We start from the raw sequence: 56,931 nt of genomic DNA, 5'->3' as shown, positions 1-56,931 counted from the left end.
GTCGCTGACGTCGAACGCCGATCTGCGCAAGAAACTGTGGATCGGTTACCTCAGTGCCGGCCTCCGGGTGTTTGGCCCGATGGCCGCCATCGGCTGGCCGGTTGCGTTGCCGCTGATTTGCGCTGGCATCGCCAAGATGGGTCTGAATATCGATCAGGCCTATAACGGTAAAACCGTCAACGAACGCCACGCGGGGTTGATCGCCATTAACTGGGGCATCATCGAGACGCTGTTCAATACGCTGGCGTTGTATGGCACGGGCCCGATCAGCGACGTCGGCGCCGAGGTGGATGCCGCCGAAGCCGCTGAAATGGCCGAGTACAGTGAAAGCCTGTCACCTTCCGAACCGCCGGCATCGGTGGAGGATCCGGCAGCAATCGTGCCGGACGACCCTGAATTCACACCGCCCGGCATTGACCAGCGCCCGCCGTTTGCATCGGACATCGCCCGACCTCCTTCCATACCCTCCAAATACCTGTGTAACGAAATGCTCGACGGCCTTGTGCCGGAAACCTCGCTGGGCAAATTCAGGGGCATTTACCGCCTTCAGGGCGATTATCCCTACGCGATTCTGCTCGATGAGGATCCTTATTACGTGCGCTACTTCGCCGAGACCGAAGAACGCGGCTACTGGGCAATCATTGATCCAGACAGGCCCAATCAGTTCGTCAGTTCATTGCCGGTGCGTCTGAATGCGGCAGGTCAATGGGAACGGATGCGACCGTTGAGGCTCAAGGGGGGAGGACAATGTTTCGGCAAGGAATGCGCGCCGGAAGGTATCGAACTGGACAATCTGCAACCCGCACCGCTTGAGGCACAGGCACCGCCACAAGGCTCACCCGTTCGCTTGCTGACCACCTCCTACGACGCGCCATCTGCACTGAAATCTTCCCTGAAAACATGGGCCCTCGATCTCCCCGAGGATTTCGCTCAATGGGCGCCCAACGCAGGCGAAGGTGCGCAAGCCGAGCAGAACATGTTCGCGCGCCATTTCCAGCGCAGCCGGGAAGCACTGATCAGTGCCTCACGCACGTTTTATCGAAACCTGCCCTGGAGCAATCTGCCGCCGCGCCCACCGATTCCCGATATCAGTCAGGCCATGGATATTGGTGAACTCATTGACCGGATCTTTGCGAACGCCCGAGGCCTGGTGGTGGGTGAAACCCTGAACCGCATCACCAGCATGCGCCTGTTGATTGAAAACATGCCGGCACTGGCCCGGCACGTTAAAACGATTTACGTGCGCCGTTTGCTCAATGATTTTGCCCAAAGCGAACTCAATGACTATTTCGGCACGGGGATCATGTCTGACGATCTGGAAAACTATCTCATCGGCTTGGGCACCGATCCCGCCGGGCAATTTGATGAATTCAACCTGGTCAGGGCCGCGCAGCAAAATGGTATCCGCATTCAGGCGCTGGACTGTGCGGCGAGCTATAAAAGCCCCATCCCTCATTCGGCGATTGAAGAGCAGATGATCGCCAATCTGCTGACCCATGAAATCCACTTCATGGATCGAACGCTGAACAATCCCGCGCGCTGGGTCGTACTGACCCTTCCCGAAAACACCAACACGTTTCGTGGCCTCGCAGGCGTCAGCGAAACAGAAGGCGGGATCGGTCTGCGGATTGAAGAAGTCAATCCAGGGGAGGAGACCGGGGTGGATATCGACCCAGGCATAGAGGTAGATCGCGGCCCGTTTGCGAATGCCGACCTGATGCGCGGAACTGAGGAAACCCTTTACGCCGACTTGCGCTTGCGGATGGAAGCGCCGCCCGTGACCTGGAATGAAGTAAAGCTGAGGAAACTGCTGTATCGCCAGGCCATGTACATTTTCGAGAAAAACGGCGAAGCCTACACGCTGGTGCACCGCAACAGACTGGGCCAGCTGATACGTACGCAGGTGCAACAACTCGCCGATGATCACTTCACCATTCACCGCCAACAATGGCCGAGCATGAACGACGTGCCGTTCGCCAGCCTTGAAGAATTGGCTCAGGGGCTGAACAAGATGGGCATGTCGATGCAATCCCGGTTCCCCGCTTGAAATGAATTGAAGGCAGCCAGAACGAAAAAACCCCGGCTTGCGCCAGGGTTTTTAAGTCATTCAATGCCGGGCATTGATGAGCGGTGGGATCACTCCCACTCAATGGTCGCCGGTGGCTTGCTCGACACGTCGTAAGTGACGCGGGAAATGCCTTCGATTTCATTGATGATGCGACCAGAAACGGTTTCCAGCAGTTCGTAAGGCAGGTGCGCCCAACGCGCGGTCATGAAGTCGATGGTTTCCACGGCACGCAGGGCCACGACCCAGGCGTAACGACGGCCATCACCGACTACGCCCACCGATTTCACCGGCTGGAACACCACGAACGCTTGGCTGACTTTGTGATACCAGTCGGCCTTGCGCAGTTCTTCGATGAAGATGTGGTCGGCACGACGCAGCAGGTCGGCGTATTCCTTCTTCACTTCACCGAGGATGCGCACGCCCAGACCCGGGCCCGGGAACGGGTGACGGTAGACCATGTCGTAGGGCAGACCCAGTTCCAGGCCCAGACGACGGACTTCGTCCTTGAACAGTTCGCGCAGAGGCTCGACCAGTTTCAGATTCATCTCTTCCGGCAGGCCACCCACGTTGTGGTGCGACTTGATCACGTGAGCCTTGCCGCTTTTCGCGCCAGCCGACTCGATCACGTCCGGGTAGATGGTGCCCTGAGCGAGGTACTTGATATTGTCCAGTTTGCTCGACTGAGCATCGAATACGTCGATGAAGGTACGGCCGATAATCTTGCGCTTCTTCTCTGGATCGCTTTCGCCAGCCAGGTTGTTCAGGAACTGCTCTTCAGCGTTGGCGCGGATCACCTTGACGCCCATGTTCTCGGCGAACATGGCCATCACTTGCTCGCCTTCGTGCAGACGCAGCAGGCCGTTGTCGACGAACACGCACGTCAGCTGATCACCGATGGCTTTGTGCAGCAGCGCCGCAACCACCGAGGAGTCAACGCCGCCGGACAAGCCCAGCAGCACGTTGTCGGTGCCGACCTGAGCGCGAACCTGAGCGATGGCGTCTTCAGCAATCTTCGACGGTGTCCACAGCGCTTCGCAACCGCAGATGTCGAGGATGAAGCGCGACAGGATGCGACCGCCCTGCTTGGTGTGGGTCACTTCCGGGTGGAACTGCACGCCGTAGTAGCCGCGATCGTCGTTGAACATGCCGGCAATCGGGCAGCTCGGGGTGCTGGCCAGAATGTGGAAGTCTTCCGGCATCTTGGTGACCTTGTCACCGTGGCTCATCCAGACGTCGAGGCCGAACAGGCCATCGGCGTCGATGTGGTCTTCGATGCCGTCGAGCAGGCGGCTCTTGCCGACCACATCCACACGGGCGTAACCGAACTCACGCAGCTCGGAGCCTTCGACCTTGCCACCCAGCTGTTCAGCCATGGTCTGCATGCCGTAGCAGATACCGAAGACCGGTACACCCAGGTCAAACACCGCTTGCGGGCAGCGCGGGCTGTTGGCTTCGTGCACGGACTCGGGGCCACCGGCGAGGATGATGCCTTTTGGCGCGAATTCGCGGATCGCTTCGTCATCCATGTCGAACGGGTGCAGTTCGCAATACACACCGATCTCACGCACGCGGCGGGCGATCAGTTGGGTGTACTGGGAACCGAAGTCGAGGATCAGGATGCGGTGAGCGTGAATGTCGAGGGCCATGGAAAAAAACTCAAAAAGCAGTTGCGAGCTTCAAGCTGCAAGCTGCAAGTAGTCGGAAGCTGGGCGGTAGCTGCGTAAACGCAGTACCGCTTGCAGCTCTTAGCTTGTGGCTTATAGCTGTCGGCTTCAGCCGACCCGATAGTTTGGCGCTTCCTTGGTGATCTGCACGTCGTGAACGTGGGATTCGGCCATGCCGGCGCCGGTGATCCGCACGAACTCAGGCTTGGTGCGCATTTCTTCGATGTCGGCGCTGCCGGTGTAACCCATCGAGGAACGCAGGCCGCCCATCAACTGATGGATGATCGCAGACAGGGTGCCTTTGTACGGCACGCGACCTTCGATGCCTTCCGGAACCAGTTTCTCGGCGCCTGCCGAGGAGTCCTGGAAGTAACGGTCGGAAGAGCCTTGCGCCTGGGACATGGCGCCCAGCGAACCCATGCCGCGATAAGCCTTGTACGAACGACCCTGGAACAGTTCGATTTCGCCCGGTGCTTCTTCAGTACCGGCGAACATCGAGCCCATCATTACGCAGGAGGCACCAGCCACGATGGCCTTGGACAGGTCACCGGAGAAACGGATGCCGCCGTCGGCGATCAACGGGACGCCAGTGCCTTCAAGGGCAGCGGCAACGTTGGCGATGGCGCTGATTTGCGGAACGCCGACACCGGCGACGATACGCGTGGTGCAGATCGAGCCAGGGCCGATACCGACCTTGACCGCATCGGCGCCAGCGTCGGCCAGCGCCTTGGCGGCTGCGCCGGTGGCGATGTTGCCGCCGATCACCTGCACTTCAGGGAAATTCTCTTTGACCCAGCGAACGCGGTCGATCACGCCTTTGGAATGGCCGTGAGCGGTGTCGACCACCACCACGTCCACACCGGCATGTACCAGGGCGGTCACGCGATCACCGGTGTCTTTACCGGTGCCGACGGCCGCGCCCACACGCAGACGACCTTGATCGTCCTTGCTGGCCAGCGGGTAAGCCTTGGCTTTTTCGATGTCGTTGACGGTCATCATGCCTTTGAGGGCGAAGTTGTCGTCGACGATCAACACGCGCTCGATGCGGTGCTTGTGCAGCAGTTCGCGGGCTTCGTTCTTGTCGGCGCCTTCTTTGACCGTGACCAGACGCTCTTTGGGCGTCATGACTTCACGAACAGTGGCTTCCAGACGGCTTTCGAAACGCACGTCACGGGAAGTGACAATGCCGACCAGGTCGCCATTGTGCAGCACCGGAACGCCGGAAATGTTGTGCAGGCGGGTCAGTTCGAACAGATCACGCACGGTAGCGTCGGCTTCGATGGTGATCGGATCTTTAACAACACCGGCTTCGAACTTCTTGACCTTGCGCACTTCGGCAGCTTGCTGCTCGATGGTCATGTTCTTGTGGATAATGCCGATGCCACCTTCCTGAGCCATGGCAATTGCCAGACGGGCTTCAGTCACGGTGTCCATGGCGGCAGAAACCAGAGGAATGTTCAGCTCGATGCCACGGGTAAGACGGGTTTTCAGACTGACTTCGTTAGGAAGCACCTCGGAATAACCGGGTACTAGGAGAATGTCGTCGAAGGTCAAAGCTTCTTGGCTGATACGCAGCATCGCGGGGGCTCCCGAGCGGGAAAATGGAAGCGCGCCATTATAGTCAGACACCCCTTCGGGTTCAATGTAAAACTCTGTCTATTATTGGCGCGCCTGATATACGGGAATCCGGGCTTTTTGTAGGAGCTGCAGCAGGCTGCTCCTACAGTTCGACTTTGACCCAGCTCACCGGCTGATCCAGCCAATCGGCAAACTCGTCGATAAAGCTTTGCTTGAACCCTGCTTCCAGCCAGTTGTTGAAAATGAACCCCAGGTTTGAAAAGCCGCACGGCTGCAGGAACAGGAAGCCATTTATGTCGTCTTCGTGGCCACATTCCGGGCACGTAAAGTTATCGGTACGCGCCGGCATCCAGTCTTCCAGGCTTTCGAACAGTGCCTCACCGACTTCTTTACGGCATTCGGCGCATCCGGCTTCTTCAAGGAACCCCTTGGCTGGCGTATAGATGCAGCGTTTGGTAATGATCTCCAACCCATTGACCGGCTCGCCAAATGGCAGCGCCTCGGGGTGCAGCACCACGGCGCGGGCACCGTCGGCGATGGCGTAAGCCATACGGTTGCCGGTGCGACCGCAGGTGGTCAGTTCTTCCTGGACGATGTTCTTGCGCACCAGCCAGCGCAGGATCGCCCGGGCCCGGGGTTCGTGCACCGGCAGGTTGGAGATTTTCGGGACGATGATGCTTTGGGAATTCATGGAAAAGTCCTGCGGTATGGCTTCTGACGCCTGCTCGCGAAGAGGCCCTAAAGGGCGGCAGCTTAGTCCCTGACGAGATCCGGTCAAGTGCTGAATCCAACACATTCATACGCGCACATTCTTGAATAAACACGCGCCCATGTGGAGCCGCCGTGTATTGCTCCGGGAATTAGCTTTAAACTGCGCCCCATGATTAAAGATCCCTTTGCAAGACTCGGCCTCGACCGCGAAGTCCTCACCGTCAGCCAGCTCAATGGCCGCGCGCGGGTGTTGCTGGAAGACGTGTTCAGCAACATCTGGGTCGAAGGCGAAATATCCAACCTCGCCCGTCCGGCGTCCGGCCACGTCTATTTCACCCTCAAGGACAGCGGCGCTCAGGTGCGTTGCGCGCTGTTCCGCCAGAACGCGGCGCGCGTGCGCCAGGCATTGAAGGACGGCCTGGCAGTGAAAGTGCGTGGCAAGGTGTCGCTGTTCGAAGGCCGTGGTGACTACCAACTGATTCTCGACACCGTAGAGCCGGCCGGCGACGGTGCCCTGCGCCTGGCCTTCGATGCGCTGAAGGAAAAGCTCAGCGCCGAAGGCCTGTTCAGCGCCGACCGTAAGGTGCCGCTACCGGCCCATCCGCAACGCATCGGCATCATCAGTTCGCCGACCGGCGCGGTGATCCGCGACATTATCAGCGTGTTCCGCCGCCGTGCGCCGCAGGTGCAACTGACCCTGATTCCGACTGCCGTGCAGGGCCGCGAAGCCACCGCGCAAATCGTCCGCGCCTTGAAACTCGCCGATGCGCGCGGTTTCGATGCGCTGATTCTTGCCCGGGGCGGCGGCTCGCTGGAAGACCTCTGGTGCTTCAACGAAGAAGCCGTGGCCCGCGCCGTCGATGCCTGCGTGACGCCGATTGTCAGCGCCGTCGGTCATGAAACCGATGTATCGATCAGCGATTTTGTCGCCGACGTCCGCGCCCCTACGCCGTCTGCCGCCGCCGAATTGCTCGCCCCCGACTCCAGCGATCTGGTGCGTCGGGTCGAAAGCCTGCATCGCCGCCTCGTCATGCGCATGCGTGACCGCTTAATGCGCGATCGTCTGCGGCTGGAAGGCATCTCCCGCCGCTTGCGCCATCCCGGTGAGCGTCTGCGCCAGCAAGCCCAGCGTCTGGATGATCTGGACATGCGCATGCGCCGTGCGTTCGAGCGCAGCCTTAATACCCGCCGCGAACGTCTGATCCGCCTGGAAACCCGCCTCGCCGGCCAACATCCGGGACGCCATCTGGCATTGCTGCGCCAGCGTCTCGACAGCCTCGCCGAACGCTTGCCTCGGGCCATGCGCGAAGGATTGAAAAGTCGGCGTCAGCAACTGCTCAGCCAGATGCAAACCCTGCACGTGGTCAGTCCGCTGGCAACCCTCGGCCGTGGCTACAGCATTCTGCTCGACGAACGCGGTCATGCGATCCGCAATGCCGCGCAGACCCACACCGGCCAGCGCCTCAAGGCCAAACTGGGCGAAGGCGAACTGCAAGTGCGCGTCGAGGACAATCACCTGACGCCTGTCACCCTTTCTTTACTGGATTGATCCATGCCACGTTTTCTTGCTCCGCTGCTGTTGTTGCTTCTGACCTTCAATGCCCAAGCCGACAGTTACATCACCCGGCTGCTCAACAAACCGGTGCCGGGGGGCGTGGCGGTGGTGGATCTGGGCAGCACTGCCCAGGCGCCGAAAGCCACGTATCAGGGCAAACCTGTGCTGGTGGTCAAGGAACAAAACAACTGGCTGGCGATTGTCGGCATCCCGCTGACCGTCAAACCCGGTGCGCAGGCTGTTACCAGCGGCGGTCGCACTCTGGGTTTCACGGTCGGCAACAAGAAGTACCCGGAACAGCGCATCACTCTGAAGAACAAGCAGCAGGTCAATCCGGATCAGTCGAACCTCAAGCGCATCGAAGGTGAACTGGCCGAACAGATCGCCGCCTACCGCAGCTTCAGCCCGAACATCCCGAGCAATCTGTTGCTCGACAAACCGGTCAACGGGCCGCTGTCGAGCAAGTTCGGTGTGCGCCGTTTCTTCAACGGTGAAGAGCGTAACCCTCACGCCGGCCTCGACTTCGCGGTGCCGGCCGGTACGCCAATCAAGACGCCGGCGGCAGGCAAAGTGATTCTGATCGGCAATTACTTTTTCAATGGCAACACGGTGTTTGTCGACCATGGACAGGGCTTTATCAGCATGTTCTGTCACATGTCGAAGATTGACGTGAAGGTCGGGCAACAACTGGCACGCGGCGGCGTGGTCGGCAAGGTTGGCGCAACGGGTCGGGCGACCGGGCCGCACATGCATTGGAATGTCAGTCTCAATGATGCGCGAGTGGATCCGGCGATTTTCATCGGGGCGTTTCAGCCTTAGGTTATGAGTCGAGGCGACAGGCCTCATCGCTGGCAAGCCAGCTCCCACAGTGTCCGAGTCGTACACAAACTCGAGAAACCTGGGAGCGGGCTTGCCCGCGAAGACAGACTCACAGCCACGAAATCTCGTCCTGGCACACCCCGATCTCGATTGCGCCCCAATCAAACCTCGCGCAAACATCAGAAAGATTCTCGCCACCAAGCACAATAAAATCGCGCAGAAACCTGCTTTTCGAGGATTTCTCTCAATTTTTTTCCGCCGCTTGCCATCCTCCATTCTCGCGGTTAGGGTTGAAGGCATGAAAACCTCTCACACCCTCATTCAGCTTCGTCAGCACCGCAGCCTGTGCCTCGTCAGCGCACGACTGCCAGGCTGAATCGTTGCGTCTCGCCCGACACGTTTTCCCCACACATTCGCACCACCGGCAGGCCGCCTCTTTTCGGCCCAGACAATAAGGAATTTCCCGATGAGCATGCTCAAAGACCCGTCTTCGAAATACCGCGCATTTCCCGTCATCAATCTGCCGGATCGCACTTGGCCGTCGAAAACCATCGACGCCGCGCCGATCTGGTGCAGTTCCGACCTGCGTGATGGCAACCAGTCGCTGATCGAGCCAATGGACGCGGTGAAGAAGCTGCGCTTCTGGAAAACCCTGGTGCAGGTCGGCGTAAAGGAGATCGAAGCCTCCTTCCCCGCCGCTTCGCAAACCGATTTCGATTTCGTCCGTACGCTGATCGAAGAAGGCCACATCCCGGACGACACCACCATTCAGGTGCTGACCCAGGGCCGTGAAGACCTGATCGAGCGCACGTTCGAATCCCTGCGCGGCGCGAAAAAAGCCATTGTTCACCTGTACAACGCCACCTCGCCGTCTTTTCGCCGCATCGTCTTCAACCAGGACAAGGACGGCATCAAGGCCATCGCAGTCAACGCGGCCAAGCTGTTCGTCAAATACGCCGCGATGCAGCCGGACACCGAGTGGACGTTCGAGTACTCGCCGGAAACCTTCAGCGCCACCGAACTGGAGTTCGCCAAGGAAGTCTGTGATGCGGTGATCGAGGTCTGGAACCCGACGCCTGAGCACAAGATGATCCTCAACCTGCCGGCCACCGTGGAATGCGCGACCCCGAACATTTACGCCGACCAGATCGAATGGTTCGGCCGCAACATCAACCGTCGTGACAGCGTGATCATCAGCCTGCACACCCACAACGACCGTGGCACTGGCGTCGCAGCCACCGAGTTGGGCCTGATGGCCGGCGCGGATCGTGTCGAAGGTTGTCTGTTCGGTAACGGCGAGCGCACCGGCAACGTCGATCTGGTGACTGTGGCGTTGAACATGTACACCCAGGGCGTGAACCCTGAGCTGGACTTCTCCGACATCGACGGCGTGCGCAAAGTCGTCGAAGAGTGCAACCAGATTCAGGTTCACCCACGTCACCCGTACGTGGGTGACTTGGTTCACACCGCGTTCTCCGGCTCCCACCAGGATGCGATCCGCAAGGGCTTCAGCCAGCAGAAACCGGACACCCTCTGGGAAGTGCCTTATCTGCCGATCGACCCGGCCGACATTGGCCGCAGCTATGAAGCGGTGATCCGCGTGAACAGCCAGTCGGGCAAGGGTGGCATCGCCTACTTGCTGGAGCAGGAATATGGCATCAGCCTGCCGCGCCGCATGCAGATCGAGTTCAGCCAGGTCGTGCAGCGTGAAACCGATCGCCTCGGCCTGGAAATGACCGCCAAGCAGATCCACGCGCTGTTGATTAGCGAATACCTGCAAGCCAACACTCCGTATGCGCTGGTCAGCCATCGCCTGCAGGAAGAAAACGGCAACAGCGCCGTCGAAGTGGAAGTGGCGAGCAAGGGTCAGGGCGAAACCAACCTGCACTGGCGCGGCAAGGGCAATGGCGCCCTGGAAGCATTGGTGGCTGGCCTGCCGGTTCCGGTCGAAATCATGGATTACAACGAACACGCCATCGGCGCGGGCACCAACGCCAAAGCGGCAGCCTACATCGAACTGCGTGTGAACGGCGAACGTGCGGTGCACGGCGTTGGTATCGATGAAAACATCACCACGGCGAGCTTCAAGGCACTGTTCAGCGCGCTGAACCGTTCGTTGAGCCAGCCGGAAGCGAAAGCGGCTTAATCGACCGCTGAAAGACAAAAGGCCCCGGGGTTTTCGCCTCGGGGCTTTTTTTTGCCTGAAAGTTTGTGCTGAGTCGGATGGCCTCTTCGCGAGCAAGCCCGCTCCCACAGGGAAATGCATTCCTACTGTGGGAGCGGGCTTGCTCGCGAAGGCGTCGTGTCAGGCAATAAAGATTTTCAGGCGTGGGTGTCGATGCTCTGCATTGCCTGCATCAGTGTGGCCTGCAAAACCTGGATGCGGGCGGCGGTCGCGGCGATCTGGCTCTGGATGGCCATGGCTTGCTGCATCTTCTGCTCTTCGGCCATTTGGCTTTTTTGCACGGCGGCCAGTTGCGCCTGCAGTTCGGCCAATTGTTTTTGAGCTTCGGCGATCTGCTTTTTCAGCGCCTCAATCGGGCTGCTGGCATCACCGACCGGTTTAATGTTGGCCCCAGAGCTGTCGACGCGCAATTCCCCGTCACCCTTGGCGTCGGTGGAGTTCAGCGGACTCGCGGCCTGCTCCAGCGGGTCGCGGATCGACACTTTCGAAGGCGTGACGGGATACGGATTGACGGTGGTGGCGCTGATCGTGGTCATGAAAGATCCTCCTTGGCTTGATCTCCCTATCGGCACGCAACGCCAGACCTGAATGCAAATGTATGAAACTTCTTACGAATATCAGGTGAACTGGAAGGTATCCGCATCCAGGTTTGCCGGGAAACGCTCGCGATACGCCGCCAGTGGCGCCGCTTCCAACACCACGCGGAACACCCCATCGGCCTCCCCCGCCGCGAGCAGTGTTTCGCCCTGAAAATCCAGCACCTGACTATCACCTGTATACGCGAAGCCTTTGCCATCGGTGCCGACACGGTTCACGGCCGCCACGTAGCACAGGTTTTCAATGGCGCGCGCCGGTAGCAAACGGTTCCAGTGCGAACGCCGCGCACCCGGCCAGTTAGCGGTGTACAGCAACAGATCAGTGTCTTGCGCATCGCGGCTCCACACCGGGAAGCGCAGGTCGTAGCAAATCAGTGGCCGAATGCGCCAGCCCTTGAGTTCGAACTGCACCTGACGCTCACCCGGCGTGTAGTGGTTGTGCTCGCCGGCCATGCGGAACAAATGGCGCTTGTCGTAATGCAGCACTTCGCCGTCTGGCCGAGCCCACAGCAGGCGATTGCGATGGCTGCCATCGGCCGCCTGGATGATTACGCTGCCAGTGATCACCGCATCGAGCTTCGCGGCCTGAATCTTCAGCCATTTGCTGGTTGGGCCGTTTTCAGCCTCGGCAAGGGTTTCGGACTCCATGGAGAATCCGGTGGTGAACATTTCCGGAAGGACAATCAGATCCGCGCCACGCGCCTGTTCCAGCAGCTGTTCGAAATGTTCAAGATTGGCCTGACGATCATGCCAGGCCAGGCTGGTCTGGATCAGCGCCAGATCGAGATTGGGCAGTTGACTCAAATCACGCATAGTTTTGCCGCTGCTTCGCGCAGCGTCTCCTCGCGTTTGGCGAAGCACAGCCGCACCAGGCGCTGGCCTTCGGGTGGATGCTGATAGAACACCGACACAGGAATGCTGGCCACGCCGTGCTCGCGAGTCATCCACAGCGCCATGTCGACGTCGTTCAAGTCGGGGCGGATCTGCGAGTAGTCGACCAACTGAAAATAAGTGCCAGTGACACGGGTGAAACTGAAACGCGACGGCGCCAGCAAATCGCAGAACAGGTCGCGCTTGGCCTGATAGAAACCCGGCAATTCTTCGACGTGTTCCGGATGCTCGGCCATGTAATCGGCCAGGGCGTATTGCAACGGCGTCACGCCACAAAAACTGACGTACTGATGCACCTTGCGCAGCTCCGCGGTCAGGGCGGGGGGCGCGACGACGTAGCCGGTTTTCCAGCCAGTGACGTGGTAGGTCTTACCGAAAGAGCTGACCACGAATGCACGCTGATACAACTCTTCGTGGGCCAGCACGCTGACGTGGGGCACGCCGTCGAACACCAGGTGTTCGTAGACTTCGTCGCTGATGACATAGATGTCGCGGTCACGGATCAACGCCGCCAACTGATCCAGTTCGGCACGGCTGATCAGCGCTCCGCTCGGATTGTGTGGGGTGTTGAGGATGATCATCCGCGTGCGCGGCGTCAGCGCGGCACCGAGTTTTTCGAAGTCGATGGCGAAGTCGTTGAGCCCAAGCTGCACATGCACGCACCGGCCGCCGGCCAGTTCCACCGAGGGTTCGTAACTGTCGTAGCAAGGATCAAAGACAATGACTTCGTCACCGCTGTGGATAACCGCTTGAATCGCACAGAAGATCGCCTGAGTCGCGCCGGGCGTCACGGTCACTTCCGTGTCGGCGTCGACACTGGCACCGTAGCTACGGGCGATTTTCGCTGCGACTTGCTGACGCAGGACCGGCAGGCCGGTCATCGGGGAATACTGGTTATGACCGCTGGCAATGTGTCGGCCAACCGCATCACGCAGTGCTTGCGGGCCGTCGAAATCAGGGAAACCCTGGGACAGGTTGATCGCCCCGGTCTGCGCCGCGAGCTGCGACATTTGCGTGAAAATAGTGATGCCGACATTCGGCAGCTTGCTGGTGATCATCGGAAACCCCTGGCAGGTGAGCTGCAAGTTTCAAGCTGTAAGCTGTAAATCTCAAGTGACAAGTTATGAGCTATAAGCTGGGAGCTGAATCTACCGTCCACAAAAAAGGGCTCTGAACGGAGCCCTTCTTGTTTTACCGATTTGATTAGAAGCTTGCAGCTAAAAGTTGAAAGCTCGAAGCTCGAAGCTGCTTTTATCGCTTGTCACGACGTTTCTTGTCGGCTTTTTTGTTGTGCGACATCAAGCGACGCTTTTTGTTGACCTGGCGGTCGGTCAGCGAGTTCTTGTTGCCTTCGTACGGGTTGTCGCCGCCCTTGAACTCGATCCGGATCGGCGTACCGACCAGTTTGAGCACACGACGGTAAGTGTTCTCCAGATAGCGCACGTACGACTTCGGCACTTTCTCGATCTGGTTACCGTGGATCACGATGATCGGCGGGTTGGCACCACCCAAGTGGGCATAACGCAGCTTGATCCGGCGGTTGTTGACCATCGGTGGCGCGTGCTCGCCAACCGCATCTTCCAGAATCTGGGTGAGGCGGTTGGTCGGCCAGCGGGTGACCGCGGATTTGAACGAGTTCTGTACCGAGGCGTAGAGGTTGCCCACGCCGGTGCCGTGCAGTGCCGAGATGAAGTGAATATCCGCAAACTCGACGAAGAACAGACGACGCTGCAGCTCGATCTTGACGTAATCGCGCTCGCTCGGCGTCATGCCGTCCCACTTGTTGATCGCGATCACCAGCGCCCGACCAGCTTCAAGGGCAAAGCCCAGCAGGTTAAGGTCGTGATCGACCACGCCTTCACGGGCGTCCATCACAAAGATCACCACGTTAGCGTCTTTGATCGCTTGCAGGGTTTTGACCACGGAGAACTTTTCGACTTCTTCGTGGATCTTGCCGCGCTTGCGCACGCCGGCGGTGTCGATCAGCGTGTACTTTTCCTCGTTGCGTTCGAACGGGATGTAGATGCTGTCGCGGGTGGTGCCGGGCTGGTCGTATACGATTACCCGGTCTTCACCGAGCATGCGGTTGACCAGGGTCGACTTGCCGACGTTCGGCCGACCGATGATGGCGATCTTGATGCCGTCCTTTTCGCTCGGGCCCGGAATGCGCTTGGCTTCCTCGCCTTCGGCAACGATCTCTTCTTCGCCTTCTTCCGGCTCTTCTTCGTCTCTCGGGAAATCACCCAGGGCGATTTCCAGCATCTGGGTGATGCCGCGGCCGTGAGCACCGGCGATCGGGATCGCGTGGCCCATGCCCAACGGAGCAAATTCAGCGCGGGCCATTTCCGGGTCGATGTTGTCGACCTTGTTGGCGACCACGTAGGAACGCTTGTTACGTTTGCGCAAATGCTCGGCGATCATCTGGTCGGCGGCGGTGAAACCGGCCTTGGCGTCTACCAGGAACAGCACGACATCCGCTTCTTCAATGGCCAGCAGCGACTGCTCGGCCATTTTTTCGTCCATACCATGCTCGTCACCGGAAATACCGCCGGTGTCGACCAGAATGTAGGAACGCCCTTGCCATTTGGCTTCACCGTATTGGCGATCACGGGTCAGACCGGACAGGTCGCCGACGATGGCGTCGCGCGTCCGAGTCAGGCGGTTGAACAAGGTGGACTTGCCGACGTTCGGTCGGCCCACCAGGGCGATTACGGGAACCATGCGGCTCTCCACTTCGTTATTTCAGAAAATACAAAAGCCGCTGCGAGGCAGCGGCTGGTGCTCGGGGCAACACTGTGGGTTTTTGGTGGGAGCGAGCCTGCTCGCGAATAAACGCAAATACACTGCGTTCATTGAGGCAGTAAACGTCATCGTTCATGCCCCTCGCGAGCAGGCTCGCTCCCACATTCATACCCACCAGTGAAGCTGCCTGGGGGTGTTAACCCCAAGCATAGTTGTTACTTAATGGTCAGGGCTTCCAGTTTGCCGCTGTTGCCATAAACATAAATCGTGTCGCCCACCACCAGCGGACGGGCACGCAGGCCGTCGCTGTCGATGCGCTCACGGCCGACGAATCGACCGTCCACCTGACTCAACAGGTGCAGGTAACCTTCCAGGTCACCGACTGCAACATAGCTGGAGAACACTTCCGGTGCCGACAACTCACGGCGGGCCAGCGAATCGTTGCTCCACAGTGCAGTGGTGGAACGCTCGTCGACGCCTTCAACGGTGCCCGAAGACAGGCTCACGTAGACGCTGCCGAAACCTTGCGCCACACCGGCGTAGCTCGATGCATCGCGCTGCCACAACTGACGACCGCTTTCCAGATCCAGCGCCGCGATGCGGCCCTGATAGCTGGCGACGTACAGCGTACCGCCGGACAACAACAGACCGCCGTCGATGTCGACCACGCGCTCCAGTTCCGAACGGCCTTGCGGAATGGCAACACGTTGCTCCCATACCGGCACACCGTTGGTGATGTCCACGGCCACCACTTTACCGGTCGACAGGCCAGCCACCGCGAGGCGGTTGGTGACGATCGGCGCGCTGGTGCCGCGCAGGGTCAGAACGGCTGGCGTGCTGTCATATACCCAACGCTGGTTGCCAGTGGCGGCGTCCAGACCGATCAAACGATCATCCTGGGTTTGCACCACCACGACATCGCCATTGTTGGCCGGGGGCGCGAGCACTTCGCTGTTGACCCGAGCACGCCACTTCTCTTCACCGTTGATGGCGTCAAGGGCAACGATTTCGCCTTTGAGGGTGCCGATCGTGACCAGACCGTAGCCAACGCCAACGGCGCCGGAGACCGGCAGCTCAAGATCCTTTTCCCACTTCACGTCACCGTTGCTGCGATCCATGGCCATCAGCACGCCGGTTACATCGGCGGCGTAGATGGTGTCACCGTCGATCGCCGGCACCAGCATGTTGTAGGTTTCGCCCTGACCGTCACCGATCGAGCGGCTCCACTGCTTCTGCAGCACGACTTCTTCTTTGAAGTCGGTCAGTTCGGCCGGTGGCAGTTCTTTTTTGCTGTTGCTGCTGCAACCCGCGGCCAGAATGGCCAGAGCCAGCAATGCTGCATGCTTCCAACGGATCACGTCACGCATCCCCTTTGGCCAGGTCGTCCAGCTTGATTTGAAGGCCGCCGACCGCCGCTTCATCCGACAGTGCTGCCTTGGCTTTTTGATACGCTGCGTTCGCTTCGTCAGTACGGCCCAACTGCACCAGCAGGTCGCCCTTGAGTTCTTCGCGGGTGGCGAGGAACGACTTGTCGGCATCGCCTTCAAGCAGCTTCAGGGCTTCATCAGCCTTGTTCTGCGCGCCCATGACCTGAGCCAGACGCTGACGGGCGATTTCGCCCAGCGCCGGATTGGCCGGTTTGTCGACAATAGCCTTGAGCTCGGTTGCCGCGTCGTCCAGCTTGCCGCTGTCCACCGCCACTTTCGCCACGAACAGGCTGCCGTACTGTGCGTACGCCGTTCCACCGTATTCGCTGTTGAGCTTGCCGGCCAGATCTGCAACGCGTGCAGCGTCGGGCTTGCCGTCCGGGGTCAGCGTGGTTTCCAGCAGTTGCTGATAGAGCACGGAGGCGCCTTGCGACTGGTTGCTCTGATACTTGTGATACGCCTGCCAGCCGAACACGATGACCAGCGCCAACAGGCCGCCGGTGACCAGCGGTTTGCCGTTGCGTGTCCACCAGTCCTTCAAATCCGCCAACTGTTCGTCTTCGGTACTCGACACCCCAATACTCCTTAATCGCTAAATCGGCTGTTTAGACAGCTTCAACCCTGCACGACGCAGGTGGCCAGGTGGGCGGCGAGCGCGTCCCAGGCAATGCTTTGTTGTTCGCCCTGGCCACGCAGGGGTTTGAAACCTACCACTTGCTGGGCCATTTCGTCGTCACCCAGGATCAGTGCGAACAGCGCACCGCTCTTGTCGGCTTTCTTGAACTGGCTTTTGAAACTGCCGGCGCCGGCATTCACTTGCAGGCGCAGGTCTGGAAGTTGATCGCGTACCCGCTCGGCCAAGGCCAGACCGGCCAGCTCGGCTTCTTCACCGAAGGCGCACAGGTAGACATCGACCTGACGGGAGATTTCTTCCGGGATCTGCTCCAGGGTTTCAAGCATCAAGACCAGACGCTCGATACCCATGGCGAAACCGACGCCGGACGTTGGCTTGCCGCCCATCTGCTCGACCAGACCGTCGTAACGACCGCCCGCGCACACAGTGCCCTGGGCACCGAGTTTGTCGGTGACCCATTCGAATACGGTTTTGCTGTAGTAATCCAGGCCGCGAACCAGCTTCGGGTTGAGCACGTAAGGAATGCCGACAGCATCCAGACGGGCCTTCAGGCCTTCGAAGTGCGCGCGGGACTCGTCGTCCAGGTAGTCGGCCATTTTCGGCGCGTCGACCAGCACGGCTTGAGTGTCGGCGTTCTTGGTGTCAAGCACGCGCAGCGGATTGGATTTGAGACGGCGCTGGCTGTCTTCATCCAGTTTGTCGTGGTGCGCCGAGAGGTACTCGACCAGCGCTTCACGATAACGGCCACGGGACTCGCTGGTGCCCAGGCTGTTGAGTTCAAGCTTGACCGCGTCACGGATGCCCAGCTCGCCCCACAGGCGCCAGGTCATGATGATCAGCTCGGCGTCGATGTCCGGGCCGTCAAGGTTGAACACTTCCAGACCGATCTGATGGAACTGACGATAACGACCTTTCTGCGGACGCTCGTGACGGAACATCGGGCCGATGTACCAAAGCTTCTGCACTTGGCCGCCGCCGGTGATGCCGTGTTCAAGCACTGCGCGCACGCACGCCGCCGTGCCTTCCGGACGCAGCGTCAGCGAGTCGCCGTTGCGGTCTTCGAAGGTGTACATCTCTTTTTCGACGATGTCGGTCACTTCGCCGATCGAGCGCTTGAACAGCTCGGTGAACTCGACAATCGGCATGCGGATCTGCTTGTAACCGTAGTTATCCAGCAAACGCGAGACGGTGCCTTCGAAATAACGCCACAGCGGGGTCTGTTCGGGCAGGATGTCGTTCATGCCACGGATGGCTTGCAGAGACTTGCTCACAAAATTTCCTTAATTCGTTCGGCGCTTCAGTCAGTGTCAGCCACGCGCAATAACAGCAGCGTCAGCTTCGACCTTTTCGGCCGCTTTCTGGCGGATCAAGCGTTCAAGCTCATCCACCAGATTGTCATTCGTCAGTTTCTGCGCCGGCTTGCCGTCGATGTAAATCAGGTTTGGCGTGCCGCCGGTCAAGCCGATATGGGCTTCCTTCGCTTCGCCGGGGCCGTTGACCACACAACCGATGACCGCGACATCCAGCGGCACCAGCAGATCTTCAAGGCGCCCTTCCAGCTCGTTCATGGTCTTGACCACATCGAAGTTCTGCCGAGAGCAGCTCGGACAGGCGATGAAGTTGATGCCACGGGAACGCAGGTGCAAAGACTTGAGGATGTCGTAACCGACTTTCACTTCTTCGACCGGGTCGGCCGCCAGCGAGATGCGGATAGTATCGCCAATCCCTTCGGCGAGCAGCATACCGAGGCCTACGGCGGATTTCACCGTGCCTGAACGCAATCCACCGGCTTCGGTGATGCCCAGGTGCAACGGTTGAACGATTTCTTTCGCCAGCAAGCGGTAGGCTGCGACGGCCATGAACACGTCGGAAGCCTTCACGCTGACCTTGAAGTCCTGGAAATTCAGGCGTTCAAGGTGCTCGACATGACGCAAAGCGGATTCAACCAGCGCCGCCGGAGTCGGCTCGCCGTATTTCTTTTGCAGGTCTTTTTCCAGGGAGCCGGCGTTGACGCCGATACGGATCGGAATCCCGCGATCACGGGCGGCATCGACCACGGCGCGCACACGGTCTTCACGACCAATATTGCCCGGGTTGATGCGCAGGCAATCAACGCCCAGTTCGGCCACGCGCAAAGCGATCTTGTAGTCGAAGTGGATGTCGGCCACCAACGGCACTTTGACTAGCTGCTTGATCTTGCCGAAGGCCTCGGCGGCGTCCATGTCCGGCACGGAGACACGAACGATGTCGACACCGGCGGCTTCCAGACGATTGATCTGGGCGACCGTGGCGGCCACGTCATTGGTGTCGCTGTTGGTCATGCTTTGCACAGCGATAGGCGCATCGCCGCCCACGGGAACGTTACCGACCCAGATTTTGCGGGATTCGCGACGTTTGATTGGAGATTCGCCGTGCATGACTTATTGACCCAACTTCAGGCGAGCAGTCTCGCCACTGGTGAACGGAGCCACATCGACCGACTGGCCGTTGTAGCTGACTTGCGCGCCACGGGCAAAGCCCAGGCGTACAGCAAACGGTGGCTTGCCGACGGCCGACAGGCTGTCGCCTTTACGCTTCAGGCCGCTGAACAAGACTTTGCCGCTGCCATCGGTGACTTGCGTCCAGCAATCGGCAACGAACTGGATCTGTACTTGACCTTGACCGGCTACCGGAGCGGCGGCTGCCGGAGCGGGTGTCGACGGAGCGACTGGCGCGGTAACGGTCGGTGCCGGCGTGTTCGGCACGGTTGGCGCGGGAACGGCTGGCGAAGCCACCACAGGCGCCGGCGCGGTGGCTGGCGCTGCTGGTGCCGCTTGCGGCGCTACGGCCTCCGCCGGTTCTTCAGCGGTGCTTTCAGACTGCGGCAGTGCAAGCGCGGTCGAATTATCGGCCTGGCCTTCAGCAACGGCCTGGTCTTCGGGTTCGTCCAGCGGATGAATCTGGGTAGTGCCGTCGGCGCCTTCGACCTCGACGTGCTCCGGGGCCATACTGGTCAACTCTTTGGTTCGCAGCGAAGTCTGATCCTGCCACCAGACGAAACCGCCGCCGATCACCGCGATCAGCAACAACAGGCTGACGATGCGCAAAATAGTGTGGGAAACACGAACCGGCTCTTCGATACGACCCAGGGCGTGGACATTGCTGCCTTGGGAATCGGTGCCGGTGGACTGGTCGAATTGCTGAACCAGAACGGTCTGATCCATGCCGAGCAATTTGGCGTAGGCGCGAATGTAACCGCGAGCGAAGGTATGCCCCGGCAGCTTGTCGAACGCACCGGCTTCAAGGTTGCTCAGGGAACTCACGGTGAGGTTGAGCTTGAGGGCCACTTCGGCCAGCGACCAGCCATTGCTTTCGCGGGCCTGGCGCAAGGTTTCACCGGGGTTAACACGAGTCGCTGCTACAACTTCGGGATGCGCCGCTTTCATCATTGCTCCGACAGGTATTGCTGATATTCCGGCGTACCGGGATAGAGTCGTTTTAATTGCAGGCCAGCACTGGCGGCCTTGTCGCGATCTTCAAACACTTTTGCCAGCCGAACGCCGAGCAATAGACTACGTGCATTTTGTTCGGATAGCAGGCTGAAACGATCGTAATAATCACGTGCGGGCACATAATGCCTGTCTTCGAAGGACAACTCAGCCATTTCCAGCAAGGCGCGCGGTTGTTGACGGTTCAGACGCAGGGCTTTTTCCAGCTGTTGCTGCGCCAGATCACGCTGTCCCAGCTTCGCGGCCGTCATGCCGAGATTCTCGAACACACGGGAGCGCTCAGGATACAGCGTATCGGCGGTGGCCTGTTCAAAACGCTCGTAGGCTTCCTTGTAACGCTGTTCTTCGTAGAGAAAACTGCCGTAGTTGTTAAGGATGCGAGCGTCGGCGGGACGTGCGGACAAGGCCTTGCGGAAATGCTCATCGGCCAGTTCCGGCTCCATTTCCGCCTGAAACACCAGACCAAGGGCCGCGTTGGCATCGGCATCACCGCTATCCAGCTCCAGCGCCTTCTTCAGCGGCACTTTCGCCCGCTCGGTCATACCCTGCTGCAAATATCCAAGCCCCAACTGCACATAAGCAGCCCGCGCTTCATCGCGGCCCTTGCTGGTCTTCATCGGGTTGTAGTCACCCGAAAGGACACATCCAGCACACAGGCTGGCCAACAGCAATAGCAGCGCAAAGCGCAGGGACATAGAGATCCTCTCTTAGTTATTGTTCGCGGCGTTCTGCGCCAGATCGCTGTCGGCGCTCAATTCACGCACGGCGATGTAACGTTCGCTGCGACGGGTGCGATCCAGCACCTGCCCTACCAATTGACCACAGGCGGCGTCGATGTCTTCACCGCGGGTGGTGCGTACAGTGACGTTGTAACCGGCCTGGTGAAGCTGATCCTGGAACCGGCGGATGGCATTATTGCTCGGCCGCTCGTACCCGGAATGCGGGAACGGGTTGAACGGAATCAGGTTGATCTTGCATGGGGTGTTCTTGAGCAGCTCGATCATTTCCACCGCGTGCTCGACTTTATCGTTGATGTCCTTGAGCAGGGTGTATTCAACGGTCAGCACGCGCTTCTCGCCCAAAGAGGACATGTAGCGCTGGCACGACTCGAGCAGCATCTTAAGCGGATATTTCTTGTTGATCGGCACCAATTGGTTACGCAATGCGTCGTTCGGTGCGTGCAAAGACAACGCCAGGGATACGTCGATGTGCTTGGACAACTCATCGATCATCGGCACCACACCCGACGTGGACAGGGTTACGCGGCGCTTGGAAATCCCGTAGCCCAGGTCATCCATCATCAGATGCATGGCGGCCACGACGTTGTCGAAGTTCAGCAGCGGCTCACCCATGCCCATCATCACCACGTTGGTGATGGCACGGTCGACGGTTGCCGGGACGCTGCCAAAGGATTTGTTGGCAATCCACACCTGACCGATGACTTCGGCGGCGGTGAGGTTGCTATTGAAGCCTTGCTTGCCGGTGGAGCAGAAACTGCAATCCAGGGCACAGCCTGCCTGGGACGAAACGCACAGAGTGCCGCGTTTGCCCTGGGGAATGTAAACGGTCTCGACGCAGCTGCCGGACGCTACGCGCACCACCCATTTACGGGTGCCGTCGCTGGAGATGTCCTCGCTGACCACTTCCGGACCACGGACTTCAGCAATGGCCTTGAGCTTGTCGCGCAGGGCCTTGCTGACGTTCGTCATGGCGTCGAAATCATCGACGCCAAAGTGGTGAATCCATTTCATTACCTGACCGGCACGGAAACGCTTCTCCCCGATTGAGTCGAAGAATTTTTCCATTTCCTGTTGAGTGAGACCCAGCAGGTTGGTTTTTACAGTCGATGTCGTCATGGATTCACCTTCACTCTTAAGCCAATGCTTAGCGAGCGGTTACTTCAGTAGCTGCGAAGAAGTACGAAATTTCGCGAGCGGCAGCGGCTTCGGAGTCCGAACCGTGAACGGCGTTGGCGTCGATCGATTCAGCGAAGTCAGCACGGATGGTGCCGGCAGCCGCTTCTTTAGGGTTGGTAGCGCCCATCAGTTCGCGGTTCAGAGCGATAGCGTTTTCGCCTTCCAGAACCTGAACAACAACAGGACCGGAGATCATGAAAGCAACCAGGTCGCCGAAGAAACCACGAGCGCTGTGCTCAGCGTAGAAGCCTTCAGCTTCGGCTTTGGACAGTTGCTTCAGTTTCGAAGCTACAACCTTCAGGCCGGCTTTTTCGAAACGGGTGGTGATTTCGCCGATCACGTTTTTTGCAACGGCGTCAGGCTTGATGATGGAGAAAGTACGTTGAACAGCCATGGTGTAACTCCAGAAACGGTAATTTGCGAAAAATTAAACCCGCGAATTATACGCGGGTTCTTGGGTATTGCCTAACCTGCGGGGACGATCAGTCCAATTCGTCGGCCCAGAGAGCCTGAACGGCTTCCAACACCTTCTCGCCGACACGACCAGAGGTATTGTCGAAGTCCGGCAGCTCTTTGATCCATTGCTGCAATTCGACGAAGTTGACCGAAAACGGGTCTACACCCGGTTTGGCCTCGGCCAATTCCTCGGCAATGCGTTGAACATCATTCCAACCGTAGCTCATGACAGTCTTACCAGTCAGTGCGGCGCTTCAGCCGCATGGTTAAGCGAATATTTCGGAATCTCGACGGTGATGTCTTCTTCACCGACGATTGCCTGACAGCCCAGACGCGATTGTGCTTCCAGACCCCAGGCGCGGTCGAGGAAGTCTTCTTCCAGCTCATCAGCCTCTTCCATCGAGTCAAAACCCTCGCGGATGATGCAATGGCAGGTGGTGCAGGCGCAGACGCCGCCGCAGGCGCTTTCCATCTCAATGTGGTGCTCATGAGCCAGTTCGAGAATCGAAATACCAGGGGCCGCTTCGACAACCATGCCGTCCGGGCAGAACTTCTCGTGTGGCAGAAAAATGACCTGCGGCATCAGTTATCCTCGATTTCATTCAGATTGCGCCCGGACAATGCGGCTTTCACCGTCAGATCCATGCGGCGGGCGGCAAAGGCGTCGGTCACTTGCGACAGACGCTTGGTCTGCTGCTCGATGGCGTAACCATCGGTGCCTTTCATCAGTTCGACCAGTTCCTGCACTTGCATATCAATGACCATGCGCTCTTCGGCGTCGAGCAATCGCTCGCCATCAACCTCCAGAGCGCCCTGCACCGCTTCGACCAGGCGCTGGGCATCGACCTGTTGCTCGCGCAGTACGCGGGCAACCTTGTCGTCATTGGCGTGCTGGAACGAATCCTTGAGCATTTTGGCGATTTCACCGTCCGTCAAACCGTAGGACGGCTTGACCTGAATGCTCGCCTCAACACCCGAACCCAGCTCGCGGGCGGAAACACTGAGCAAACCGTCGGCATCGACCTGGAAAGTCACGCGAATCTTCGCAGCGCCGGCCACCATCGCCGGGATGCCGCGCAACTCAAAGCGCGCCAGGGAACGGCAGTCGCTGATCAATTCGCGCTCGCCCTGCAAGACGTGAATCGCCATGGCCGACTGGCCGTCTTTATAAGTAGTGAAATCTTGTGCACGAGCGACGGGGATGGTGGTGTTGCGTGGAATCACCTTCTCCATCAGGCCGCCCATGGTTTCCAGCCCCAGCGACAACGGAATCACGTCGAGCAGCAACAGTTCACCACCATCGCGCTTGTTGCCGGCCAGCGTATCGGCCTGAATCGCGGCACCAATGGCCACCACCTGATCCGGGTCGATCTCAGTCAGCGGCTGGCGGCCGAAGGCTTCGGCGACAGCGTCGCGAACACGCGGAACGCGCGTCGAACCGCCGACCATGACCACGGCGTGCACTTCTTCCAGCTCAATACCGGAATCACGAACAGCGCGGCGGCAGGCTTTGAGGCTGCGGGCAACCATCGGCTCGATCAGCGCGTTGAACGCTTCGCGCGTCAGCTGCGATTTCCAGTCACCGTAGGCGACTTCAACGGCAGCGGCGTCGGTCAGCGCCTCTTTGGCCGCGCACGCGGCTTGCAGCAGATTACGTTGCGCGCCCGGATCGAGATCGGCCGAAAGGCCCGCACTCTCGATGATCCAGCCAGCAATGGCATGATCGAAGTCATCACCGCCCAGTGCGCTGTCGCCACCGGTGGCCAGCACTTCGAAGACGCCGCCAGTCAGACGCAGAATTGAAATATCGAAGGTACCGCCGCCCAGGTCGTAAATCGCGACCAGGCCTTCGGCATGTTGATCCAGACCGTATGCAACGGCAGCCGCAGTCGGCTCATTGAGCAGACGCAACACGTTCAGACCGGCAAGTTTCGCCGCATCCTTGGTGGCCTGACGTTGTGCATCGTCGAAATAGGCAGGAACGGTGATGACCGCGCCGACCAGTTCGCCACCCAACGTCGCTTCAGCGCGCTGACGCAGTACCTTGAGGATGTCGGCGGAGACTTCGACAGGGCTTTTCGGCCCCTGCACGGTATCGATGAACGGCATGTGCGACTCACCACCGACAAAGCGGTATGGCAGTTGCTCGCCCAATTGCTTGACGTCGGACAGACCACGACCCATCAAGCGCTTGACCGACAGCACGGTGTTCAAAGGATCCGAGGACGCTGCGAGCCTGGCCGATTCGCCAACCTCCACGCGATCAGCGTGATAACGCACGGCGGACGGCAGGATGACCTGGCCATTGGCGTCGGCGAGCGGCTCGGAAAGTCCGCTGCGCAACGCAGCGACCAGCGAATTGGTAGTGCCCAAGTCGATTCCCACAGCCAGACGGCGCTGGTGGGGTTGAGGACTTTGGCCGGGTTCGGCGATCTGCAGTAGGGCCATCGTAATCAGGACTTATCTGTATATCAGGCGTGCGACCGGAGCGGCACTGGGTTAATCGTCGAGGCGCTCTTCTAACTGGCGCACTTCGTAGGTGAGCTTGTCGAGGAACTGCATGCGGCGCATCAGGCGTTCGGCCTGTTCGCGCTGCGCTGCATCATCCCAACAGGCTGCGAAGCTTTCGTTGAGCTCATCCTGGGCGGCTTTCAGACGGCGCTTGAATACCGCGACACCGTCGAGATCGGCGCTGTCCTGGAGGTCTTCGAGTTCTTCGCGCCATTGCATCTGTTGCAAAAGAAACTCGGGGTCATGAACCGTGACCTCCATCGGTACTTCGTGCCCGCTGACTTTGAGCAGGTAGCGCGCACGCTGCGCCGGGCTCTTGAGGGTCTGGTAGGCATCGTTGAGCCGTGCAGACTGCTCGAGCGCCACCCGCTGCTCGCGCTCGGAAGCGTCGGCAAAACGGTCAGGATGGACGCCGCGCGCCAACTCTCGGTAGCGCGTGGCCAACTGCTCGAGATCCAGACGAAAGCTCGGTTGCAGCTCGAATAAAGCGAAATGACAAGGAGTTCCCACGACAAGCCTCAGATGTTGAAGCTTTCGCCGCAGCCACATTCACCGCGTACGTTGGGATTGTTGAACTTGAAGCCTTCGTTCAACCCTTCCTTGACGAAATCGAGCTCGGTGCCGTCCAGGTAGCTGAGGCTTTTCGGGTCGATGATCACTTTCTCGCCATGACTTTCGAACACCTGATCTTCCGCAACCACCTCGTCGACAAACTCCAGCACGTAGGCAAGGCCGGAACAGCCCGTGGTGCGAACACCCAGACGAATCCCCTCACCCTTGCCGCGCCCGTTGAGGGAGCGCCGCACGTGTTGAGCAGCCGCTTCTGTCATGCTGATAGCCATCGTTGACTCCTTACTCGTCGCCCAAAGCTTAGATCAAGCCTTTCTTCTGCTTGTAGTCGCGAACGGCCGCTTTGATAGCGTCTTCAGCGAGTACCGAGCAGTGAATTTTCACTGGCGGCAAAGCCAGTTCTTCAGCCAGCTGGGTGTTCTTGATGGTTTCGGCTTCGTCCAGGGTCTTGCCCTTCATCCACTCGGTGGCGAGGGAGCTGGAGGCGATTGCCGAGCCGCAACCATAGGTCTTGAACTTGGCGTCTTCGATAACGCCTTGATCGTTGACCTTGATCTGCAGGCGCATCACGTCGCCGCACGCCGGAGCGCCGACCATGCCGGTGCCGACATCAGGATCTTCCGCGTTCATCTTGCCGACGTTGCGCGGGTTTTCGTAGTGGTCGATGACCTTTTCGCTGTAAGCCATGATTCTTAATCCTCACTCATCAGAGAGTCGCTCTTTAAGCCCGCCACCTTCGCGGACAGGGCCGGTTCGCGGCGACTTGAAATCAGTGTGCCGCCCACTCGATTTTCGAAATGTCGACACCGTCTTTGTACATGTCCCACAGCGGCGACAGAGCGCGCAGCTTGGTAACGGCCTCGCAGACTTTCTGCGCGGCGTAGTCGATTTCTTCTTCGGTGGTGAAACGGCCGAAGGTGAAACGGATCGAGCTGTGCGCCAGTTCGTCGTTGCGGCCCAGGGCGCGCAGAACGTACGAAGGCTCAAGCGACGCCGAGGTGCATGCCGAACCGGACGACACGGCCAGATCCTTGAGCGCCATGATCAGCGACTCGCCTTCAACGTAGTTGAAGCTCAAGTTCAGGTTGTGCGGAACGCGGGCGGTCAGGCTGCCGTTGACGTACAGCTCTTCCAGATGCTCGACCTGCTTGTAGAAACGGTCGCTCAAGGCTTTGATGCGAACGTTCTCGGCAGCCATGTCTTCCTTGGCCACACGGAACGCTTCGCCCATGCCGACGATCTGGTGGGTCGCCAGGGTACCGGAACGCATGCCACGCTCATGACCGCCGCCGTGCATGGTCGCTTCGATGCGAACACGCGGCTTGCGGCTCACGTACAGCGCGCCGATGCCTTTAGGGCCGTAGGTTTTGTGGGCGGAGAACGACATCATGTCGACTTTCAGCTTCTGCAGGTCGATGTCGACCTTGCCAGTGGACTGAGCGGCGTCGACGTGGAACAGAACGCCCTTCGAGCGCAACAGTTCGCCGATGGCAGCGATGTCGTTGATGGTGCCGATTTCGTTGTTCACGTGCATCGCGGACACCAGGATGGTGTCTTCGCGCAGCGCGGCTTCAATCATTTCAGGGGTGACCAGACCGTCTTCACGGGGCTCGAGGTAAGTCACCTCAAAACCTTCACGCTCCAGTTGGCGCATGGTGTCGAGGACAGCCTTGTGCTCAATCTTGGTGGTGATCAGGTGCTTGCCCTTGGAGGCGTAGAAATGTGCCGCACCCTTGATGGCCAGGTTGTCGGACTCGGTGGCACCGGAGGTCCAGACGATTTCACGCGGATCGGCATTGACCAGATCGGCCACCTGACGACGAGCGTTCTCGACGGACTCTTCGGCCTTCCAGCCGAACACATGGGAACGGGACGCCGGGTTACCGAAGTTTCCGTCGACCAGCAGGCATTCACTCATTTTTTGCGCAACGCGCGGATCGACCGGGGTGGTCGCAGAGTAATCAAGGTAAATCGGCAATTTCATGGACTATCTCCTAAATCAGGCTGGCTGGCGTGCCGCTAGCTCTTTGGCTGTCATTCGACGGCGGACGCTTCAATCTTGTCCAGGCGCGGCGCCTTGCCATTGCAACGACGCTGATCCTGACGCTGGGCCACTTCCTGCACCTCACGGCGAGTTACGAGGTCGGCCAAGCTGATACCGCTGAGAAATTCGTGAATCTGCAGGCTCAGGTCGCACCACAGATGATGGGTCAGGCAGGTGTCACCGGAGTGGCAGTCGCCCTGGCCCTGGCATTTTGTTGCATCAACCGATTCGTTGACCGCATCGATCACCTGAGCCACCTGGATGCCCTGCATGTCGCGGGACAGCTGATAACCACCGCCAGGACCGCGAACACTGGAAACCAGGTTACTGCGGCGCAGCTTGGCGAACAGCTGTTCGAGATACGACAGGGAGATGCCTTGGCGCTCGGAAATATCGGCCAGAGACACGGGCCCGTGCTGCGCGTGCAACGCCAGGTCAAGCATGGCGGTTACGGCGTATCGGCCTTTTGTAGTCAGTCGCATGGACAATTACCACGGAGTTCGGAATGGGCGGGAGTATGCAATTCCCGAGCATTTAAGTCAACTATAAGACCTAGTGCTTTAGTCGGGATTACCCGCAAAAGAGCGCGCGAATGATAGCAAACGCTGGCGGCATACAGCCACTTATTGCGCGTTATCGCTCTTCGCGAGCAGGCTCGCCCCACATTGGAACGCATTCTTCTGCGCAAGCGAGCCTGCTCGCAAAGAAACCGCTGCGACTTAGCTGGCCTGGCTTTGATCTTTATCTTTTACGCAGGCGAAGTCTTCTTCGCGCAGCTCAGGCAGATCTTTCGCACAGTAGTTGCTACCCAGATCCTTCAACGCGCCGCACATGCCTTCCAGACGTCCGTCCACGGCCTGCAAGTGATCAAGCAACTGACCGATGGCGCGCGCCACCGGGTCAGGCATGTCCTCACTGACGCCATATGCATCGAAGCCGATCTTCTCGGCCATGGCCTTGCGCTTGGCGTCCTGCTCTTCATCGGACTTGATGATGATCCGCCCGGGAATGCCGACAACCGTGGCGCCCGGCGGCACTTCCTTGGTGACAACGGCATTGGAACCGACTTTGGCACCCGCACCGACAGTAAACGGCCCGAGCACTTTCGCGCCTGCCCCCACCACCACGCCGTCACCCAACGTTGGATGGCGCTTGCCTTTGTTCCAGCTGGTGCCACCCAAAGTCACGCCCTGATAAATCGTGACGTCGTCGCCGATTTCAGCGGTCTCGCCAATGACGATGCCCATGCCGTGGTCGATGAAGAACCGTCGCCCGACTTTGGCACCCGGGTGAATCTCGATTCCGGTCAACCAGCGGCCGAAGTTCGACACCAGCCGCGCCAGCCATTTCAGATCATTGCGCCAGAGCATACCGGCCAGACGATGAATCCAGATTGCATGCATGCCGGGGTAGCAGGTCAGGACTTCAAAAGCGTTACGCGCCGCCGGGTCTCGATGGAATACGCTTTGGATATCTTCACGCAAACGCTCAAACATCATTAATCCTTCCGCTTAAGGAGCTCGCCACGGGCCGCTTTTTGGGTCTCCGTGAGGATGCCACGCAATATATTCATTTCCGCCCGGCTGACCGAGCTGCGTCCGTACAACCGGCGCAGGCGCGCCATCAAGTGCCGTGGTTTTTCCGGATCGAGGAATTCGATGGCCACCAGGGTTTGCTCCAGGTGCTCATAGAATCGCTCCAACTCATCCATCGTCGCCAGCTCGGCGCTTTTGGTGGACGCGACCTCTTCTTTCTCGATCTTGCTTGGCTGTCCTTGCGAGGCCAGCCAGGCCATGCGCACTTCATAACTCAACACCTGCACCGCCGCCCCGAGGTTCAGCGAGCTGAACTCGGGATCGGAGGGGATGTGCACATGAAAGTGACATCGCTGCAGCTCTTCATTAGTGAGACCGGAATCCTCACGGCCGAACACCAAAGCGATTTCCGCGCCTTGCCCGGCTTCCTCGACGACTTTGGTGCCGCATTCGCGAGGATCGAGCAATGGCCAAGGAATACGACGGTCGCGGGCACTGGTGCCAAGCACCAGATTGCAGCCGACCAAGGCATCTTCCAAAGTGGCGACGACTTGCGCGTTTTCAAGGATGTCCCCGGCACCCGAGGCGCGAGCGTCGGCTTCGTGATGCGGGAAGATACGCGGTTCGACCAGCACCAGCCGCGACAAACCCATGTTCTTCATGGCGCGCGCAGCCCCGCCGATATTGCCGGGGTGGCTGGTATTGACCAGGACCACACGAATGTTTTGCAGCAAGGGAGGCGCTCCCGGACACAGGAAAGGGGGGCAAATATTACAGAACAGCCTACCGTTAAGCTATGAAAGCGAACAGCAACCTTCACCTGAAGAAAAGTTCTGATAGAATGCGCGGCTTTCTTTAACACTCTTAGGTGACACATCCATGCAGCCCATGCTGAATATCGCGCTGCGCGCCGCCCGCAGCGCCAGTGAACTGATCTTCCGCTCCATCGAGCGCCTGGATACCATCAAGGTCGACGAAAAAGACGCCAAGGATTACGTGTCCGAGGTGGATCGCGCCGCTGAACAGAAAATCATCGACGCGCTGCGCAAGGCTTACCCGAATCACTCGATCCAGGGTGAAGAGACCGGCCTGCACGCCGGCACCGGCATCGAAGGCGAAGAGTACCTCTGGATCATCGACCCGCTGGATGGCACCACCAACTTCCTGCGCGGCATTCCTCACTTCGCTGTCAGCATCGCCTGCAAATACCGTGGTCGCCTGGAGCACGCTGTTGTTCTGGATCCGGTGCGCCAGGAAGAATTCACCGCCAGCCGTGGTCGCGGCGCTCAACTGAACGGTCGTCGCCTGCGCGTCAGCGGTCGCACCAGCCTGGAGGGCGCCCTGCTGGGTACCGGCTTCCCGTTCCGTGACGACCAGATGGACAACCTCGACAACTACCTCGGCATGTTCCGCGCACTGGTCGGCCAGACTGCCGGCATTCGTCGCGCCGGTTCGGCGAGCCTGGATCTGGCTTACGTGGCTGCCGGCCGTTTCGACGCCTTCTGGGAGTCGGGTCTGTCCGAGTGGGACATGGCGGCAGGCGCCCTGCTGATTCAAGAAGCCGGCGGCCTGGTGAGCGACTTCACCGGCGGTCACGACTTCCTTGAAAAAGGCCACATCGTTGCCGGCAACACCAAGTGCTTCAAGGCAGTCCTGACGGCGATCCAGCCGCACCTGCCGGCCTCGCTGAAGCGCTAAGCATTCAGCGACAGAAAAGCACCCTGCGGGGTGCTTTTTTTATGTCTGCACCATAGAAACCTGACCCTGTACGCGCTGCCGCTGGGGGATATCTCACCCAAAAAAAAGCACCCCGAAGGGTGCTTCTCGTTTCAGCCTGATCAACCGATCACTGATTCAGCTCGTTCTGCGACAGCACCAGCTTGCCTTCCTTGTCGACCGGAATCTGGTTACCCGGATCGCGATCCATCCGCACCTTGCCTTCCTTGCCATCCAACGAATAACGAACGTCATATCCAACGATCTTGTCGCTGATGTCATTCACAGTGTTACAACGAGTTTGAGTCGTGGTGTAGGTGTCGCGATTCTGCATACCTTCCTGCACCTTGTTACCGGCATAACCGCCACCGACCGCACCGGCCACCGTGGCAATTTTCTTGCCGTTACCGCCGCCAACCTGATTACCCAGCAACCCACCGGCGACCGCACCAATCGCGGTACCGAGAATCTGGTGTTGATCCTTGACCGGCGCTTGCCGGGTTACCGCTACATCCTTGCACACTTCACGTGGTGTCTTGATCTGTGTCTTGACCGGGTCAACGGCTAATACTTGCGCATATTCAGGGCCGCTTTTAACCAGGCTGTAGGTGGCAACAGCACCCCCGGCAGTCACACCGACAGCACCCAATACCGCACCAACCAGCAACGACTTGTTCACATGAACCTCCTGACCATCACATGCGGGACGCTGCCCCGCGCTTCTCCCAGCCTTGGAGCATAAAAAAAGGCGCGAGTTCAACTCGCGCCTTTTTTGGCAGACAACTGGAAAGTCGATGACCGTTATGGACGGTCGTCGATCTCCTTGTCGGTATTGGCCGGCGGAATCAGATCTTCCGTGGTCAGGTTCAGCCAGATCAGCACCACGTTCGCGATGTAGATCGACGAGTACGTACCCGCCAAAACACCAATGAACAGGGCAATGGAGAAGCCGAACAGGTTGTCGCCGCCGAAGAACAGCAGCGCCGCAATCGCCAGCAATGTCGAGATCGACGTCGCCATGGTGCGCAGCAGGGTCTGGGTGGTCGAGATGTTGATGTTCTCGATCAGCGAAGCCTTGCGCAGCACGCGGAAGTTTTCACGAACCCGGTCAAATACCACGATGGTGTCGTTCAGCGAATAACCGATGATCGCCAGTACCGCCGCCAGCACCGTCAGATCGAAGGTGATCTGGAAAAACGACAGGATACCGATGGTCACGATCACGTCGTGGATCAGCGACACGATGGCGCCGACCGCGAACTTCCACTGAAAGCGGAACGCCAGGTAGATCAGGATGCCGCCGAGCGCCAGCAGCATGCCGAGGCCGCCCTGGTCGCGCAGTTCTTCACCGACCTGCGGGCCGACGAATTCGACACGCTTGACCGTCGCCGGGTTATCACCACCGACCTTCTGCAGCGCTTCCGCGACCTGATGGCCCAGCTGCGGATCTTCACCCGGCATGCGCACCAGCAAATCGGTAGTCGCGCCAAAGTTCTGCACGACGGCTTCGTGGTAACCCGACGTCGCCAGTTGCTCGCGCACCTTTGTGACGTCGGCCGGACGCTCGTAAGTCAGCTCGATCAGCGTACCGCCGGTGAAGTCCAGGCCCCAGTTCATGCCCTTGGTGACGACGCTGAACAGAGCCAACACCGTCAGGAACAATGTGACGCCGAACGCAACGTTGCGAACGCCCATGAAGTTGATTGTACGTAACATGGCAGCCCCTTAAATCCACAACTTCTTGAAGTCACGTCCGCCGAAGATCAGGTTGACCATCGCGCGGGTCACCATGATGGCCGTGAACATCGAGGTAAAGATCCCGAGGGACATGGTCACTGCGAAGCCTTTCACCGGGCCTGTGCCCATGGCGAAGAGAATCCCGCCGACCAACAGAGTTGTCAGGTTGGCGTCGAGAATCGCGGTGAATGCCCGGCCGAAGCCTTCGTTGATTGCACGCTGCACGGTCATGCCGGCGGCGATCTCTTCGCGGATCCGCGAGAAGATCAACACGTTGGCGTCGACCGCCATACCCATGGTCAAGACGATACCGGCGATGCCCGGCAGGGTCAGCGTTGCACCCAGCAGCGACATCAGCGCCAGCAGCAACACCATGTTCACCGACAGAGCGACAGTGGCGATGATGCCGAAGAAGCGGTAGATGGCGATGATGAACAGCGAGACGAACAACATGCCCCACAGTGATGCATCGATACCTTTGGTGATGTTGTCGGCACCCAGGCTCGGGCCGATTGTGCGCTCTTCAGCAAAGTACATCGGCGCTGCCAGACCACCGGCACGCAGCAACAGCGCCAGCTCGGACGATTCGCCCTGGCCGTTCAGGCCGGTGATGCGGAACTGGGCACCCAGCGGCGACTGGATGGTCGCCAGGCTGATGATTTTCTTTTCTTCCTTGAACGTCTGCACCGGCACGTCTTTCTCGACGCCGTTGACCACTTGCTTGACGTAAGTGGTGACCGGACGCTGCTCGATGAAGATCACCGCCATGCTGCGGCCGACGTTGCTGCGGGTTGCGCGGCTCATCAGTTCGCCGCCATGACCATCCAGACGGATGTTCACTTCAGGCGTGCCGTGCTCGCCGAAACCGGCCTTGGCGTCGGTGACCTGGTCACCGGTGATGATCAGGCCACGCTCGATCTGCGCCGCAGGACGATTGCCCTCACGGAATTCGAACGACTCGGACGTTGCTTTCGAAGCGCCCGGCTCTGCCGCCAGACGGAATTCAAGGTTGGCCGTCTTGCCGAGAATACGCTTGGCTTCGGCAGTGTCTTGCACGCCCGGCAGCTCAACCACGATGCGGTTGGCGCCTTGACGCTGAACGATCGGCTCGGCAACACCCAGCTCGTTGACGCGGTTACGGACCGTGGTCAAGTTCTGCTTGATGGAGTATTCACGGATTTCCGCCAGCTTGGCCGGGGTCATCGCCAGACGCAGCACCGGTTGACCATTCAGGTCGGCCGGAACAATGTCGAAATCGTTGAAGTTCTTGCGGATCAGTGCACGGGCTTGTTCGCGGCTGCCTTCATCAGCGAAGCCCAGCTGGATGGCACCGCCCAGTTGCGGCAGGCTGCGATAGCGCAACTTCTCTTTGCGCAGCAGGCTCTTGACGTCACCTTCGTAGACTTTCAGGCGTGCGTCGAGGGCTTTGTCCATGTCCACTTCCAGCAGGAAGTGCACACCACCGGACAAGTCCAGGCCCAGCTTCATCGGGTGCGCACCCAGATTGCGCAGCCATTGCGGGGTGGTCTGTGCCAGGTTCAGCGCGACGACGTAGTCATCACCCAATGCCTTGCGCACAACGTCTTTTGCCGGCAACTGATCTTCAGCCTTGGTCAGACGGATCAGGCCGCCCTTGCCGTTGTCCGCCAGCGTGGCAGCCTTGACGTTGATCCCGGACTCTTTCAGCGCGGTGCTTACGCGATCCAGATCGGCCTGATTGACCTGCAGTGCCGTGCTGGCGCCGCTGATCTGAATGGCCGGGTCATCCGGGTATAGATTGGGAGCGGAATAAATCAGACCGATCGCCAGCACCGCCAGGATCAGAATGTATTTCCACAGAGGGTATTTGTTCAGCATCACGCCGCCCGTTATGAACGCGGGGCGCCTTGCGCGCCCCGTCGATTGAGTAGAAGTTGGAACCTTAAATCGCTTTCAGCGTGCCTTTTGGCAGCGTGGCGGCGATGGCGCCTTTCTGGAACTTCATTTCCACGGTGTCGGACACTTCCAGAACCACGAAGTCATCGGCCACTTTGGTGATCTTGCCGGCGATGCCGCCAGTGGTGACCACTTCGTCGCCCTTTTGCAGGCTGCTCAGCAGGTTCTTCTGCTCTTTGGCGCGCTTGGCCTGTGGACGCCAGATCATCAGGTAGAAGATGACCAGGAAGCCGACCAGGAAAATCCACTCGAAACCGCCACCCATTGGGGCGGCAGCTGGTGCAGCGGCGTCAGCCATGGCATTAGAGATAAAAAAGCTCATTTAGCACTCCAGTTGCAAATGTTGAATCTTGGGGTCAGAAAACTCAGTCCAAAGGCGGAACGGGAAGTCCGCGTTTGGCGTAGAAGGCATCGACAAAGGCGGCCAATGTACCCTGTTGAATAGCCTCGCGCAAACCAGCCATGAGCACCTGATAATGGCGCAAATTGTGGATGGTATTGAGCATGCTGCCGAGCATTTCGCCGCACTTGTCCAAGTGATGCAGATAAGCGCGGGAAAAGTTCTGGCAGGTGTAGCAATCACAGGTCGGATCCAGCGGTGATTCATCATGGCGATGGAACGCGTTTCGGATCTTCAGCACGCCGGTATCAATGAACAGATGCCCATTGCGGGCATTACGGGTTGGCATCACGCAATCGAACATGTCCACACCGCGGCGCACACCCTCAACCAGATCTTCGGGTTTGCCAACGCCCATAAGGTAACGAGGTTTGTCAGCCGGCATCAGGCCCGGCAGATAATCCAGCACCTTGATCATTTCGTGCTTGGGCTCGCCCACAGACAGACCACCGATGGCCAGGCCATCGAAGCCGATCTTGTCGAGCCCCTCAAGCGAGCGCTTGCGCAGATTCTCGTGCATGCCACCCTGAACGATGCCGAACAGCGCGGCGGTGTTGTCGCCATGGGCATTCTTCGAACGCTGAGCCCAGCGTAACGACAGCTCCATCGACACGCGAGCCACGTCTTCATCCGCCGGATACGGCGTGCATTCGTCGAAAATCATCACGATGTCGGAGCCGAGATCGCGCTGGACCTGCATCGATTCTTCCGGGCCCATGAACACTTTGGCACCGTCGACCGGAGAGGCGAAGGTCACGCCCTCCTCCTTGATCTTGCGCATCGCGCCAAGACTGAACACCTGGAAACCGCCGGAGTCGGTCAGGATCGGGCCTTTCCACTGCATGAAATCATGCAGGTCGCCGTGCTCCTTGATCACCTGAGTACCGGGACGCAGCCACAAGTGGAAGGTGTTGCCCAGAATGATCTCCGCGCCAGTGGCGACGATGTCCCGTGGGAGCATGCCCTTGACCGTGCCGTAGGTGCCAACCGGCATGAACGCCGGGGTTTCGACGGTGCCGCGCGGGAAGGTCAGGCGACCACGACGGGCCTTGCCGTCGGTGGCAAGGAGCTCAAAGGACATGCGACATTCGCGACTCATTCTGTTTCCTCTGGGCCTGTTTGTTTAGGGGCAGTAGGTGCGGGATTACGGGTGATGAACATCGCATCACCGTAGCTGAAAAAGCGGTATCCATTGTCGACGGCGGCCTTATAGGCGGCCATGGTTTCGGGATAACCGGCGAAAGCGGAAACCAGCATCAACAGCGTGGATTCCGGCAAATGAAAATTGGTCACCAGCGCATCGACCACATGAAACGGTCGGCCCGGGAAGATGAAAATGTCGGTGTCGCCACTGAACGGCTTGAGCACGCCATCGCGCGCGGCACTTTCCAGCGAGCGCACGCTCGTCGTACCAACGGCAATCACCCGACCGCCACGCGCACGGCAAGCGGCGACCGCATCGACCACGTCCTGGCCGACTTCCAGCCACTCGGTGTGCATGTGATGGTCTTCAAGCTTCTCGACCCGCACCGGCTGGAACGTACCCGCGCCCACGTGCAGCGTGACAAACGCGGTCTCGACGCCCTTGGCGGCAATCGCTTCCATCAGCGACTGATCGAAATGCAGCCCCGCCGTCGGCGCCGCCACCGCGCCGAGGCGCTCGGCGTACACGGTCTGATAGCGCTCGCGATCCGAGCCTTCATCTGGGCGGTCTATATAAGGAGGCAACGGCATGTGCCCGACACGATCGAGCAACGGCAGCACTTCATCAGCGAACCCCAGCTCGAACAACGCATCATGCCGCGCCAGCATCTCCGCCTCGCCACCACCGTCGATAAGAATCTTCGACCCCGGCTTCGGCGACTTGCTGGAGCGCACATGGGCCAGCACGCGATGCGTGTCGAGCACTCGCTCAACAAGGATTTCCAGCTTGCCGCCGGACGCTTTCTGCCCGAACAGCCGCGCCGGAATCACCCGGGTATTGTTGAACACCATCAAATCGCCCGGGCGCAAATGCTCAAGCAAATCAGTGAATTGACGGTGTGCGAGGGCGCCGCTCGGCCCGTCAAGGGTCAGCAGGCGGCTACCGCGACGCTCGGCCAAAGGGTGGCGAGCGATCAGCGAATCAGGGAGCTCGAAGGTAAAGTCAGCAACGCGCATGATGGGGTTCGTCTAGCAGGGCCGGAAAGTCTAGCGGAAATATCGAAAATTGACCATGAAACGTGATTGACCAACGGTAATCTCATCTCTATACTTCGCCGCCATTGAGCCCTGATGGCGGAATTGGTAGACGCGGCGGATTCAAAATCCGTTTTCGAAAGGAGTGGGAGTTCGAGTCTCCCTCGGGGCACCATATAGCAGTATCTGAAAGTCTCTACCAGACTCTCAGACCCAAAGAAACCGGCCACTTAGGTCGGTTTTTTTATGTCTGGCTATCTACCTCTGTATCCCCTTATCCGTTGTATCCCTGTATCCCTGCTTGTATCCTGAGAAAAATACCGAACTTTGGGATACAAGGATGAAGCGCGCAGACATCAAGCGCCGCCCTCTCGCAGATACAACGCTTGCGGGACTGGAGCCGGAATCAAAGGAATACCGGGAGCTGGACGGAAACGGCCTCTACTTCAGGGTCAAACCTGATGGTGGCAAGTCTTGGCAGCTTCGCTACAAACGCCCGGCGGGCAATTGGGCTTGGATGGGGCTCGGGGGCTACCCGGAAGTAAGTGGCGCGCTGGCACGAGACAAAGCTGCTGATCTACGCAAAGTAGTGAGTAGCGGTGCCGATCCCCTTGAACAAAAGCGATCCGCGAAAGCTGCTATCGATGCAGCCAAGACCCGAACCTTTCGAGCTGCCGCTGATGCCTGGCTGAAGGCAAAAGAGGAAAAGGGTCTCGCCCCCTCCACACTCAACAAAATCCGTACCTACCTCGACAAAGACATACTCCCGGCACTGGGAGATAAGCCCCTAGACGAAATCACCCGTACCGACTGCGCGGAACTCCAAGCATCCATCGAAGCCCGAGACGCACACAACGTGGCGGAAAAGTGTCGCACTTGGATCAATCAGATATTCGGGCGAGCCATCGGCTTGGGCCTGACTGAAAACGATCCGGGCAGTCGCCTTCGTGACATCGCCGCACAAGCCCCTAAGACTCAGCAACATCCACATTTGCTGGAGCCTGAGCTGGGTGAATTTCTCCAGGCGCTCAAAAACACTCCGGCCAGACTGACTGCTCGCACTGCTGCTTGGCTTTGTGTATGGACAGCATCGCGACCTGGCATGGTCCGTTTGGCTGAATGGAAGGAGTTTGACCTTGAGAAATCCATTTGGACCACACCTGCCGCCAAGATGAAGATGCGTCGAGATTTTGTCTGCCCTCTTCCCCACCAAGCAGTCGCAGCGCTGAAAGAGCTGCATTGTTTAACCGTCCGGCCAACTCACCTTCCTGACCCCGACGCCAAAGGCGATGGTGTCCACCTAATTTAAGTGGACACCATTTCTAGCCTTTTAAGCGGGTCTTTCCATGCAGTCACAACGCCGTTCCTATTCAAAATCCTTCAAGGCCCAAGTTGTCCAAGAGTGCGCCCAGCCCGGCGCATCGATTGCCAGCGTCGCGCAGAAGCACAGCCTTAACGCGAACCTCGTCCATAAATGGATTAGGGTACTCACGAACAAAACCATGGCGCTGCAACCTGCTTTCATTCCAGTGCCCTTGCCGCTAGCCGGAGGACACTCGCAGGCAGCTTCATCGAGTATCTGCATTGAAATCCAGCACCCGCGTGGCACCGTCAAAGTGAACTGGCCGACCGAAAGCGCTGTCGCCTGTGCCACCTTTCTGCGAGGCCTATTGGTATGATTCGGATCGATGCCATCTGGCTTGCCACCGAGCCTATGGACATGCGCGCCGGTACCGAGACCGCGCTGGCCAGGGTGATCGCGGTGTTCGGTGTGGCGAAGCCGCACTGCGCATACCTCTTCGCTAATCGCCGTGCCAACCGAATGAAAGTCTTGGTGCATGACGGTGTGGGCATTTGGCTGGCAGCGCGACGATTGAACCAAGGCAAGTTTCATTGGCCCGGCATCCGTCACGGATCGGAAGTCGAACTCGATAACGAGCAACTTCAAGCCTTGGTACTGGGTTTGCCGTGGCAGCGGGTCGGCGCAGGCAGCGCGATCACAGTGCTTTAGCCCCTGCCATTAGCCCATCGGTTTATCGCTGTTGACGACCTGCTCTGACACAATCAGCGGCATGACTTCCTCGCCCAATCTCGACCAGATGACACCGGAACAGCTGCGCGGCTTGGCCGAACAGGCTATGCAGTTGCTGTCCCAGGTCGACTCCATGAGCCAGAAAATCCAACGCCTCGAAACGGTCAACGAGCAACTGGCTCATGAAATCGCCATCCTCAAGCGACACAAGTTCGCCAAGCGCAGCGAGCAACTGAGCCCCGACCAAGGCAGTCTGCTCGATGATCTGCTCGATACCGATATCGCAGCTATCGAAGCCGAGCTGAAGGCAGCCAATCCGCCGGCCGCACCGGCCGAGCCACGTAATAAGCCCAAGCGTGCACCACTGCCGCCGCAGTTTCCGCGAACCGTGATCCGTCACGAACCAGAGAATACTCAGTGCGTGTGCGGCTGCCAGCTTCAGCGAATCGGCGAAGACGTCAGCGAGAAGCTCGATTACACTCCGGGCGTGTTCACCGTTGAGCGGCATGTGCGTGGAAAATGGACGTGCCGTCAGTGTGAAACACTGATCCAGGCGCCTGTACCGGCCCAAGTGATCGACAAGGGCATCCCGACCGCAGGCCTGTTGGCCCACGTGATGGTGGCGAAGTTCGCCGACCATTTACCGCTGTACCGGCAGGAGAAGATTTTTGGTCGGGCCGGACTGCCCATCGCCCGTTCGACACTGGCGCAATGGGTCGGACAGACCGGTGTGCAGCTCCAGCCTCTGGTCGATGCGCTGCGTGAGCATGTGTTGGCCCAGGGCGTGATCCACGCCGATGAGACCCCGGTTCAGATGCTCGCACCAGGCGAAAAGAAAACCCACCGCGCTTACGTGTGGGCCTATAGCACCACGCCTTTCTCGGCCCTCAAGGCCGTAATCTACGACTTCAGCCCCAGCCGTGCCGGCGAACATGCGCGTAACTTCCTGGGCACGTGGAACGGTAAGCTGGTCTGCGATGACTTCGCCGGCTACAAGGCCAGCTTCGAGCTGGGCATCACCGAAATCGGCTGCATGGCCCATGCACGCCGCAAATTCTTCGACCTGCATGCAGCCAATAAAAGCCAGTTGGCGGAGCAGGCGCTTCACTCGATTGGCGGGTTGTATGAAGTCGAGCGACACGCCAAGGAAATGAGCGACGAAGACCGCTGGCGATTACGTCAGGAAACAGCGGTGCCCATCGCTGAAAAACTGCATGAGTGGATGTTGGCCCAACGCGAACTTGTGCCCGAGGGTTCGGCCACGGCCAAGGCCCTGGATTACAGCCTTAAACGCTGGGTAGCGCTGACGCGCTACTTGGAAGATGGTGCTGTACCCATCGACAATAACCAGATCGAGAATTTGATCCGGCCGTGGGCGCTTGGGCGCTCGAACTGGTTATTTGCCGGGTCGCTGCGCAGTGGAAAAAGGGCGGCGGCAATCATGAGCCTGATCCAGTCGGCGCGTATGAATGGGCACGATCCGTATGCCTATCTCAAGGATGTGCTGATGCGGCTGCCGACACAGCGGGCGAGCGAAATCACGCAATTACTCCCGCAGCATTGGATGCTTGCCTGAGACAGGCTAAGTGGACTTCGCCAAATAGTCAGCTCAAAGGCTGACTTGCATCAACAATTCGGAAGCGACTTTTCTCAGCATATAGGTTTCGCGCAGAATTGATTGCCCCATCGAAGACTCGTGACGCTGCATAACGGCTTCATTGTGCGTGATGGCTTCATGCAGGTTGATCCAGACAGGCCGCATACCATTAGCGATTTCGTGGCTTTCCATTCTCACGGGCTCTAGCTGGGGCGCTACTTCGCATTGATAAAAATGCGAGGTCATGTGCATCAGATCGTACTGTGGCTTCCAGTAGGGCCGGTACTCCTCAATGTAACCGTAGTGCTGGAGCACCTTTATGTCACGAGCACCAGTCTCTTCCTCAAGCTCACGCTTCAGGCCTGTGACAATGTCCTCGTCACCATCAAGGCCGCCTCCAGGAAAGCTGAAGTCGTTATAGCGCTCGGTGAACAGCAACAGGATCTGTTCATCCCGCATCACGATGCCGCGTGCTGCATGTCGACGGAATACTCTGCCCTGTTTGGATTTCAGCTCGGGGTGAACAATTTCAGTTATGAGTTGCATGTGGTCTCGTTACGGCAAAATCAGTTAGTCATCGTCCAGGGTGGCCACGGCATTTCCGCAGTTCTGGAAATACTGTGGCCAGTGGAACTGGCTCAGCGAAGCAGCAATACGGGTAAAGTGGATGTTCGTAGCATCGTCGTGGTCGTGCTGCCTACCAGAAACTGCCTGATGCGTGAGTGCCCGTACGCCCCCATGACCAAGAGGTCAATGCCGTGCTCTGCCTGATACGCAGGAAGTACCGACTCTACTTCGCCTGGGCGGATCTCGGCATGCACTAGCGGGCCAGAAGAGGCAAGTGTGGTTCGTGCTTTCTCCAGCTCGTTCTGGTTTTCTTCAGAGTCCGTACCAACCATGACGATATGAATTGGCAGGTCTTCGCACAGCGGGCTTGAAGCAAGCATCTGTACGGTCTTGTGGCCTGTAGCGCTGCCGTCAAATGCCACCATGATCGTTTCAGGTTTCCTGAAATGGCTGGTTGTAATCAGGATGGGGCGGTGGATTGTTCGGACTACCGCTTCAATCTGGCTGCCAAGACTTTGGGCACTGCGCGTGCTGTCCTCACCGACTCTTCCAATCACCAGTAATCGAATATCGTCTTGGAGATCGCTCAGGCTCTCGACGAGATGGCCATGGCGCTGCTTCAGATCAGGTGACATGGCGCCAGAGATGACTGTTCGCTCGCGAGCTTTTTCAAGCATGTGCTGCCCATGCTCCAAGGCCAGTTTTGCACGCTGCGCATCCAGCGTGGCCAACTCTTCCAGTAGATGTTCTCTGCTACCGAGACCGATATTGCCGCTGAGGTCAGCGGATGCAGGATATTTTTCCCTATCCAGCACATGGAGCAAGGTCAGGGGAGCGCTGAGTCGTTGCGAGGCCCATGCTGCGTAATCGCAGACCGCCAATGAGGATTGTGAGTTATCAATGCATGCCATTACGTGGGTCATTGTCGTTCTCCTTAGTGGCTCATGAGCTTGTCGATGGCACCGGGTTTGTCATGCACGCCGAAGCGGTCAACGATTGTTGTGCTGGCTTCATTGAGACCGAGCACTTCAACCTCAGCGCCTTCACGGCGGAACTTGATCACGACCTTATCCAGCGCTGCGACGGCGGTGATATCCCAGAAATGCGCTTGTGTGAGATCGATGGTGACTTTGTTGAGCGCTTCCTTGAAGTCAAAAACTTCAGTGAACTTGTCCGCAGAGCTAAAGAACACCTGGCCCACGACGCGGTAAGTCCGATGCGATTCCGTCTCTTCCAGAGTGCTCTTGATATCCAGGTAGTGCCCAACCTTATTGGCAAAGAACAGCGAAGCCAGCAGCACACCTACCAGTACGCCGTAGGCCAGGTTGTGAGTGGCCACGACGACCACGACGGTCGCCACCATGACGAGGTTGGTCGACAGCGGATGCTCTTTCAGATTGCGCAAGGAATCCCAGCTAAAGGTGCCGATGGACACCATAATCATCACAGCCACGAGTGCCGCCATAGGGATTTTGGAGAGCCATTCGCCAAGAAATACCACCATCAGCAGCAGGAAAACGCCGGCACACAATGTCGAGAGACGGGTGCGGCCACCAGATTTCACGTTGATGATCGACTGGCCGATCATGGCGCAACCTGCCATGCCGCCAAGCATGCCGGCAGCGATGTTGGCCACACCCTGGCCTTTGCACTCGCGGTTTTTGTTGCTGGTGGTATCGGTCAGGTCGTCGACGATGGTCGCGGTCATCATCGACTCCAGTAGGCCTACAACTGCCAGCGCAGCGGAGTAAGGAAAGATGATGCGCAGGGTTTCAAAGTTCAGCGGCACTTCAGGCCACAGAAAAATCGGCAGCGTATCCGGCAGTTGGCCCATGTCCCCCACGGTACGGATATCTAGCCCCAGATAAATGGCGATGGCAGTCAGGGTCAGGATGCACACCAGTGGTGAGGGAACCAGCTTGCCGATCTTAGGTATATACGGAAACAGGTAGATGATTCCAAGGCCCGCTGCGGTCATCGCGTAGACGTGCCAGGTCACGTTGGTCAATTCAGGTAACTGCGCCATAAAAATCAGAATCGCTAATGCGTTCACAAAACCCGTGACCACAGAGCGAGAGACGAAGCGCATCAGCGAACCTAGCTTCAGGTAACCCGCGAGGATTTGAAGTACCCCACAGAGCAACGTGGCTGCCAGCAAATACTGAAGTCCGTGCTCTTTAACCAGAGTGACCATGAGAAGTGCCATGGCGCCGGTAGCCGCCGAGATCATGCCGGGACGACCGCCGACAAAGGCAATAACAGCACAGATACAGAAGGAGGCGTAAAGTCCGACCTTTGGGTCAACGCCGGCGATGATGGAAAAGGCGATGGCTTCAGGGATCAGCGCAAGTGCGACTACGAGCCCCGCGAGCACATCTCCACGGACGTTGGAAAACCACGTTTGTCTAAGTTTTTGCAGCATAGAAAATATCCAAGGCAAAGCATCGCGCACGCCAAGGGAATGGCGAGCGAATCGATACAAATTCAAATTTTGAGGATTTTTTTGCTGTGTGCTTAAGGCGTATAACCAGGCGTACAGCAGTGCGCACCCGCGAGCGAGGCTAGCGGAAGCAGGTTGTTGCGAGGGGGCGTAGCGCTAAGGCGGCGTAGGCTGCCAGTAGATCGTTTGGAGTACAGTCATGCTGATGTTCCTGTAGCTCAAGGGGTATGCGGAGCAGAAGTATACAATGAAGCCATCGTCGATTGCGACCCGCTGCCAAGCTCCGCATGAGCTACGTCAGATATAGGCTTATTCAATGGGTATACCTGCGGGCAAGGCTTTGTTTTCCACCCGTTCTTGTCTGAGCTGGTCTGTGTGCTGAGAGGTGAGTTGGCCAGACGGTTACCCTTACACTGCTTATCAGACCGACCTGTTTCTCGGGCACAGATAAATCTTGTGGGCTTGGGGCTCCGTGTCTCTATCGCGACACGATGCGTTATCCAGCCGCGACGGGTATCGTGTTCTCTCTCGATACTCTTGCTACGGATCGGATGATGACCAGAAGTATTTTTTATGCTCTGGGTGCAGCAGCACTTTTCGGTGCCAGTACTCCTCTGGCCAAAGTGCTGGGGCTTAACATCTCCCCTGTCTTGCTCGCCGGCCTGCTGTATCTGGGAAGCGGTCTGGGCTTGACCGCGTGCAGACTCATCCGTGATCGCGGCTGGCAGCCTGCCGGATTAGGTTCATCGCAATGGCCTTGGCTTTTGGGCGCGATTGCGTTTGGCGGTGTGTTGGGGCCGGTGTTTTTGATGTTCGGTCTTACCTTAACGTCGGGCACCACGGCGTCGCTGCTGCTGAACCTTGAGGCTGTGTTGACAGCCCTGCTCGCCTGGATGGTTTTCAAGGAAAACGCTGACAAGCGGATCGTCATCGGAATGATCGCGATCGTTGCCGGAGGCGTTTTGCTGGGGTTGCCACAAACCTCGGCCGAGATGCATGGATGGGTTGGCCCGGTCGCGGTCACGATCGCGTGTCTTTGCTGGGCCATCGATAACAACCTGACCCGAAAAGTTTCAGCGTCAGATGCCTTGTTCATCGCAGGTTTCAAGGGACTGGTTGCCGGCGTCGTCAACTGCACACTGGCCTTAGCCCTTGGCATGCACCTTCCCGATTTGTCTCTGCTCGGCCCAACGCTACTGGTGGGCTTTTTGGGATATGGCGTCAGCCTGGTACTTTTCGTGCTGGCGTTGCGAGGGCTTGGAACGGCACGGACGGGGGCGTATTTCTCTACGGCGCCATTTTTGGGAGCGGCGATTTCAATCCTGTTTCTGGGCGAAGCCGTGTCCTGGGTGTTTTGGGTGGCTGCGGTACTGATGGGGATCGGTGTCTGGATCCATCTCACAGAGCGTCATTCGCACGAACATCATCACGATCCGCAGATACATGACCACCCGCACGTTCACGACGAGCACCACCAACATATACACGCGTTCGATTGGGACGGATCGCAACCTCATAGCCACGTCCATGAACACTCGCCGATAACACACAACCATCGGCACTATCCCGACATCCATCACAGACATAAACACTGAAAACGAAATTCCATAGCGGATGGTTCTGTGAATGAGACGCCCTTGGGCGCGGCAAAAAATTAAACAAATCATTCACCGCAACGCACCGAATCTATCGCGTCCCCCAATGTCACACGTTCTATCAGCAGTCACTTCCCACAGGACAGCGGATAGCCCCGGCGCTGAAATGTCGGTAGCATCCTATCCTTTGGTTAAACAACGTGTTTTTTCAGGTCAGGGTCGCATTGTGGAAAAGCTAAATCGCCTTCAGAGCGGAATCGAAGGCCTGGATGCGCTGCTGAAGGGCGGGCTGGTGTCGGGCTCTTCCTATATCATTCAGGGGCGTCCGGGGTCTGGTAAAACGATTCTCGCCAATCAGCTCGGGTTTCATCATGCCCGCAACGGCGGCCGGGTTTTGGTCGCGACGTTGTTGGCGGAATCCCATGACCGTCTCTTTCAGTTTCTATCGACCTTGAGCTTTTTCGATTCGTCCCGCGTCGGGGCGGAGATTCAGTTTGTCAGTGCGTTTGACACGCTGGAGAACGAAGGCCTGGACGAGGTGGTGAAACTGCTTCGCCGCGAGATCAGTCGCCAGAAGGCGACGGTGATGGTGGTGGACGGTTTGCTCAATGCCCGTTCCAAGGCTGATTCGCCGATCGATACCAAGAAATTCATTTCAGAGCTGCAAGGGCATGCCGCCTTCGCAGGTTGCACCGTGCTTTTTCTGACCAGCTCGCGGCTAGACGATGGCAGCCCCGAGCACACCATGGTCGATGGCGTGATCGAGATGGGCGAAGAGCTTTACGGCACGCGTTCGGTGCGACGTATCCAGTTGCGCAAGACCCGTGGCAGCGGCGCGCTGACTGGTTTGCATGAATGTGAAATCACCGATGACGGGCTGATCGTGTACCCGCGTCTGGAAAGTCTCTACAGCCGTCCTTCGGCGCCGGACAGCGCCGACATGACGCGCATTCCCAGCGGCGTCGCGTCGCTCGACAACATTCTCGGCGGCGGCCTGCACACCTCCAGCGTGACGCTGATCATGGGCCCGTCCGGGATCGGCAAGACCACGCTGGGGCTCAAGTTCTTGAGCGAGTCGACAGTCGAAGCCCCGGGCCTGCACTTCGGGTTTTACGAGAGCCCCCAGCGGTTACGCCTTAAAGGACAATCGCTGGGCATCGACATCGCCGCCATGGAAGCCAGCGGCGCGCTGACGATCGCTTGGCAAGCGACGACCGAAGGTCTGTTGGACGGGCTTGGCGCGCGCCTGCTTAACCTCGTCGAGGAAAAAGACATCAAGCGTGTGTTCATCGATAGCCTGAGCGGCATGACGCGGGTATCGACAAATCCGGCTCGGATCACTGATTTTTACAGCGCGCTGATGAACGAACTTCGCGCCAGGGGTGTGACGGTATTCGCGTCCTGGGAGATGCGCGACGTCTTCGGTTCAGAGGTCAGTTCACCGAACTCTGACCTGTCGAGTATCGTCGACAATCTGATGCTGATGCGTTTCCTTGAACATGACGCTGAACTTAAAAGGACACTTTCGATTCTCAAGGTACGGGATAGCGCATATGACCCCTCGCGATTCGAGGTGGTCATCAGCGACCACAACGTCGACCTGAAAAAGGCTTCGCGAAATGAACCCTCAGCCCACGCGGATTCTTCGCTGTCAGGTTCAACACAATAAAGTCTTAAGCGGGTTGGATTATCATGACCACCATTCTGGTAGTCGACGACGAGTATTTGATCGCTGACATTCTCGGCTATGCCCTGGAGGACGAAGGCTTCATGGTCGTGAAAGCCAGCAACGGCCGCAAAGGCCTCGAAGTATTGGACAGAGAACGTCCAGACCTGATCATCACCGACTTCATGATGCCGGTGATGGACGGTCTGGAGTTTGCCAAATCTGTACGGGCGACGCCTTCTGTGCATCAGGTACCGATTATTCTGATCAGCGGCGCGCAGGCGCACATCGGCATGCAGCGATCGGATCTGTTTGATGCCGTGCTGGAAAAGCCATTCAACATCGAACTGATCATTGCCAAAGTCAAAGAGCTGCTGGCAACTGACTAATGGATGCCAACGTTCAAGGGAACACCATGCACTCGTCACTGGAAACAGTCGCCCTTTTCTCGCTCAAGCTCGCTTACGAGGAAGAAGGTCTAAGCCCTATTTTGCGGGATGACTTTGTCATGGGCGATTATCAGAAAGACGTGTTCGAGTTGCTGGTTCGCCGCGCCGATATCGACACCATTCGCTTTAAAGTAAATGAATGCCTGGCACTGGCGCTGGATGCTTTGGGCGGCGTGGACAAACCTTTGGGGCGAGAGCTGAACAAGTTGTCAGCCGAGTTCAGTGAGGCGCAATCGCTGGAGGCACTGGATGCTCCTTTGATTGCGCTCAAGGATTACCTGAAGGATATCCAGTGAATGCGTGGCTACGACAGCAGATGCCTGGAGATGTGCCTGGAAATCTCTACCATCGAGGTCTTCCCGGTGAATTCGAACTTCACTTTCCCCAGTGAAGAGAAGTAAATCTCCAGCTCCGAATCCAGATCGAACGTGCCGGACGTTTCAACCGAATACGCGACGATGTTTTTGTAAGGCAGTGACGTGAAGTCTTTCTTGCTTCCGGTGATGCCCTGAACATTGACCGCGATGATGCGTTTGTTGGTGAACACCACGCCGTCGCGCATGGCTTTGTACGAGTCAATCACCTCTTCCCCGTCCAATAAAAGCGCGGTTACGCGTTCGGCGTATTCGTCGTTTTGCTTGAGCTTGAAGAAGCCCTTGTTGTTGAAGTCGATCATCTGTCCATCCTCTGAATAACCAAAAACATCCGTATATTTCTACAACTCAGCGATGCATTTTCAGTACGCGAATCTACGCAGGAAACCTATCCGCGCCTACCCGTTTCTTCCAGTCGACAGAGCGGAATATGCCGCTCTCATCATCTGAATGACGCTGGAAAAGACCGCGTCTTTAAGCCTCGATTAAGGGCAGGCGGCGCCGGCTGCGCTATGATCGCCGGCCAGCGCGCCAGGAGCCTTGAATCCAGATGTCTCGATCACCTGATGATGTAACCACCCTCCCCGCCGTGTTGGCCGGCCCGCTGTTGCGCAGGCTGGAGCCCTCACGGCTGGTGCTGTGGCTGGTTGCCACGCGGTCGCTGGCACTGACATTGCGTTTGCAAGGTGTCGGCGACATACCGCTGGATGCTACGAAATGCACCGTTATTCCTGTAGGCGATCACGCATTTATCCACCTCATTGACGTCGCCCTCGATACGCCCCTGCCCCTTGATACCCGCATCGACTATGACCTGCTGATTGACGGCAACCTACAGATCGCCGATTGGGCACCGCATCTGCTCTACGGCGAAGCCCTGTGCCCGAATTTCGTTGTGCGTTCGCGGATCGATCAGCTGCTGCATGGTTCCTGCCGCAAGCCGCATCATCCGGCCGCCGACGGCCTGCTCTGCGTCGACCGATTGCTCGCCGCAGAAACTGATCCGCAACAACGGCCAGCCCTGTTGATGATGAGTGGCGATCAGGTCTACGCCGACGATGTGGCCGGCCCTATGTTGCGGGCGATTCACGCATTGATCGCACGCCTGGGTCTCTTCGACGAGCACCTCGAAGGCGCCGTGGTCAGCGACAGCGCGGCCCTCTACGAGCACCCCGCCAGTTACTACCATCGCGCGGATTTGTTACCGGCGCTTGAGAGCAACGAAACCTTGCGCGATCGATTTTTCGGCGGGGCGCGCAAGCCGATTTTCACCAGCAGCAGCGCCGATAATCATTTGGTGACGTTCGCCGAAGTGATCGCGATGTACCTGCTGGTCTGGTCGCCAACGCCGTGGACGCTGATTGCGCCGCAGCCGCCGACCCTCACGCCTGAGCGTATGAAACGCTACGTGCTGGAACAGTCGCGCATCAACGCTTTCGAAGCAGGCCTCGGCGATGTTGCACGCGCTCTGGCCCATCTGCCGAGCCTGATGATTTTCGACGACCACGACATCACCGACGACTGGAATCTTTCCGCGCAATGGGAGGAAACGGCTTACGGCCATCCCTTCTCCAAACGCATCATCGGCAACGCGTTGATCGCTTACATGTTGTGCCAAGGCTGGGGCAACAACCCGGATGCTTTCGGCGCGATGCTGGAGAAAACCGGGGCATTGAGCGCCAGTGGCGACGATCATTATCTCGACAGCCCTGTTCAGGACGCCCTGATCGACGATCTGCTGCGCTTCCAGCAATGGCATTTCGTCTTGCCAAGCAGCCCGGCACTGGTGGTACTCGATACCCGAACCCGGCGCTGGCGCAGCGAATTTGCGTTGAAGCAACCCTCGGGCTTGCTCGACTGGGAAGCCTTGAGCGAGCTGCAGCAAGAACTGCTCGATCATCCGTCAGCGATCATCGTCTCACCCGCGCCGATCTTCGGTGTGAAGCTGATCGAAACCATCCAGCGCGTCTTCAGTTGGTGCGGTTTCCCATTGTTAGTGGACGCGGAAAACTGGATGGCCCATCGCGGCGCCGCGCAAGTGATCCTGAACATTTTCCGACACTCGCGTACACCGGGCAGTTACGTGATTCTGTCCGGCGATGTGCATTACTCCTTCGTGTACGAAGTGTTGATCCGACACCGCAGGGCCGGGCCACGCATCTGGCAGATCACCAGCAGCGGCATCAAGAACGAATTCCCCAAAGCCCTGCTCGAATGGTTCGACCGTCTCAACCGCTGGCTGTACTCACCACGCTCACCCCTGAACTGGCTGACCAAACGCCGCCGCATGCGCATCGTCCCGTACGTTCCGGAACACGCCGAGGCGGGTGAACGCTTGTGGAATTCAGCGGGGATCGGTCAGGTGTATTTCAATGTCGAGGGACAGCCGACGGAGATTTTTCAGCACAACGTGAAGGGGGCAGAGAAAACGCGGATGCTGGCGCCGGATCAAACCGACGAACCTTTGCCCGACAAATTCCGCAGATAAGGCCTACAGGGTATCGCAGAAACGTCTTGATGAATCTTCAAGGATACTGGGCTCAGCCGCAGTGAGCCCTTCTGCGTCATAACCACTGTGGAAGACTACTTATGGTTTCAGCAAAACGATAAGGCCGCTCTCAAACGCGCCAACCTTTTGATCAGTGCAATCCAATGCCAACCGTTTGAAGAAATTGGCAAACCCGAGCCGCTCAAGCACAACCTGAGCGGCGCATGGTCACGACGAATAACAGCCGAGCATCGGTTGGTCTATGTCATCAACGAAGCCGAGATTTGTATTATCAGTTGCAGATATCACTACTGAACAAGATCAGCGACCACTGAGAATATGCCCCACCCCCCTGACAATCATCCCCACTTCCCGCTCATCAATCGTCAGCGGCGGCATCAACCGTATGGTTTTTCCGCGTGTCACGTTGATCAGCAAGCCGTGATCCCGCGCAGCAATCAGCGTCAGATCGCGAACGGGTTGCTTGAGTTCGATGCCGATCATCAAGCCCTGTCCACGAATCGCCAGTACGTTTGGGTTATCGGCCAGTTCCGCGCGTAGCCGGCCGAGCAGGCATTCGCCCTGGACGCGGGCATTTTCCAGCAAACCTTGTTCCTCGATGATGTCCAGCACGGTGCAGCCGACCCGACAGGCCAATGGATTGCCGCCAAAGGTGCTGCCATGGCTGCCCGGCGTGAACAGACCCGCCGCCCTGCCCCGCGCCAGACACGCGCCGATGGGCACGCCGTTGCCAAGGCCTTTGGCGAGCGTCATCACATCCGGCACGATGCCTTCGTGCTGGAAAGCAAACCACTGGCCGGTGCGGCCGATGCCGGTCTGGATTTCGTCCAGCATCAGTAACCACACCTGCCGATCGCACAATTCGCGCAGCGCTTTGAGGTAACCGGGCGGCGCCAGTTGCACGCCGCTTTCGCCCTGAATCGGCTCGAGCAACACCGCAACAATCCGTTCGCCATATTTTTTCTGTACCTGATTCAACGCTGCCAAATCACCGAATGGCACTTTGATGAAATCGCCAGGCAGCTCATTGAAACCCAAGCGCACCGCCGGGCCGTCACTCGCGGACAAGGTGCCGAGGGTGCGCCCATGAAAAGCATTGGCCATGACCACAACGAGCGGCTGCTCGATGCCTTTGCGCCAGCCATACAGGCGCGCCAGTTTCAGCGCGGTTTCGTTGGCCTCCGCGCCGGAGTTGTTGAAGAACGCCCGCTCCATGTCGGACAACTGCGTAAGCCGTTGCGCCAGTCGCCGTTGCCAGTCGATGGTGTAGAGGTTGGACGTGTGCAGCAGCAATCCCGCCTGCTCGCTGATGGCCGCCACGATTCGTGGGTGGGAGTGACCGACATTGGTTACCGCTACGCCCGCCACCGCGTCGAGGTATTCGCGCCCGGCCTGATCCCACAGTCGGGTGCCGAGGCCCTTGGTAAAACTCAGGGCCAGGGGTTGATAGGTGCTCATCAGGCAAGCGGCGCTCATGTCGTCAAACTCCATTGAAGATCGGTGTTTTTCCAGTATGGTTAGCCACCTGAGCTGGATAAACACGCCATCACTTCAATCATTTAACAGCAGGGCTTGATAATGGATCTGTTTCAGGCCATGGCCGTCTACGTCAAAGTGGTCGAGGCCGGCAGCATGACGGGGGCCGCATTGCAGTGCGAAATGTCCACGACCATGGTCGGCAATCACCTGCGCTCGCTTGAGCAACGCCTTGGCGTGCAACTGCTGCAACGCACCACGCGCCGTCAACGGTTGACCGAATTCGGCAGCGTTTACTATCAGCGCTGCCTGGAAGTACTTGGACTGGTGGCTGACTCCGAACGCCTGGCCGAACAAGCCCTCGATGAGCCGCGTGGAATCTTGCGGATCACCGCACCGCTGACGTTCGGAGTCGAACGTTTGGCCCCCGCGCTAAGCGAGTTCTATCTGCAATGCCCGCACGTCAAGCTCGACGTGGCACTGACCAATCGCCGGCCGGATCTGCTGGAAAACGGTCTGGATGTCGCCTTTCGCCTGGGCAATTTTGAACAGTCCAACCTGATCGCCCGGCCGCTGATCGACTACATGCTGACCATGTGTGCGTCCCCGGCCTACGTGGCCCGGCGCGGAATGCCGAACACGCCGCAGGACTTGCAACAACACGACTGCCTGTCTTTCGCCTACCCTGCCGGCGATGACTGGCAGTCGGTAGAAAAACAATGGCGTCTGAGCGGCCCGGACGGCGAAGTCATGGTGTCGGTCAGCGGACCGATGCTGATCAACAGTTCCGCCGGATTGCATCAAGCCGCGCGCACCGGCATGGGCATCGTCATGCTGCCCGACGCGCTGGTTGAACAGGACTTGCGCGACGGCAAACTGGTGGCGGTGATGACCGACTACCTGCCACCCAGCCGCCCCATGCATCTGCTGTACGCCCAGGATCGCTACCGTCTGCCGAAATTGCGGCGCTTTGTTGAGTTCGTCTTGCAGAGATGGGGCAAGCCTTGAACGAGCACAGCCCTCATGAGCCGCTTTTCACCAGCACCGGTTTCTTCTGATAACGCGCCCCGAACAGTTGCTTCAACTGCGCGATTTTCGGCATGTCGTTGATCACGATGTAGGGATAGCTCGGATTTTCAGTCAGGAAATCCTGATGGTAGTCCTCGGCCGGATAGAACCCGTTGTAGGTTTCCAGCCTTGTGGCGATGGGTTTGTCAAAGGCATGGGCTGCGTCGAGTTGTGCGATGTAAGCCTGGGCGACCTTCTGCTGTTCGGCGTTTACCGGAAACAGCGCGGAACGATACTGCGTGCCACTGTCGGGGCCCTGACGGTTGAGTTCAGTCGGGTTGTGAGCGACCGAAAAGTAGATTTGCAGCAGGCTGCCATAACTGACCTGGCGCGGATCGAAGGTGACTTGCACCGACTCGGCGTGACCGGTGTTGCCTTCGCTCACACGCCCGTACTCTGCCGTACTCGCCGCACCTCCGGCGTAGCCGGAAACGGCATTCTGCACGCCTTTGACGTGCTGAAAGACGCCCTGCACGCCCCAGAAACATCCGCCGGCAAACACCGCGGTTTCCGTGTGGGCCTGAGTGATTTCATCCAGCGTCGGCGGGGGAATGACCACCGCGTCTTCGGCACCGCCCAAAGAGAACGCCCAACATTGACCGATGATCCCAAGCATCGCGACGCCCAACAAAACGCGGCGCCAGGTTTTGAAAGTTTTCATGCTATGCACTCCCGATCAGACCGCCACAGGTTTGAAAGTCATCGCCAGACCGTTCATGCAATAACGCAGACCGGTGGGTTTCGGCCCGTCGTCGAAAACATGACCGAGGTGACCACCGCAGCGCCGGCAATGCACCTCCTCCCGGGCCATCCCGAATGAACGATCCGTGCGGGTGGCGACCGCATGATCCAAAGGTTTCCAGAAGCTGGGCCAACCGGTGCGGCTGTCGAATTTGGTCTGCGATGAAAACAACGGCAAGTCGCAACCGGCGCAGGCGAAAGTGCCGTTGCGATGTTCATCGTTCAACGCACTGGTGTAGGCCCGCTCGGTGCCTTCCTCACGAAGGATCGCGTACTGCTCGTCACTGAGTTTCGAACGCCATTCGCTGTCGCTGTGAGTCACCTCGAATGCTTCGTCCGCGCGGGCCTCGCCGATCAGCGCGGCGTCAGTCGACAATTTTGGCAATACACCCGACACCAGCGCCGCAAGCCCCAGCCCGCCGGTCGCTACGAGAATCTGTCGCCGTGAAAACATGGCCGCCTCCAAAAATTCCAGGTGCTTGATCTGGAACACAGCCTAGGCTTGGTTTGATCGCCAAATCCTCACGGGAAGTTAACTTATTCGTGATAACTCTCGCCGAGGAAAACCCGCACAATGCGCTCATTGCGCCGCAACGGACTGAGCTTCATGGAACCGATAAAACGTGTCCTGGTGGTCGAGGACGACCAACACATCGCCGACCTCATTTGCCTGCACCTGCGTGACGAGCATTACGAGGTCGTGCACTGCCCCGACGGCGACGAAGGCATGCGCCTGTTGCAACAGGGTCAATGGGACGCCCTCATCCTCGACCTCATGCTGCCCGGTGTCGACGGCCTGGAAATCTGCCGTCGCGCCCGGGCCATGACGCGCTACACCCCGATCATCATCACCAGCGCCCGCTCCAGCGAAATGCACCGCATCGTCGGCCTGGAACTGGGCGCCGACGATTATCTGGCCAAGCCATTTTCGATGCTGGAGCTGGTGGCCCGGGTCAAGGCTCTGCTGCGCCGGGTGGATGCAATGGCGCGCAATCTGAAGATGGACGCCGGCAGCCTGAGCCTCGACGGACTGACGCTAGACCCGATCACCCGCGATGTCAGCCTCAACGGTCAACGTCTCGACCTCACGCCACGGGAGTTCGACTTGCTGCATTTTTTCGCCCGCCAACCGGGCAAGGTGTTTTCGCGCATGGATTTGCTCAATGCGGTCTGGGGCTACAGTCACGAAGGTTACGAACACACGGTCAACACACACATCAATCGATTGCGGGCGAAGATCGAAACCGACCCGGGTCAACCCTCGCGCATCCTCACGGTTTGGGGGCGCGGTTATAAATTCAGCAGTGGCGCAGAGCAGCCATGACAATGACCCTGACGCAGCGCCTGTCACTGGTGTTCGCGGTGTTGCTGCTGGTGTGCTGCGGCACGTCGGCATGGCTGCAGGTGCGCTCGACCCAGATGCATGAGCTGGAAGTGGTGCAAGGATTGTCCCGGGATCTGGCCGGACACATCGCCCATGACACCGTGCTGATGGACAGCAACGGGCTGAAACCCGATGCCGTGCGCGAGTTGTTCAGCCAGTTGATGCTGGTGAACCCGAGCGTCGAGGTGTATCTGCTGGACACTGAAGGCCGGATTGTCGGTAACGCCGCGCCCGAAGGTCGCATGCGTCGCCAGCAAGTCGATCTGGCGCCGATCCGGAGGTTGCTGGACGATGAGCCCTTGCCGATCCTCGGCGACGATCCGCGCAGCGTCGACGCCCGCAAGGTGTTCAGCGCCGCGCCGTTGCAGGTGAACGGCAAAGCCGCCGGTTACCTGTATGTGGTGTTGCTCGGTGAAGCGCACGACCGTTTTGCAGAACGCGGCGCCACCAGTGCCGCGTTGAATACGGCGCTGCTGTCGATCGCACTGGTTGCGTTGCTGTGCCTGATTGCCGGTCTCACCGCGTTCAACCTGATCACCCGGCCGTTGCGGCGGCTGACAGAAAAGGTCAGCCATTTCGACATTGATGGGGCTCCGCAACCGCCGCCTGTTTTCGAACCGGCAACTGCGGACAAAACGACCGAGCACGATGAAATCGCCGTGCTCGACAGCGCGTTCCGGCAGATGCAAACCCGCCTCGGCGAGCAGTGGCGTTCGCTGACTCGCCAGGATCAGGAACGCCGTGAACTGGTGGCAAATATCTCTCACGACCTGCGCACCCCGCTGGCGTCGCTGCATGGCTATCTGGAAACCCTGTCACTAAAGGACGCGACGCTGACCCCGGAAGAACGTCGTCGATACCTTGGCATCGCGCTCGATCAAAGCCGCAAGGTCGGCGGTCTGGCTCAGTCACTGCTGGAACTGGTGCGCCTGGAGCACGGCTTCGTGCAACCGGTGCTGGAACGCTTTTCCTTGACTGACCTGGTGCAGGACATTTTCCAGAAGTTCGAGCTCGGCGCTGAAGCCCGACGCATCGAACTCAAGGCGCATTTCGCGCCCAACCTGCCAACCGTCTGCGCCGATCTCGGCCTCATCGAACGCGTGCTGACCAATCTGGTGGACAACGCATTGCGCCATACGCCAGCGGACGGTGAAATCGCTTTCGACCTGAGCGCACAGAACAATCTGGTGGACGTGACCATCAGTGACACCGGTCCGGGGATCGCACCGGAACTGCGTGAGGGCTTGTTCCTGCGACCGTTCAATATTGGCGGCGCCCGACGTGACGGCGGACTGGGCTTGCGCATCGTCCATCGCATCCTGGAACTGCATGGGCGCGATATCCGCTTGCTGGACATGCCGGGGCGCGGCGCGACGTTCCGCTTTTCGTTACCGATAGAGCAGCAGACGGCAGAGCGATGGATCGTGCGGTCAGTGAACCTCAATACACCGGCTCAGTAATCGAGACCAAGGCAAAAACTGGCACCACCGGACCTGTTGCCCCGTGACAACATCGGCCCGCTCGCCTAAATTAGTCGGCCTGAAAAAGACCTCGTGCTTTCTCGTCTCTATTCAAGCTGAAGAAGTAGTGAAATTTCAATGTCCGATTTCAACACCGCCGAATCCGTAGTCACCCTGTCGTCCAAAGCGGAATACGAAAACTCCATCAATCTTTCAC

Annotated in this window: 55 protein-coding genes, 1 tRNA gene and 1 pseudogene (1 of these 57 only partly in view); 19 read left to right on the top strand and 38 right to left on the bottom strand. The window is 58.7% G+C overall.

Going from position 1 to position 56,931, the window contains the following annotated elements; translation table 11 throughout:
- On the top strand, positions 1-2,047 hold the 3' portion of the coding sequence (locus GIW69_RS10325) for a membrane-targeted effector domain-containing toxin (protein WP_236482273.1). 1,031 nt of this gene lie to the left of the window's left edge; only the last 2,047 of its 3,078 coding nucleotides appear in the window; the start codon falls outside the window, past its left edge; it ends in the stop codon at positions 2,045-2,047.
- An 89-nt stretch (positions 2,048-2,136) separates the two neighbouring features.
- On the opposite strand, the gene guaA is transcribed toward GIW69_RS10325, so the two are convergent.
- From guaA to GIW69_RS10310, 3 genes are all read right to left on the bottom strand, one after another.
- Positions 2,137-3,714, bottom strand: a complete 1,578-nt coding sequence (gene guaA / locus GIW69_RS10320; protein ID WP_236482271.1) for a glutamine-hydrolyzing GMP synthase — start codon at positions 3,712-3,714, stop codon at positions 2,137-2,139.
- 126 nt (positions 3,715-3,840) lie between these two features.
- Positions 3,841-5,310, bottom strand: a complete 1,470-nt coding sequence (gene guaB, locus GIW69_RS10315; RefSeq protein ID WP_236482269.1) for an IMP dehydrogenase — start codon at positions 5,308-5,310, stop codon at positions 3,841-3,843.
- A 142-nt stretch (positions 5,311-5,452) separates the two neighbouring features.
- Positions 5,453-6,001 (bottom strand): sugar ABC transporter ATPase, encoded by a 549-nt coding sequence (locus GIW69_RS10310; protein ID WP_236482268.1) that lies wholly within the window; start codon positions 5,999-6,001, stop codon positions 5,453-5,455.
- Positions 6,002-6,190: 189 nt separating this feature from the next.
- Between GIW69_RS10310 and xseA the strand changes: the two genes are divergently transcribed.
- The 3 genes from xseA (at position 6,191) to leuA (ending at position 10,541) form a co-directional block, all read left to right on the top strand.
- Positions 6,191-7,570, top strand: coding sequence for an exodeoxyribonuclease VII large subunit (gene xseA / locus GIW69_RS10305; RefSeq protein WP_236482266.1), 1,380 nt, complete (start codon positions 6,191-6,193; stop codon positions 7,568-7,570).
- 3 nt (positions 7,571-7,573) lie between these two features.
- Positions 7,574-8,395, top strand: coding sequence for a M23 family metallopeptidase (locus GIW69_RS10300; protein WP_236482264.1), 822 nt, complete (start codon positions 7,574-7,576; stop codon positions 8,393-8,395).
- Between the two features lie 466 nt (positions 8,396-8,861).
- Positions 8,862-10,541 carry a 2-isopropylmalate synthase gene (gene leuA, locus GIW69_RS10295; RefSeq protein ID WP_236482262.1) on the top strand — a complete coding sequence of 560 codons (1,680 nt, stop codon included), beginning with the start codon at positions 8,862-8,864 and terminating at the stop codon, positions 10,539-10,541.
- A 176-nt stretch (positions 10,542-10,717) separates the two neighbouring features.
- Here leuA and GIW69_RS10290 read toward each other — a convergent pair whose 3' ends face one another.
- The 22 genes from GIW69_RS10290 to trmJ form a co-directional block, all read right to left on the bottom strand.
- Positions 10,718-11,116, bottom strand: coding sequence for a FlxA-like family protein (locus tag GIW69_RS10290; RefSeq protein ID WP_236482260.1), 399 nt, complete (start codon positions 11,114-11,116; stop codon positions 10,718-10,720).
- Between the two features lie 81 nt (positions 11,117-11,197).
- Positions 11,198-11,989, bottom strand: coding sequence for an amidohydrolase (locus GIW69_RS10285; protein WP_236482258.1), 792 nt, complete (start codon positions 11,987-11,989; stop codon positions 11,198-11,200).
- Positions 11,977-13,125, bottom strand: a complete 1,149-nt coding sequence (locus GIW69_RS10280) for a pyridoxal phosphate-dependent aminotransferase (RefSeq protein WP_236482256.1) — start codon at positions 13,123-13,125, stop codon at positions 11,977-11,979. Before GIW69_RS10280 ends, GIW69_RS10285 begins: the two co-directional genes overlap by 13 nt.
- A gap of 193 nt (positions 13,126-13,318) precedes the next feature.
- Positions 13,319-14,788, bottom strand: a complete 1,470-nt coding sequence (gene der, locus GIW69_RS10275; protein ID WP_236482254.1) for a ribosome biogenesis GTPase Der — start codon at positions 14,786-14,788, stop codon at positions 13,319-13,321.
- Positions 14,789-15,024: 236 nt separating this feature from the next.
- Positions 15,025-16,176 (bottom strand): outer membrane protein assembly factor BamB, encoded by a 1,152-nt coding sequence (bamB, locus tag GIW69_RS10270; RefSeq protein WP_236482253.1) that lies wholly within the window; start codon positions 16,174-16,176, stop codon positions 15,025-15,027.
- Positions 16,169-16,810 (bottom strand): tetratricopeptide repeat protein, encoded by a 642-nt coding sequence (locus tag GIW69_RS10265; protein WP_236482251.1) that lies wholly within the window; start codon positions 16,808-16,810, stop codon positions 16,169-16,171. The genes bamB and GIW69_RS10265 overlap by 8 nt, the downstream gene beginning before the upstream one ends.
- A 41-nt stretch (positions 16,811-16,851) precedes the next feature.
- The gene (hisS, locus tag GIW69_RS10260; RefSeq protein WP_236482249.1) at positions 16,852-18,141 is read right to left on the bottom strand and encodes a histidine--tRNA ligase; all 1,290 of its coding nucleotides are present in this window, start codon (positions 18,139-18,141) and stop codon (positions 16,852-16,854) included.
- Between the two features lie 36 nt (positions 18,142-18,177).
- Positions 18,178-19,287 (bottom strand): flavodoxin-dependent (E)-4-hydroxy-3-methylbut-2-enyl-diphosphate synthase, encoded by a 1,110-nt coding sequence (gene ispG / locus GIW69_RS10255; RefSeq protein ID WP_008070966.1) that lies wholly within the window; start codon positions 19,285-19,287, stop codon positions 18,178-18,180.
- A gap of 3 nt (positions 19,288-19,290) precedes the next feature.
- The gene (locus tag GIW69_RS10250; RefSeq protein WP_236482247.1) at positions 19,291-20,295 is read right to left on the bottom strand and encodes a helix-turn-helix domain-containing protein; all 1,005 of its coding nucleotides are present in this window, start codon (positions 20,293-20,295) and stop codon (positions 19,291-19,293) included.
- Positions 20,295-21,053 (bottom strand): type IV pilus biogenesis/stability protein PilW, encoded by a 759-nt coding sequence (pilW, locus tag GIW69_RS10245; protein WP_236482245.1) that lies wholly within the window; start codon positions 21,051-21,053, stop codon positions 20,295-20,297. Before pilW ends, GIW69_RS10250 begins: the two co-directional genes overlap by 1 nt.
- 12 nt (positions 21,054-21,065) lie before the next feature.
- Positions 21,066-22,214 carry a dual-specificity RNA methyltransferase RlmN gene (gene rlmN / locus GIW69_RS10240; protein ID WP_236482242.1) on the bottom strand — a complete coding sequence of 383 codons (1,149 nt, stop codon included), beginning with the start codon at positions 22,212-22,214 and terminating at the stop codon, positions 21,066-21,068.
- A 28-nt stretch (positions 22,215-22,242) separates the two neighbouring features.
- The gene (gene ndk / locus GIW69_RS10235; protein ID WP_003175956.1) at positions 22,243-22,668 is read right to left on the bottom strand and encodes a nucleoside-diphosphate kinase; all 426 of its coding nucleotides are present in this window, start codon (positions 22,666-22,668) and stop codon (positions 22,243-22,245) included.
- 88 nt (positions 22,669-22,756) lie between these two features.
- The gene (iscX, locus tag GIW69_RS10230) at positions 22,757-22,957 is read right to left on the bottom strand and encodes a Fe-S cluster assembly protein IscX (RefSeq protein WP_236482240.1); all 201 of its coding nucleotides are present in this window, start codon (positions 22,955-22,957) and stop codon (positions 22,757-22,759) included.
- Between the two features lie 14 nt (positions 22,958-22,971).
- Positions 22,972-23,313: an ISC system 2Fe-2S type ferredoxin gene (fdx, locus tag GIW69_RS10225; protein ID WP_236482238.1), complete on the bottom strand. Its 342-nt coding sequence runs from the start codon at positions 23,311-23,313 to the stop codon at positions 22,972-22,974.
- Positions 23,313-25,178 (bottom strand): Fe-S protein assembly chaperone HscA, encoded by a 1,866-nt coding sequence (hscA, locus tag GIW69_RS10220; RefSeq protein WP_236482237.1) that lies wholly within the window; start codon positions 25,176-25,178, stop codon positions 23,313-23,315. The genes fdx and hscA overlap by 1 nt, the downstream gene beginning before the upstream one ends.
- A 51-nt stretch (positions 25,179-25,229) precedes the next feature.
- Positions 25,230-25,751, bottom strand: a complete 522-nt coding sequence (gene hscB, locus GIW69_RS10215) for a co-chaperone HscB (RefSeq protein WP_236482236.1) — start codon at positions 25,749-25,751, stop codon at positions 25,230-25,232.
- A gap of 8 nt (positions 25,752-25,759) precedes the next feature.
- Positions 25,760-26,083, bottom strand: a complete 324-nt coding sequence (gene iscA, locus GIW69_RS10210; protein ID WP_054045385.1) for an iron-sulfur cluster assembly protein IscA — start codon at positions 26,081-26,083, stop codon at positions 25,760-25,762.
- A 28-nt stretch (positions 26,084-26,111) separates the two neighbouring features.
- Positions 26,112-26,498, bottom strand: a complete 387-nt coding sequence (gene iscU / locus GIW69_RS10205) for a Fe-S cluster assembly scaffold IscU (protein ID WP_003227907.1) — start codon at positions 26,496-26,498, stop codon at positions 26,112-26,114.
- 82 nt (positions 26,499-26,580) lie between these two features.
- Entirely contained in the window at positions 26,581-27,795 is a 1,215-nt protein-coding gene (locus GIW69_RS10200; protein ID WP_236482234.1) for an IscS subfamily cysteine desulfurase, read from the bottom strand.
- Between the two features lie 50 nt (positions 27,796-27,845).
- Positions 27,846-28,337 carry a Fe-S cluster assembly transcriptional regulator IscR gene (gene iscR, locus GIW69_RS10195; protein WP_007956690.1) on the bottom strand — a complete coding sequence of 164 codons (492 nt, stop codon included), beginning with the start codon at positions 28,335-28,337 and terminating at the stop codon, positions 27,846-27,848.
- A gap of 237 nt (positions 28,338-28,574) precedes the next feature.
- A complete protein-coding gene (cysE, locus tag GIW69_RS10190; protein ID WP_236482233.1) occupies positions 28,575-29,351 on the bottom strand; it encodes a serine O-acetyltransferase in 777 nt (258 codons plus the stop codon).
- A gap of 2 nt (positions 29,352-29,353) precedes the next feature.
- Complete coding sequence (trmJ, locus tag GIW69_RS10185) at positions 29,354-30,124, bottom strand: tRNA (cytosine(32)/uridine(32)-2'-O)-methyltransferase TrmJ (protein WP_236482226.1); 771 nt, start codon at positions 30,122-30,124, stop codon at positions 29,354-29,356.
- Positions 30,125-30,269: 145 nt separating this feature from the next.
- On the opposite strand from trmJ, the gene suhB reads away from it, so the two are divergent.
- Positions 30,270-31,088, top strand: coding sequence for an inositol monophosphatase family protein (gene suhB, locus GIW69_RS10180; protein ID WP_236482224.1), 819 nt, complete (start codon positions 30,270-30,272; stop codon positions 31,086-31,088).
- Positions 31,089-31,236: 148 nt separating this feature from the next.
- Here the strand turns inward: suhB and GIW69_RS10175 are convergent, their stop codons facing one another.
- The 6 genes from GIW69_RS10175 to queA all read right to left on the bottom strand — a co-directional run bounded on the left by GIW69_RS10175 (position 31,237) and on the right by queA (position 37,338).
- Positions 31,237-31,785 (bottom strand): glycine zipper 2TM domain-containing protein, encoded by a 549-nt coding sequence (locus GIW69_RS10175; protein WP_236482222.1) that lies wholly within the window; start codon positions 31,783-31,785, stop codon positions 31,237-31,239.
- 122 nt (positions 31,786-31,907) lie between these two features.
- Positions 31,908-32,822, bottom strand: coding sequence for a protein translocase subunit SecF (gene secF / locus GIW69_RS10170; RefSeq protein WP_236482221.1), 915 nt, complete (start codon positions 32,820-32,822; stop codon positions 31,908-31,910).
- Between the two features lie 9 nt (positions 32,823-32,831).
- A complete protein-coding gene (gene secD, locus GIW69_RS10165; protein ID WP_236482219.1) occupies positions 32,832-34,700 on the bottom strand; it encodes a protein translocase subunit SecD in 1,869 nt (622 codons plus the stop codon).
- A 64-nt stretch (positions 34,701-34,764) separates the two neighbouring features.
- Complete coding sequence (gene yajC / locus GIW69_RS10160) at positions 34,765-35,100, bottom strand: preprotein translocase subunit YajC (RefSeq protein ID WP_007956696.1); 336 nt, start codon at positions 35,098-35,100, stop codon at positions 34,765-34,767.
- A gap of 43 nt (positions 35,101-35,143) precedes the next feature.
- Entirely contained in the window at positions 35,144-36,259 is a 1,116-nt protein-coding gene (gene tgt / locus GIW69_RS10155) for a tRNA guanosine(34) transglycosylase Tgt (RefSeq protein WP_236482400.1), read from the bottom strand.
- A 14-nt stretch (positions 36,260-36,273) separates the two neighbouring features.
- Complete coding sequence (gene queA / locus GIW69_RS10150; protein WP_236482218.1) at positions 36,274-37,338, bottom strand: tRNA preQ1(34) S-adenosylmethionine ribosyltransferase-isomerase QueA; 1,065 nt, start codon at positions 37,336-37,338, stop codon at positions 36,274-36,276.
- Between the two features lie 108 nt (positions 37,339-37,446).
- Here queA and GIW69_RS10145 point away from each other — a divergent pair.
- From GIW69_RS10145 to tnpC, 5 genes and pseudogenes are all read left to right on the top strand, one after another.
- A tRNA-Leu gene (locus tag GIW69_RS10145) sits at positions 37,447-37,531 on the top strand.
- Positions 37,532-37,696: 165 nt separating this feature from the next.
- Positions 37,697-38,611: pseudogene (locus tag GIW69_RS10140) on the top strand (tyrosine-type recombinase/integrase); the annotation flags it as partial.
- Positions 38,612-38,702: 91 nt separating this feature from the next.
- A complete protein-coding gene (gene tnpA, locus GIW69_RS26380) occupies positions 38,703-39,035 on the top strand; it encodes an IS66-like element accessory protein TnpA (protein WP_496570910.1) in 333 nt (110 codons plus the stop codon).
- Positions 39,032-39,367: an IS66 family insertion sequence element accessory protein TnpB gene (gene tnpB, locus GIW69_RS10135; protein ID WP_009684097.1), complete on the top strand. Its 336-nt coding sequence runs from the start codon at positions 39,032-39,034 to the stop codon at positions 39,365-39,367. Before tnpA ends, tnpB begins: the two co-directional genes overlap by 4 nt.
- A gap of 61 nt (positions 39,368-39,428) precedes the next feature.
- Entirely contained in the window at positions 39,429-40,964 is a 1,536-nt protein-coding gene (tnpC, locus tag GIW69_RS10130) for an IS66 family transposase (RefSeq protein ID WP_236482215.1), read from the top strand.
- Between the two features lie 33 nt (positions 40,965-40,997).
- Here tnpC and GIW69_RS10125 read toward each other — a convergent pair whose 3' ends face one another.
- From GIW69_RS10125 to GIW69_RS10115, 3 genes are all read right to left on the bottom strand, one after another.
- Positions 40,998-41,531: an NUDIX domain-containing protein gene (locus GIW69_RS10125; RefSeq protein ID WP_236482213.1), complete on the bottom strand. Its 534-nt coding sequence runs from the start codon at positions 41,529-41,531 to the stop codon at positions 40,998-41,000.
- A 92-nt stretch (positions 41,532-41,623) separates the two neighbouring features.
- Positions 41,624-42,475: a universal stress protein gene (locus GIW69_RS10120; protein ID WP_236482211.1), complete on the bottom strand. Its 852-nt coding sequence runs from the start codon at positions 42,473-42,475 to the stop codon at positions 41,624-41,626.
- A gap of 11 nt (positions 42,476-42,486) precedes the next feature.
- On the bottom strand, positions 42,487-43,974 hold the full coding sequence (locus GIW69_RS10115; protein WP_083376071.1) for a SulP family inorganic anion transporter: 1,488 nt from the start codon (positions 43,972-43,974) through the stop codon (positions 42,487-42,489).
- A 572-nt stretch (positions 43,975-44,546) separates the two neighbouring features.
- Here GIW69_RS10115 and GIW69_RS10110 point away from each other — a divergent pair.
- From GIW69_RS10110 to GIW69_RS10095, 4 genes are all read left to right on the top strand, one after another.
- Positions 44,547-45,587 (top strand): DMT family transporter, encoded by a 1,041-nt coding sequence (locus GIW69_RS10110; RefSeq protein WP_496570909.1) that lies wholly within the window; start codon positions 44,547-44,549, stop codon positions 45,585-45,587.
- A 226-nt stretch (positions 45,588-45,813) separates the two neighbouring features.
- Positions 45,814-47,256, top strand: a complete 1,443-nt coding sequence (locus GIW69_RS10105) for an ATPase domain-containing protein (RefSeq protein WP_236482397.1) — start codon at positions 45,814-45,816, stop codon at positions 47,254-47,256.
- 23 nt (positions 47,257-47,279) lie between these two features.
- The gene (locus GIW69_RS10100; protein WP_236482210.1) at positions 47,280-47,642 is read left to right on the top strand and encodes a response regulator; all 363 of its coding nucleotides are present in this window, start codon (positions 47,280-47,282) and stop codon (positions 47,640-47,642) included.
- Between the two features lie 26 nt (positions 47,643-47,668).
- Entirely contained in the window at positions 47,669-47,998 is a 330-nt protein-coding gene (locus GIW69_RS10095; protein WP_236482396.1) for a hypothetical protein, read from the top strand.
- Between the two features lie 8 nt (positions 47,999-48,006).
- On the opposite strand, the gene GIW69_RS10090 is transcribed toward GIW69_RS10095, so the two are convergent.
- Positions 48,007-48,378, bottom strand: coding sequence for a PH domain-containing protein (locus GIW69_RS10090; RefSeq protein WP_236482208.1), 372 nt, complete (start codon positions 48,376-48,378; stop codon positions 48,007-48,009).
- Positions 48,379-48,626: 248 nt separating this feature from the next.
- Between GIW69_RS10090 and GIW69_RS10085 the strand changes: the two genes are divergently transcribed.
- Together GIW69_RS10085 and GIW69_RS10080 are read left to right on the top strand one after the other, a co-directional pair.
- Complete coding sequence (locus GIW69_RS10085) at positions 48,627-50,564, top strand: alkaline phosphatase D family protein (protein ID WP_236482206.1); 1,938 nt, start codon at positions 48,627-48,629, stop codon at positions 50,562-50,564.
- A 78-nt stretch (positions 50,565-50,642) separates the two neighbouring features.
- Positions 50,643-50,879, top strand: coding sequence for a Txe/YoeB family addiction module toxin (locus GIW69_RS10080; protein ID WP_236482394.1), 237 nt, complete (start codon positions 50,643-50,645; stop codon positions 50,877-50,879).
- Between the two features lie 6 nt (positions 50,880-50,885).
- On the opposite strand, the gene GIW69_RS10075 is transcribed toward GIW69_RS10080, so the two are convergent.
- Entirely contained in the window at positions 50,886-52,061 is a 1,176-nt protein-coding gene (locus tag GIW69_RS10075; protein ID WP_236482204.1) for an aspartate aminotransferase family protein, read from the bottom strand.
- Positions 52,062-52,163: 102 nt separating this feature from the next.
- Here GIW69_RS10075 and GIW69_RS10070 point away from each other — a divergent pair, with 102 nt between their 5' ends.
- Entirely contained in the window at positions 52,164-53,069 is a 906-nt protein-coding gene (locus GIW69_RS10070; protein ID WP_236482202.1) for a LysR family transcriptional regulator, read from the top strand.
- A gap of 13 nt (positions 53,070-53,082) precedes the next feature.
- Here the strand turns inward: GIW69_RS10070 and msrA are convergent, their stop codons facing one another.
- Both msrA and msrB read right to left on the bottom strand, forming a co-directional pair.
- On the bottom strand, positions 53,083-53,790 hold the full coding sequence (msrA, locus tag GIW69_RS10065; protein WP_236482200.1) for a peptide-methionine (S)-S-oxide reductase MsrA: 708 nt from the start codon (positions 53,788-53,790) through the stop codon (positions 53,083-53,085).
- A 15-nt stretch (positions 53,791-53,805) separates the two neighbouring features.
- Entirely contained in the window at positions 53,806-54,324 is a 519-nt protein-coding gene (gene msrB / locus GIW69_RS10060; RefSeq protein WP_236482198.1) for a peptide-methionine (R)-S-oxide reductase MsrB, read from the bottom strand.
- A gap of 153 nt (positions 54,325-54,477) precedes the next feature.
- On the opposite strand from msrB, the gene GIW69_RS10055 reads away from it, so the two are divergent.
- On the top strand, positions 54,478-55,194 hold the full coding sequence (locus GIW69_RS10055) for a response regulator transcription factor (protein WP_236482392.1): 717 nt from the start codon (positions 54,478-54,480) through the stop codon (positions 55,192-55,194).
- On the top strand, positions 55,191-56,714 hold the full coding sequence (locus GIW69_RS10050; protein WP_236482197.1) for a sensor histidine kinase: 1,524 nt from the start codon (positions 55,191-55,193) through the stop codon (positions 56,712-56,714). The genes GIW69_RS10055 and GIW69_RS10050 overlap by 4 nt, the downstream gene beginning before the upstream one ends.
- The last annotated feature ends 217 nt before the right edge of the window (positions 56,715-56,931 follow it).

Origin of the sequence: Pseudomonas syringae, assembly GCF_021605415.1 — a bacterium.
GTDB lineage: Bacteria > Pseudomonadota > Gammaproteobacteria > Pseudomonadales > Pseudomonadaceae > Aquipseudomonas > Aquipseudomonas syringae_S.
Note: the sequence above shows the minus strand (reverse complement) of the source record. Positions and strands in the feature narration are given on the sequence as shown.

Excerpts from the sequence above, each read along its gene's own strand:
- guaA (WP_236482271.1), bottom strand. The coding sequence starts at position 3,714 with ATGGCCCTCGACATTCACGCTCACCGCATCCTGATCCTCGACTTCGGT.
- guaB (WP_236482269.1), bottom strand. The coding sequence starts at position 5,310 with ATGCTGCGTATCAGCCAAGAAGCTTTGACCTTCGACGACATTCTCCTA.
- GIW69_RS10310 (WP_236482268.1), bottom strand. The coding sequence starts at position 6,001 with ATGAATTCCCAAAGCATCATCGTCCCGAAAATCTCCAACCTGCCGGTG.
- xseA (WP_236482266.1), top strand. The coding sequence starts at position 6,191 with ATGATTAAAGATCCCTTTGCAAGACTCGGCCTCGACCGCGAAGTCCTC.
- GIW69_RS10300 (WP_236482264.1), top strand. The coding sequence starts at position 7,574 with ATGCCACGTTTTCTTGCTCCGCTGCTGTTGTTGCTTCTGACCTTCAAT.
- leuA (WP_236482262.1), top strand. The coding sequence starts at position 8,862 with ATGAGCATGCTCAAAGACCCGTCTTCGAAATACCGCGCATTTCCCGTC.
- GIW69_RS10290 (WP_236482260.1), bottom strand. The coding sequence starts at position 11,116 with ATGACCACGATCAGCGCCACCACCGTCAATCCGTATCCCGTCACGCCT.
- GIW69_RS10285 (WP_236482258.1), bottom strand. The coding sequence starts at position 11,989 with ATGCGTGATTTGAGTCAACTGCCCAATCTCGATCTGGCGCTGATCCAG.
- GIW69_RS10280 (WP_236482256.1), bottom strand. The coding sequence starts at position 13,125 with ATGATCACCAGCAAGCTGCCGAATGTCGGCATCACTATTTTCACGCAA.
- der (WP_236482254.1), bottom strand. The coding sequence starts at position 14,788 with ATGGTTCCCGTAATCGCCCTGGTGGGCCGACCGAACGTCGGCAAGTCC.
- bamB (WP_236482253.1), bottom strand. The coding sequence starts at position 16,176 with ATGCGTGACGTGATCCGTTGGAAGCATGCAGCATTGCTGGCTCTGGCC.
- ispG (WP_008070966.1), bottom strand. The coding sequence starts at position 19,287 with ATGCACGGCGAATCTCCAATCAAACGTCGCGAATCCCGCAAAATCTGG.
- GIW69_RS10250 (WP_236482247.1), bottom strand. The coding sequence starts at position 20,295 with ATGAAAGCGGCGCATCCCGAAGTTGTAGCAGCGACTCGTGTTAACCCC.
- pilW (WP_236482245.1), bottom strand. The coding sequence starts at position 21,053 with ATGTCCCTGCGCTTTGCGCTGCTATTGCTGTTGGCCAGCCTGTGTGCT.
- rlmN (WP_236482242.1), bottom strand. The coding sequence starts at position 22,214 with ATGACGACATCGACTGTAAAAACCAACCTGCTGGGTCTCACTCAACAG.
- ndk (WP_003175956.1), bottom strand. The coding sequence starts at position 22,668 with ATGGCTGTTCAACGTACTTTCTCCATCATCAAGCCTGACGCCGTTGCA.
- iscX (WP_236482240.1), bottom strand. The coding sequence starts at position 22,957 with ATGAGCTACGGTTGGAATGATGTTCAACGCATTGCCGAGGAATTGGCC.
- fdx (WP_236482238.1), bottom strand. The coding sequence starts at position 23,313 with ATGCCGCAGGTCATTTTTCTGCCACACGAGAAGTTCTGCCCGGACGGC.
- hscA (WP_236482237.1), bottom strand. The coding sequence starts at position 25,178 with ATGGCCCTACTGCAGATCGCCGAACCCGGCCAAAGTCCTCAACCCCAC.
- iscA (WP_054045385.1), bottom strand. The coding sequence starts at position 26,083 with ATGGCTATCAGCATGACAGAAGCGGCTGCTCAACACGTGCGGCGCTCC.
- iscU (WP_003227907.1), bottom strand. The coding sequence starts at position 26,498 with ATGGCTTACAGCGAAAAGGTCATCGACCACTACGAAAACCCGCGCAAC.
- GIW69_RS10200 (WP_236482234.1), bottom strand. The coding sequence starts at position 27,795 with ATGAAATTGCCGATTTACCTTGATTACTCTGCGACCACCCCGGTCGAT.
- iscR (WP_007956690.1), bottom strand. The coding sequence starts at position 28,337 with ATGCGACTGACTACAAAAGGCCGATACGCCGTAACCGCCATGCTTGAC.
- cysE (WP_236482233.1), bottom strand. The coding sequence starts at position 29,351 with ATGTTTGAGCGTTTGCGTGAAGATATCCAAAGCGTATTCCATCGAGAC.
- suhB (WP_236482224.1), top strand. The coding sequence starts at position 30,270 with ATGCAGCCCATGCTGAATATCGCGCTGCGCGCCGCCCGCAGCGCCAGT.
- secF (WP_236482221.1), bottom strand. The coding sequence starts at position 32,822 with ATGTTACGTACAATCAACTTCATGGGCGTTCGCAACGTTGCGTTCGGC.
- secD (WP_236482219.1), bottom strand. The coding sequence starts at position 34,700 with ATGCTGAACAAATACCCTCTGTGGAAATACATTCTGATCCTGGCGGTG.
- yajC (WP_007956696.1), bottom strand. The coding sequence starts at position 35,100 with ATGAGCTTTTTTATCTCTAATGCCATGGCTGACGCCGCTGCACCAGCT.
- tgt (WP_236482400.1), bottom strand. The coding sequence starts at position 36,259 with ATGTCCTTTGAGCTCCTTGCCACCGACGGCAAGGCCCGTCGTGGTCGC.
- queA (WP_236482218.1), bottom strand. The coding sequence starts at position 37,338 with ATGCGCGTTGCTGACTTTACCTTCGAGCTCCCTGATTCGCTGATCGCT.
- tnpA (WP_496570910.1), top strand. The coding sequence starts at position 38,703 with ATGCAGTCACAACGCCGTTCCTATTCAAAATCCTTCAAGGCCCAAGTT.
- tnpB (WP_009684097.1), top strand. The coding sequence starts at position 39,032 with ATGATTCGGATCGATGCCATCTGGCTTGCCACCGAGCCTATGGACATG.
- tnpC (WP_236482215.1), top strand. The coding sequence starts at position 39,429 with ATGACTTCCTCGCCCAATCTCGACCAGATGACACCGGAACAGCTGCGC.
- GIW69_RS10125 (WP_236482213.1), bottom strand. The coding sequence starts at position 41,531 with ATGCAACTCATAACTGAAATTGTTCACCCCGAGCTGAAATCCAAACAG.
- GIW69_RS10120 (WP_236482211.1), bottom strand. The coding sequence starts at position 42,475 with ATGACCCACGTAATGGCATGCATTGATAACTCACAATCCTCATTGGCG.
- GIW69_RS10115 (WP_083376071.1), bottom strand. The coding sequence starts at position 43,974 with ATGCTGCAAAAACTTAGACAAACGTGGTTTTCCAACGTCCGTGGAGAT.
- GIW69_RS10110 (WP_496570909.1), top strand. The coding sequence starts at position 44,547 with ATGACCAGAAGTATTTTTTATGCTCTGGGTGCAGCAGCACTTTTCGGT.
- GIW69_RS10100 (WP_236482210.1), top strand. The coding sequence starts at position 47,280 with ATGACCACCATTCTGGTAGTCGACGACGAGTATTTGATCGCTGACATT.
- GIW69_RS10095 (WP_236482396.1), top strand. The coding sequence starts at position 47,669 with ATGCACTCGTCACTGGAAACAGTCGCCCTTTTCTCGCTCAAGCTCGCT.
- GIW69_RS10090 (WP_236482208.1), bottom strand. The coding sequence starts at position 48,378 with ATGATCGACTTCAACAACAAGGGCTTCTTCAAGCTCAAGCAAAACGAC.
- GIW69_RS10085 (WP_236482206.1), top strand. The coding sequence starts at position 48,627 with ATGTCTCGATCACCTGATGATGTAACCACCCTCCCCGCCGTGTTGGCC.
- GIW69_RS10075 (WP_236482204.1), bottom strand. The coding sequence starts at position 52,061 with ATGAGCGCCGCTTGCCTGATGAGCACCTATCAACCCCTGGCCCTGAGT.
- GIW69_RS10070 (WP_236482202.1), top strand. The coding sequence starts at position 52,164 with ATGGATCTGTTTCAGGCCATGGCCGTCTACGTCAAAGTGGTCGAGGCC.
- msrA (WP_236482200.1), bottom strand. The coding sequence starts at position 53,790 with ATGAAAACTTTCAAAACCTGGCGCCGCGTTTTGTTGGGCGTCGCGATG.
- msrB (WP_236482198.1), bottom strand. The coding sequence starts at position 54,324 with ATGTTTTCACGGCGACAGATTCTCGTAGCGACCGGCGGGCTGGGGCTT.
- GIW69_RS10055 (WP_236482392.1), top strand. The coding sequence starts at position 54,478 with ATGGAACCGATAAAACGTGTCCTGGTGGTCGAGGACGACCAACACATC.
- GIW69_RS10050 (WP_236482197.1), top strand. The coding sequence starts at position 55,191 with ATGACAATGACCCTGACGCAGCGCCTGTCACTGGTGTTCGCGGTGTTG.